This is a genomic window from Trueperella sp. (genome assembly GCF_043424875.1).
Classification (GTDB): domain Bacteria; phylum Actinomycetota; class Actinomycetes; order Actinomycetales; family Actinomycetaceae; genus Trueperella.
This window is the reverse complement of record NZ_JBHWPL010000049.1, coordinates 1-57,671: the sequence shown is the minus strand read 5'-3', so window position 1 is coordinate 57,671 and position 57,671 is coordinate 1. Positions and strand designations below refer to the sequence as shown.

The following is a 57,671-nucleotide window of genomic DNA, read 5'->3' as shown; positions in this document are numbered from 1 at the left end:
TAGAGGATGCGACCCACGAGGAGGTCGCCCGCCCCGGTGATCAGCTTGATCGCCTCTGAGGCCATGAGCGTGCCGGCCATTCCCGGGACGCTTCCCATGATGCCGACGTCGGCCGTCTTCGGCACGGCGCCCGCAGGAGGTTCCTCGGGGAACACGTCTCGCAGGCTCAGGCCATTCGGGCCGGGGAACCCCGCCGCAACAGCCCTCTCCCCCGTCCAAAACACCGAGATTTGCGCGCCCCATTGGAGCACGCTTCCAAAGACCTCGGGCATGCCTAGCCGCACGGCCGCATCCGAGACGAGGTAGCGCGTGGGCAGGTTATCGGTTCCGTCGATCACGAGATCCCAGCCGCCCAGGACCTCGTCGACGTTCTCTGCCGTCAGGCGCAGCGGGTAGGTGGTGACCTCGAGGTCCGGGGTGAGCTCGATCAGACGCCGCGCGGCGCTGTCGACCTTCAGCTCCCCGATTGCCGCCGTTGAGTGAATGATCTGGCGCTGGAGGTTGGATAGGTCGACTCGGTCGGCGTCGACGATCCCAATCGCGCCCACACCGGCGGCCGCCAGGTACGTCAGCGCGGTGGAGCCGAGCCCGCCCGCGCCGACCATGAGCACCCGGGCGTTCAGGAGCCGGCGCTGGCCGACCTCGCCAATCTCCGCCAAGCTGATGTGGCGGGCGAACCGCTCGCGCTGAGCCTCCGTGAGCTCGGCGCCCGGCTCAACAAGTGGCGCGATCATCGAACCATCCACGCGGCGTCGGGTGAGCCGCCGGCAAATGGCGGAAGCACGTCCACGTCGGGCGTGCCAGTGAGAACGTCACCCGCCTCAGCGCGCTTGCCGTTCACGAGGAAGGACGCCACGTCCAGCACCTTGGCCAGCCGCTCGGAGTCTGGGCGTGCGCTCTTGATCGCCTCGGCGAGCTCGCCGACGCTCGCGCCGTCCTCGATCTCAATCTCCTCGGAGTCCGCGCCCGCGTAGTCGGCTGCGGCGGCAAAGTAGCGAACATGTACCTTCATCGAATCTCCTTCGAGTTGACCTGCGTGACGGTTGCCGGCGTGGCGACGTCGATCACCGCGCGGTCTGCGTCGTTGGCAGCTGCGCCGCGGGGGTCGCCGTCGTGGCGCTCAAAGAACGGCTCGGGCTTCCACAGCGGCGTCATGGTGCCCGACCGCGCGCGCACGATCCACCACAGCGCCTCGATGCAGGCGGCTGCGATGAGGCCGATCATCGTCGCTTGAAGCATCATGCCAGAGTTCGACGAGTCGAGGAAGAACAGGCGCTGCGTGAGCGACCAGTTAAAGATGATCCCGTAGCCGATCAGCGGCAGGATCACGAGCAGCAGCTTCCACGGCGAGAGCGGACGAGCGATCGTCGCCACCACCCACGTCGAGGGGATGATCAGGGCCAGTAGCGCCGCCGTCGATTCCTGGGTGTGCTCCTCGGGCACATTCCAGCCCGAGACCACCATGTAGGTGAGGAACGCGGACGTGCCCACGATGAGCCCGGCCGGGATCGCGAATCTGAGCACGCGCGGCACGAAGTTTGGCCGCGCCCGGTTGTGGTTCGGCGGCAGAGCCAGCAGGAATGCCGGGATGCCGATCGTGAACCAGCCGGTAATCGTCACGTGGATCGGCACGAAGGGGAACGGCACCGCCGCGATGATCACGAGCATCGCGAGCATCGCCGAGTAGATCGTTTTCGTCAGGAACAGGTTCGCCACGCGCTCGATGTTTCCGATCACGCGGCGCCCTTCAGCGACGACGTGCGGCAGGGTCGCGAACCGATTGTCGAGGAGCACGATCTTGGCCACGGCCCGCGTGGCGGCTGAGCCCGAGCCCATCGCTACCCCGATGTCGGCGTCTTTGAGGGCGAGAACGTCGTTCACGCCGTCGCCCGTCATGGCCACCGTGTGACCGTTGGTTTGCAGGGCCTTGACCATGTCCTGCTTCTGGTCGGGGCGCACGCGGCCAAAGACGCGGTTGCCCTCGATGATGTCGGCGAATGAGGCCTCGTCGATGTGGCGCGCGTCCACCGTCTGCCCCGCCGTGATTCCAAGGCGTTGCGTCACGGCGCCCACCGACGCCGCGTTGTCGCCCGAGATCACCTTGACCTCCACCTCCTGCTCGGCAAAGTATTCGAGGGTCGCGTGGGCGTCGGGGCGGATCTTCTGTTCAAGCACGAGCAGCGCCACCGGGCGGACCTGCACCGGGGCATTCGCGGCGTCCACGGGTTCGGGCGAGTGCGCGAGCAGGAGCACGCGGCGCCCTGTCGAACCAATCTCCTCCGCGACGGCGCCCGAGGGGTGCTCGCCGGCCAGCACGTCAGGCGCGCCGAGAATCCACGAGGTGATGGTGCCGTCGTCGTTAATGAACGTAGTTCCGGACCACTTCTTTGCCGAGGTAAACGGCTGACGCGGGCCCACGCTCCACTGCGGGCCATCGAGCGGGAAGCGTTCGATGATCGCGGTTGCGGTGGAGTTCGGGTCGGGGTCGGTGGCGAGCAGGTGCGCGAGAATTTCCTCGCATTCCTCGATCGACTCCTCGCAGCCCTCGACCACGACGATCTCGGAGAACTCGAGCCTGTTTTCCGTCAGCGTGCCGGTCTTATCGGCACACACGACGTCGACCCGCGCCAGCCCCTCGATCGCCTGTAGCTCCTGGACGAGGCACTTGCGCTGACCGAGCCGGATCACGCCGAGCGCAAAGGCCGTGGACGTGATGAGCACGAGGCCCTCGGGCACCATGGGCACGAGCGCTCCGGTGATTTCGAGGACCACCGCGCGCCAGTCGGTCACCCCGCCGCGCACGGCCGAGATCACCGTCAGAATGCCGACGGGGATGAGCACCCACGTGATGTATTTGAGAATCGTGTTGATGCCCGCCTGGAGCTGGGAATGCGCGAGCGAGAAGCGCGAAGCCTCCGCCGCGAGCTTGGCCGCATACGACTCCGCGCCCACCTTCGTCACCGTGTAGTCGCCCGAGCCCGACACGACGTAGGAGCCGGACATAATCTGGTCGCCGCGCTCCTTGCGCACGGCATCAGATTCGCCGGTGAGGTTCGATTCGTCGACGGACAGGTATTCGGACGTTTCCACGACGCCGTCGACGACGATCTGGTTGCCAGCGCCGACTCTGACTACGTCGTCGAGAACGAGTTCTTCTTGGGTGACCTCGGTCAGCGATCCGTCGCGCCACACGCGCGGATGCTCCTCTCCCACGATCGTCAGGGAGTCGAGCGTGCGCTTGGCGCGCAGCTCCTGAATGATGCCGATGCCGGAGTTGACGATGATAAGCAGGCCGAAGGCTCCGTTGATGATTGACCCGGTTGCCAACACCATGACGAACAGGACCGACAGGATCGCGTTGATGCGCGTAAAGACGTTTTGCTGGACGATCTGCTTAACCGACTTGCCGGTGCGCGGGGGAAGCTCGTTCGCCCGCCCATCTCGGCGGCGCTCTGCCACCTCGGCTGTGGTGAGCCCAAGATCAGTACCCGCGAAATGGGCCCGCTCGCTCATGCGCCTCCTTCAATAACTACTGGGATCAGCCTAGTCGGTTCTGGCGAATCGACCTCAACCGGGAGGGGGAGGCTAGCGCTTACGGTAGAGAGTCTTGCGTTGGTAGCGCGGCTCGGAGGTCACGAGAATGCCAAGATTGCGGAAAATGGCCTCGTCCACCGAGCCTAGGATCGTGGTGGTGTGAACGTTGCAGCCCTCGAGATTGCGCAGCTCGTCGAGCGCGCGGCGCGAATCCTCCGACTCGGAGGCCGACACGGACAGCGCGATGAGCACCTCATCCATGTGCAGACGCGGGTTACGTGAGCCAAGATGCTGGGTCTTGAGCGTCTGAATCGGCTCAATCGACTCGGGTGACAGGAGCAGGTGATCGTCCGGGATCCCTGCCAGATGCTTAAGGGCGTTGAGCAACATCGCTGCCGAACAGCCCAGAAGCTCGGACGTCTTGCCGGTGATGATCGTGCCATCTTGCAGCTCGATCGCGGAGCCAGGCTCTCCGGTCTCCTCCTGAATCGCGAGCGCTGGCAGGATCACGCGGCGATCCTCCGTGGACGTCTTGGCCTTCGACATGACGATCGCGATGCGCTCGGATTGCACCGGATCCAGATCGTTGACCTCTTCGTCCACCAATGCCTTGTAGTACCGGCGGATAATCTCCTGCTTGGACGCTTCGCGCACCACGTCGTCGTCGCAAATGCAGTGCCCGACCATGTTGACGCCCATGTCGGTGGGCGACTTGTAGGGCGATTTGCCGAGCATCATCTCTAGCAGCGCTTCGAGGAGCGGGAAGACCTCGACGTCGCGGTTGTAGGACGTGACTTGCTCGCCGTATGCCTGCAGGTGGTAGGGGTCGATGACGTTGTTGTCGTCGAGATCCGCGGTGGCGGCCTCGTAGGCGAGGTTGACCGGGTGCTTCAACGGCAGGTTCCAGATCGGGAAGGTCTCGAACTTGGCGTACCCGGCCGGGATGCCGCGCCGGTACTCGTGGTAGACCTGCGACAGGCAGGTGGCGAGCTTGCCCGAGCCAGGGCCGGGGGCCGTGACGAGGACGAGGTCTCGGGAGGTGGGCACGTAGTCGTTCGAGCCAAAGCCCTCGTCGGAGACAATGCGCTTCGTGGCGGACGGATAACCCGCAATCGAGTGGTGGTGGAAAACCTTGAGGCCAAGTCGGCGGAGGCGGCCCGAAAAGGCGTGGGCGATATGGTTCTCGTCGCTGATCTGCGTCACCACCACATTCTCCACAAGGAATCCGCGCTCGCGAAAGACGTCGATCAGGCGCAGCAAATCGTCCTCGTAGGAGATCTCCAAGTCGGCGCGCTTCTTTTGCCGCTCGATGTCCTTGGCGTTGAGGCAGACGAGGATCTCGATGTCGTCCTTGATCTGCTCAAGCATGGCGATCTTGTTGTCCGGCATGAATCCGGGAAGGACGCGGGAGGCGTGGTTGTCGTCGAAGAGCTTGCCGCCCATTTCGAGGTAGAGTTTGCCGCCGACGTCCTTGCGCCGCTGCGAAATGTGGGCGGACTGCATCTCAATGTACTTATTGCGGTCAAATCCAATGCGAGACATCGGGCTCCTCAATCGGTTGTGTGGGGCGACCGGCGGGCGGGAGCCCCGCGGACAAGTCTACGGCACGCCCGCGGGCGCGTGCGGAAGACGCCAGCCAGCGGGCGCGCCAGCCCGGCGCGAATGGCAGCCCGGCGCGAATGGCAGCCCGTCACTCGTCCAGGGCAGAGAGCACTGGCACCAAAAGGGCGGGTGCCTTCATCAGAAAGCACCCGCCCTGCTAGGTGACCTAGCGGTTGGTTTTAGCCCAGGTTCATGCGGTCGCGAACCTCGGGGTTCTCATCGAGCCACGCGGCAATAGCCTGCTCGACCGGCTGGTCGGCATTCTCGTTGAGCGCGTAGTTCTCGACGTCCGAGAGTTCCTCGGCCGTCAGCTCGAAGTTTCCGATCATTTCGGCAACCTCGGGGTGGTCGGCGGCGAAGCCATCACGCGCGAACGTGTGGAGCTCCTCAGCGCCACCGAGCGAGCCCTCGGGATCCTCAAGGTCGCGGATGTCGTAGGCACCGTATGCCCAGTGCGGGGTCCACAACGTGACGACGATGTCGTCGCCCGAGGCCATCGCCGAATCGAGCTCGGCGAGCATCGCGGCCGTGGAGGAGATCTTGAAGTTCATGCCTTCAAGGCCGTACTGCGGAATCACGGCGTTCTCGGTGGTCTGCGTCAGACCAGCGCCGGCGTCGATTCCGACGATCTCGTTGTTGAACACGTCCGCGTTGTCCGCCAGCTCCGCGAGGGAGGTGATGGGCGCGTCGTTGTTGACGGCGATCGTGAGCTTGGCGTCGTCGTACCAAATGCCCAAGTCCTCAAGCGAATCGCCGTACTGGTCGATGTAATCGCCGTGCGTGAGGGGCAGCCAGGCATCGAACAGGAGGTCCATATCGCCCGAGGCGATGGAGGTGAAGACAACGCCGATGTCGGCGTCTGTCAGGTCCACTGTGTATCCCTGCTCTTCGAGGGCGATTGCCATCATGTGGGAGACGACGATGCCTTCGTCCCAACCCGAGGGGACTCCAACGCTCAGTGACTTTTCAACAGCCGTATCCTGACCGCCGTCCTGCGAGTCCGAGTCGGAGGAGCAGGCAGCGAGCGTTACGGACAGAGCCATTGCCGAACCGATTGCCAATGCTTTCTTGGAAAACATGTATACCTTTCATTGATTGACATTGTGGGTAGGTGTTAGGACGTGCGCTTTGTTTTGCTTCCAAATGCGGACGTCACGCGGTCAAGGAACATTGCGAGGATGACGACGGCGAGACCGGCCTCCGCGCCGAGTGAAATATTCACGCGTTGGATTGAGCTGACGACGGCGTTACCGAGACCTCCGCCGCCAACCATGCCGGCGATCACGACCATCGAGAGCGAGAGCATGATGACCTGGTTAATACCGCCCATGATGGTGGGCATCGCGAGCGGGAGTTGAACTTGCCTGAGCACGCGGCCCGGAGTTGCTCCGAAGGCGTAGCTCGCTTCGACAACCGATGCATCCACTTGGCGGATTCCCAACTCCGTGAAGCGCACGGCGGGTGCGATTGCGAAAAGGACAGTCGCCACGATTCCCGGCACGATTCCGGCCGAGAAGATCATGACGAAGGGGATGAGGTAGACGAAGGCGGGCATACTTTGCAGGAAGTCCATGACGGGTCTGGTCAGGTAGGAAATCCAGCGAACGCGCGCCGCCAAAATACCGAGCGGGACGCCGAAAATCGTGGCGATCACCGAGGCTTCGATCACTAGAGCGAGAGTGGACATGGCGTTATCCCATTGGAACATCGCGTAGATCAAGAGGAATCCGAGCGCCGTGCCGAGCGCGAGCTTCCACCCCTTGGCAAAGAAGGCGAGCGCCGCGAACACGATGATCAGGACCCAGAACGGCGGAGTGGAGAGCACCCAGTAGATCGCCTGATAGATCTCGATGAGGATCTTGCCAATGAAGTCGAAGAAAACCTCCCACGACCTGATCATCCATCGGACGATTGAATCGACCCAGCTACCGAGAGGAATTGAGAATAGTAGATCGTCTCGTGTCACAGTGCGTCCTCCATCTGCTCGTCAGCCGCGGGGTCCGTGGCCCCCTCGCCTCCGTCGTCTTCATCCACAGTCGACAGCGCAATGAGCACGGCGATGCGCGGAATGATTCCCGCCAGCTTGCCGTCGTCGTCGACGACGGGAATGGTGATCGGCGTGCCGGCGGACAGCGCGATGACGTCGGCCAGCGTGTCATTCGGGTGAACCGAGACGAAGTCCCGGCGAAGCAGGCCCTCGGTGCTCGTCAGACCCGGGTTGTCGTGCAAGGCGCGAACGACGTCGTCGGTGTGGATCATGCCGCGCAGCTTACGCGTGCCGGAATCGGTGACCCACCCTGCCTCTTCGTCCCACTCCTCCAGTTTCTTGAGTGCGACGCGCGGGCCGTCGCCCGTGAAAATGCGGGTTTCGGGCTGACGCATCAGGGTTGAGGCCAGGATGACGCGCGTGCGGTCGACGTCTTGGATGAAGCGAGCGATGTAGTCGTTCGCCGGGCTGGTGAGGATCTCCTCGGCGGTGCCAACCTGGACGACCTGCCCATCGCGCATGACGGCGATCCGGTTGCCCACGTACATGGCCTCGTTGAGGTCGTGGGTGATGAAGACGATCGTCCGGCGCTTCTGGGCCTGAATCTCGAGGAGCAACTCTTGCATGTCCCTCCTGATGAGGGGGTCGAGTGCGGAGAATGCTTCGTCCATGAGGAGAATGTCCGCGTCAGCCGTGAGCGCTCGCGCCAATCCGACTCGTTGCTGCATACCGCCCGAGAGCTCGTCCGGGTAGGCATTCTCGCGGCCTTCGAGGCCTGTGGTTTTCAGCGCCTCCATCGCGCGCGCTTCGCGCTCGGCGCGGGGGACCTTCTGAATCTCGAGCGGGTAGGCCGCGTTTTCGAGAACGGTTCGGTGGGGCAGGAGCCCGAAGTGCTGGAAGACCATCGACATGCGCTCTTCGCGGAGCTTGCGGATCTCCTTGAGCGACATCCCGGTGATCTCCTGATCGCCAATGTGAATGGTGCCGGAGGTCGCAGGGCCGAGCGCGTTCAGTGTTCGCAAAAGCGTGGACTTGCCGGAGCCGGATAGCCCCATCACCACGAAGATTTCGCCTTCCTCGATCTCGAGCGTGACGTCGTCGACTGCCACCGTAACGTCGTCGGGCAAATCAGCGCGGGAGCCACCGGCTTTCAGGTGCTCGACGGCGCGGTCCGGATCTTTGCCGAACACTTTATAAACATTGGTGCAACGAAGGGCTTTCACTCCACTTCCTCTTCATTTTGATTGAATTGCGGGCGTAGGCCGACTCTGGGCACATATAGTCCTTCAGATAAATCGGTAAAACGTGACGGCAACACGCAGGTGAATTTTGCGCGGGACCACGAACAGGGTCGGTGTGATCGCTCGAAACCGTGCCGAGCTGGTTATCACTCTTTCCTGCGTTGACGTCAATTCGCGGTGCTCGATGGTGTCATCGTGACACGCGGGGGCGGCGTGCATGCCCCTAGTGCATTCCACACTCTCAAACGAGGTAGGGGTCTTCCAGTTTCGTCACCAAATTGTAATAAACCGCTTTAAACCAGATTAACTGTGGGGATGCCCGCCAACTCGCGGTTTTACGCGCGTGAGAATTAGCAAAATCGCAGGTCAAACATGGCGTGTTTCACTCTTGCGGGTGGCCCGTGAGGTGCTCCGGGTGCTGATCCCAGGTGGTCTTGACCTCGATCAGATGGTCGAGCATGGCCTGGCGCGCCGCGTCAGGATCGCGGTCGGCAATCGCAAGAGCGATGGCACGATGTGCCTTCGCAACTCGGCGGATTCTGCTCGGTTCCATTCCGAATGTGGCCACGCGCGTTTCCATGAGCGCGCCTTCTAAAACGTCGAACATCGCGACCATGAACTCATTGTTCGTGGCCTCGGCGATCGTCTTGTGGAAATAAAAGTCGTTGCGCGAGGCTCGCGGGATGTCGCCTTGGAGATCTTTGAGTTCGTCGCATAGCTCAAGAAGCCGCTCGATATCCTCGCTGCTGGCCACCGTGGCCGCCTTCGCCGCGACTGCGAGCTCGAGCGCAACACGCACTTCGTGAAGATTGGCGTAATCGAGGGAGGTGCCCTGCCGAAGAAAGATCCGCAATGCCTCGGTGACGTCGCTAATCTCTGACAGTCGCACGACGATGCCGGAACCGGGAATGGACTCGACGAGCCCCTTCGCCGTCAGCACCTTGATCGCCTCTCGGATGACCGTTCTTGAGACACCGTAGTAGTCGCACAGTTCGCGCTCGGATGGCAGCTGCTCGCCTGCCTTCATGCCGTCATTGAGGATGCGATGGCGCAAGTCCTCGGTCACTTGGGCAGAGAGGGACGGCTGTCGCACAATCGGTGCACGTCGCGGCATTGTCGCTCCTCTGTTACACGGCTGACGACCCATGGCAAACCCGTCGTAAAGCTCATTTACCGGGTGTTATGCCCTGATTGCCGTCTAGGAAAATTATACCGCATCAGAAAAGTTTCCAAATCTCGTTGCGGCAACTGGTATGACCGGATACAGTATTCTCATCGTCAGGACGATGGTCCAACGATTGCGATGCGCATCACATATCGCACCCGAGCAATGATGCTAGGAGAGAAGCCTCATGAGAGGAATTAAGTTCAATACCGACGGCTTAGCAGAGGTCGTTGAATTGGAAGTGCCGCACGCTGCCGAAGGTAACGTCGTCGTTCGCGTGACGTCGACGGGCGTGTGTGGCTCAGACTTGTCAGCACTCCGAGGAACACACCTTTTCCGCGTCCCTCCCCTCATTTCCGGCCACGAGGGCGGCGGTATCGTTCACGAAGTGGGCGAAGGCGTGTCTGACTTCGCAGAGGGCGACCGCGTCGTCATCGACCCGCAAAAGCCCTGCGGCACGTGCGATCTGTGCGCCGAAGGCAACTACCACCTGTGCCGCGAGAAGGTCATGCTGGGCGTCGCCGAGTGGCCGGGATCCTTTGCTGACTACGTCGAGGTTCCCGCCTACACGCTCATCGCCGCGCCCGACTCCATCAAGGATGAGCACCTCGGCTTGGCCGAACCAATCGCCGTCGCCGCACACGCCGTGCGCCAGTTGGGCGAGCGCAAGCAGAAGACAGCGCTCGTGCTCGGCGGCGGAACGATCGGCGCACTCATCGCACGGGTTCTGTCGCACAACGGCACCGAAGTCACCGTCAGCGAGCCGCGCGCGTTCCTCAAAGAAAAGCTGGAAGCGCTCGGCGCCGCCCACGTGAGAACCCCCGACGAGCTCGGCGATGACACGTACGACGCCGTGTTCGTCGCGGCAGGCGTTCCTGAACTCATCGCGATCGGCCTCGACAGGGTTGGCCAGGGCGGCGCACTAGTGCAGGTCGCCGTCTTCAACCTCGAGGTTCCCGTCCATGTGGGTAAACTTCAGGTCAAGGAGCAGGCCATCCTCGGTACAGCGATGTACCAGACGCAAGACTTCGCAACGGCGCTTGACCTACTCGCGACCTACCCGGATATCCCCGAGATCCTCGTGTCCGCCGTCGTCTCCCTTGAAGAGGGCGCGGACATGATCACGGACATGGCCAAGAACGGCCCGGGCGACATCCTCAAACTGATTATGGTGCCCTGATGGCTGTACTACACCGCGTCATGGACGTTATCGAACGTATCTGCCTCATCATCGCGTCCGCATTCTTGGCACTCATGGCCGCTGTGCTCATGTACCAGGTCATCATGCGCTACGTGTTCAACAACGCGACCTCGTGGTCCGATGAACTAGCCACCCTCATGTTTGTGTGGGCTGTCATGCTCGTTATCCCCATCGGCGTCAGGCGCCACGAACACATTTCCGTCGAGTACTTCATCATGAAGCTCCCGCCGATCGGCATCAAAGTCATGCAGGTTCTCATCTACCTTGCCACCGCTTTCACGATGGCAATCATTGGCTACTTCTCGCTCGGCCTCCTCGAATCCGCGGGCCGCCAGAAGCTCTCGGGGCTCACGCTATCGCTGGGCATGGACGTACCCATGTCGTGGATGTACATCGCGGCGCCCATCGGGTGCGCGATCGTCGTTCTCTTCTGCGCCGAGCGGATCGCCAACATCGTGACGAGTACGCCCCAGTGGGAAGAGCGGCATCCGAAGTCATTTGTCGACGACGACGAGGACGAGGGCGCAACCCTCGTCGAAGAGCAAGAAGCCGCCGTCGTCGAATCTCTCGAGGACGAAAACCCGGAACCGGAGCCTGAGCCCGCCAACGGATCAAGGGCCGTCTCGACCAGCGACGCAGCGGCCACGGAGGAGAAGAACTAATGCCAGTTATGCTTTTCGGTGCTTTCGCACTCTTCATCCTTCTGGGCCTGCCAATCGCGATCGCAATCGGGCTGTCCTCCATTGGCGGCATGTTCTTCTTCACGGACATTCCGCTCGAGCTTGGAGCGCAGCGCATGCTCTCCGGCCTGCGCTCCTTCCCCCTTCTCGCAATCCCCATGTTCGTGCTCGCCGGCTCGATCATGAACGCGGGCGGCATCACGACCCGACTGATTAACTTTGCCTACGCCCTGATTGGTCCCATGAAGGGCGGCCTGTCTGCCGTTACGATCGTGACCCACATGATCTTCGGAGGCATCTCCGGTTCGGCGGTTGCCGACGCCGGCTCCGTCGGCAAGATCATGATTCCGCAGATGGTTAAGCGCGGCTACCCACGCGGGTACGCAGCCTCCGTAAACTCGATTGCATCAACCATCGCGCTTGTCATCCCGCCCTCGATCACAATGATCATCTACGGCGTAACCGCGAACGTCTCCATCGGGGACCTCTTCTTCCACGGCCTCTATATCGGAATCGGCTTCGCGATCATCTATATCACGACCGGGTACATCATCGCGCGCGTGAAGAACCTGCCATCCGAGCAACGAGTCGAATGGGCTCAGGTCCGCAAGGCCTTCTTCGCAGGAATCTGGTCGCTATTCCTCCCGATCATTGTGCTTGGCGGTATCCGTCTGGGAGTCTTCACCGCCACCGAGGGCGGCGCCGTCGCGGTGACTGTGGCGGTGATCCTTGGCGGGCTCGTCTATCGCGAGCTCACGTGGGACAAGATCAAGAAGGTCATGACGGAATCCGCGATTCTCGTCAGCACCATCATGTTCATTATCGCCATGGCGCAGATTTACTCGTGGGCCCTGGTCACGGCGGGTATCCCGCAGCAATTGTCCGATCTCGTGCTGAGCATTACCGACAACATGTTCGTCATTTTGCTCTTCATCAATATCCTGCTGCTCCTCATCGGAGCGGTCATGGAAGGCAACGCGGCGATCATCGTCTTTACGCCGATCCTGCTCCCGATGGTCACGGCCGTTGGGGTGGATCCAGTCCACTTCGGCCTGATCGTCGTCATCAACCTCGCAATTGGCCTCGTGACGCCCCCTGTGGGTATCTGCCTCTTGCTCTCAACCCAAATCGCCGGTATTCGACTCGAGCAGGCCTTTAAGGATCTCATTCCGTGGTTCCTGACTGCCCTTGGACTGCTCCTGCTCGTTACTTACATTCCGCTGTTCATCGGTTTCTATTAGCAACAACTTCAACATAACTAGGAGAAATAATGCGTAAGTCAAAGGCAATCGCAGCCCTCGCCGCATCAGCGCTAGCACTGTCGCTAGCAGCCTGTGGTGACGATGGCGATTCAAACGGAAATGGTGGAACTGACGGCGGCGGCGGTGACGCTACGCTGACCCTTCGCCTCGGGCACTCCTACGGTATCGATTCGCTTCAGAACCGAGCGGCGGAGCAGCTGGCCGAAAACGTCAACGAGGCGTCGGATGGCCGCCTCACCATCGAAGTGTTCCCCGCATCCCAGTTGGGAAGCTGGGAGGAAATGCAAGAAGGCCTCGAGATTGGATCAGTTGACATCGTTATCGAGTCCGTTGGTTCGCTTGAGCGCTACACCGACCTCGCGGCAATCGAAGGAGTGCCCTTCCTCTACCGCGATGCCGATCACTTCTTCGCCGTCTGGGACGGCGAGATCGGCGACGAAATCATTCAGGCAATTCGCGACGACTCTGGGTTCCTCCTCCTCGGCGAAATGTATCGCGGTCCGCGCGTGCTCAACGCATCTCGTCCGATCGAGACCCTCCAAGACGTTCAGGGCCTCAAACTCCGCGTCCCGACCCAGCAGACCTACATCGATACGTGGAACGCACTCGGCGCGGCACCAACTCCGCTTGCCCTGAACGAGGTGTTCTCCGGAATCGAGCAGGGAGCAATCGAAGGCCAGGAGAACCCGATCGACGTCGTTAGGTTCAACTCGTTTTACGAGGTCGCGCCCTACGTGACGAATACCAACCACCTCTACGGAAACTTCCACTTCCAGGTCTGGGGTGACGGCTACGATTCGTGGGATCCCGAACTGCGCGAGATCCTCGATGCGGAAATCGACGCCATCTCCGACGAATACCGCGAGAATTCGCTGAATGAGGAAACCGAGAATATCGAGTTCCTTAAGGGCGAGGGAGTCACCTTCTACGACATCGAGATGGAGGAGTGGGCGGCCCAGACCCAGTCCGTCACAGATTCCGTGCGCTCCGACCAAGTCAAGGAGTGGGTGGAAACGATCAAGGGCATGTGATCGAGCCATCCGTTGATTGAGAAGTGGGGAGAAGGCAGCTTCGGCGTCTTCTCCCCACTGTATGAAAGGAAGAATCATGCTTGGATCAGTCGCCGACGATTTCACGGGCGCTACCGACCTGGCCGGCAATTGGCGCAGCCGCGGGCTTAAAACCGCCGTCTTGCTCGGCATCCCACCGGCACCCCTGATGGATGATCTCGATGGATACGACGCGCTCGTCGTCGCGCAAAAGATCAGGTCTGTGGACGCCGACGCGGCACGGACGGCCGCGCGCCGCGCTGGCGAGGTGCTCCTCGACGTGGGGTGCACTCAGATTTACGACAAGTACTGTTCGACATTTGACTCCACGCCGGACGGCAACATCGGTCCAATCGCGGATGAGCTAGCCGAGCTCACTGGCGCCGAGCGCGCGATCATCGTGCCGTCGTTCCCCGATGCGGGCCGAACGGTGTACAAGGGGCATCACTTCGTGCTCGACGAGCTACTCTCCGAATCCCCTATGCGCCATCACCCGCTCAACCCGATGACGGACTCGTCTGTGGTTCGGCTCATGGAGGCGCAAACAGATCGGCCGGTCGGAAAGATCGTGCTCGAGGTCGTTCGGCAGGGCCCGGACGCTTTGCGAGCCGCGCTCGACGAGGTCGGGAAGGACGCGTTCTATATTGTTGTTGACGCGATCGATAACGACGATCTGCGCATCATTGCCGAAGCGACCACGCAGGAGAAACTCGTGACCGGGGGCTCCGGCATCGCGCTTGGCCTCCCCCACCGCGACACCGACCTCGGTCAGGTGGAGAAGATTGCCGGACGCAAACTTGTGCTTTCCGGTTCCGCCTCCGCCATGACGCAGCGCCAGGTTGCTCACGGGAAGGCGCACCTGCCGCATCGCAAGGCGGATGTACGAGAACTTCTCACCGATATGGATCACGCGGTGGCCGAGGCCTGCGAATGGGTGCGAGCGCAATGGGCCGCGGATCCGGACGTGGCTCCACTTATTTACTCTGTCGAATCACGCGAGGACGTCGATGCCGCCCGCGCCATCACCGACGAGGCGTCCTCCCTCATTGAGACCTACTTCGGCCGTATCGCGGCGGACCTGTCCGACGATGGGCTTCGTCAGATCGTTGTGGCTGGCGGCGAGACCTCCGGCTCGGTGTGCGAGGCCCTGGACATCCGAATCCTCGACCTGGGTGAACAGCTGGCGCCGGGAGTCTCGTGGTTGCTCGGCAAGTCCGACTCGACCGAGTACAACATCGTGCTGAAGTCAGGGAACTTCGGGCACGAAGATCTGTTTACCTCAGCATGGGGCGAGCTTCGATGACGACCATCGCGGAACTCATCGACGCCGCACATTACCTGTCGTCTCTGGGACTCTCCCCAGGGACTACAGGTAATGTCTCCTGCAAAATCGACGGCCGTATTTACCTGTCCGCCTCGGGCGCGACGCTCGGCACCCTACGCGAGGATCAACTCACGATCATCGACGGCGAGTCAATGACAGGGCCGAAGCCAACCAAAGAGGTGCCTTTGCACCTGAAGTTCTACGAGCTGAACCCAGACGCGAGCGCAGTTATTCACCTGCATTCGCCGGCCGCCTCGGCGTATTCCTGCGTCAAACCATGGAGCGAGTACAGCGCGTTCCCACCGCTGTCTCCGTATCTGGTCATGAAGGTAGGAAACGTGCCGAGCGTGGATTACCAGCCGCCCGGCTCGCCCACGCAGGCTGATTCCTTGGCCGACGTGGGTGTGCCATTTGATTCGGCCTTGCTCCAGAACCATGGACCCATCACCTGCGGGTCCGTGGCACAAGCCGTGGACCGCTCTATCGAGATCGAGAATTCCGCGGGTCTTGCCCTCACACTCGCGGGGATGGATGCGCGAGTACTCACCGATGCCGAATGCGAGTACCTCGCTCAGAAGAACAAGCGGCCATGGGCCTACTCCGACTGGCGGCAGTAAACGGTTGAATGGTCATGGATTCTGCATGGTCGGTACTTGTGTGGTCGGTATACCAGCCGTCGACATGCCCGTGCGATCAGCGCCCGAGCTGTCACCACGCCCGAGATCCACTCTTCGACTCCCTGATCGCATAAGAATTCCCCGGCGCCTACGGATAGACGCCGGGGAATTGGCGGTGGAGGTGGGATTTGAACCCACGGTGGCTATTCACCACACAGCATTTCGAGTGCTGCACCTTCGGCCGCTCGGACACTCCACCTCGGCACGCTATCTTAACCGTTTTCTGGGCCTGCGAGCAAAGCGGCGTGGCCCTTGTGGGCGGGACGTCACACCAGCCGCGCATCTTTAGTGAAAAATCGGTCGCTTTTGACGATTTTCGAAACGAGATGCTCGCTCAGTCACTAAAGTTGCGGCGAACGGGGCAAGACCTCGCGGCGCCGAGCTTCAAACCACTCCACGAGCTGGCGGTTTGCCCGGTCTTCTGCCACACCGCTCACGACCTCCACCGTGTGGTTGAGCCGGGCATCGCGCAGAACGTCTCGCACCGAGCCCGCCGCCCCCGCTTTCGGATCCCATGCCGCGAACACCACGCGCGAAATCCGCGCATTGACGATCGCGCCGGCGCACATCGTGCACGGCTCCAGACTCACGTACAGCGTGCAGCCGCTGAGGTTCCAGGTCCCGCGCGCCTTACCCGCCTCTCGCAGCGCGTTGACTTCCGCGTGCCCGGCCGGATCTGCGTCTGCCTCGCGCGTGTTGAACCCGCGTCCGATCTCCGCGCCCGTTTCGTCCACGACGATGGCGCCCACGGGCACGTCCTTCGCGGCCCCGGCCTCGTCGGCAAGTGCGATGGCGCGGTCGATCCACGCGGAGTCGTGTTCTCTCATGTCTCCATCGTACGGCGGGCATGAGAACAATCGCGCACAACAACCGCCCGATCCGCGTTAGATTAGAGGCATGAAAGTTCAGATCATTGATCACCCCCTCGTCACTCATAAACTCACGGTTCTTCGTGACAAGAACACGCCGAGCCCGGTTTTCCGCCAGCTCGTCGAGGAAATCATCATGCTCCTGTCCTACGAATCCACCCGCGACGTGGAAGTGATCGACAAGGACATCGAAACCCCGGTCACGTCCATGACCGGCAAGACTCTCTCGAAGCCCGCCCCGATCGTGGTGCCGATTCTTCGCGCGGGCCTTGGAATGCTCGAGGGCATGACGCGCTTGATGCCCACGGCCGAGGTCGGCTTCCTCGGTCTTCGCCGCGATGAGGACACGCTCGAGGCCATCACCTATGCGAACCGCCTGCCGGATGATCTGACCGACCGCCAGTGCTTCGTGCTCGACCCGATGCTGGCCACCGGCCACACCCTGATCGCCTCGATCGATTACCTGCTCGAACGCGGCGCCCGCGACGTCACCGCGATCTGCATCCTCGCCGCCCCGGAGGGCCTCGAGGCACTGGAGGAGCACCTCTCGGACAAGGCGAACGTGCGCGTGGTTGTGGCGGCCGTCGATGAGCGGCTCAACGATAAGGGCTTCATCGTGCCCGGCCTCGGCGACGCCGGCGATCGCCTCTACGGCATCGTCGACTAGCGCGGTGAACCCCACCTGGCCACCCACGTGGCTGCGCCCACCGGTCCCGGATTACCTTCCGGGCTGGCACGCATCGTCGATCCTTTTGAGCGACGACGATGGCGGCATGCCCGCCCGCCGCCCGGATGTGGCGGTGCTGGTTCACGAATCTGACGCTCCGCAGTTCATTTCCGAGACGGGCACGGCCGCGCTGTGGATCCCCGGATTCGTAGATTCGTTCTTTCACGTCGAGCATGCGGCGGCGTGGCGAGACGCGGGCGTTGGCCTCGTGGGGCTAGACCTGCGCCGCGGCGGTCGCGCACTGCGCGATCCGCGCTATCGCGATGACATTCGGGATTTTCGCATTCGCGACGAGGAGATCGGCAAGGCCATCCGCGTGCTTCGCGCGTGGGGTGCCCGGCGCATTATCCTTATCGGCCATTCGACGGGCGGGCTCAACGCGGCGCTGTACGCCCATGACCATCCGCGTGCGGCCGAGGCCGTCATCTTGAATTCTCCGTGGCTCGATCACAACGGACCCGAGTCCGAGAAGAATCAGGGCACTGAGCTCGTGAAGCGGATTGGAACACTCACGCCCCACCTGCCCGTGAGCCGGCTGAAGCCACAGTACGCGCGGAGCCTGCACGTCGACTACGGCGGCGAATTCACGTTCGACCCCATGTACAAGCCGCTCACGTCCGTGCCCGTCTTTGCGGGATTCTTCCGCAGCGTGCGCCTCGCGCAGGAGGAGGTGGCGGCCGGCCTCGCGATCCGCGAGCCGGTGCTCGTCGCCCACTCGGATAGGTCGGGAGATTTCAACAATCCCTCGAGCGAGGAGCTACGGAGCACCGATGTGGTGCTCAACGTTGAGGATATGACGCGCCTCGCGCCCAATCTCGGCTCCAATGTCACCACGCTCGAGGTGCTCGGTGGGCGTCACGACCTCGCGCTGTCACAAAAGCCGTCCCGCGATCTCTACACGCGCGAGTCCATCGCCTGGGCGCTGGACGTGGCCGGCAACGAGACGCGTTACTGACGACGCCGGAAACGCACTAACACGCGCACTAACGGTTCATATACCAATTGCGCACGAGCGCACCGACAATCGCGGCGATGATAAAGATGGCGGCGTAGAGCAGGATACTGGTCATTCCCTCAGCATACTCGCCGCGGGATGCCAGGCCAGGATCTCGCCGCCGGCCCAGGCTCCCGGCGCCGCCGGGATTCTCAGCACCGACCCTCATATTCCTCACCAACATTAAAAAATCATCATGCGGCCGTCGTCGTCGGCTCATACTCGTTTTCCATACTTAAGTCAGCAAGGGAGAAATGCTCCCACGAACTTAAGGAGAACATCATGAACAAGAAGATGAACTGGACCATCACCGGCTCCCTCGCAGCAGCAGTGCTCATCACTGGCGGCGCGGGGATTGCAACCGCAAACGACGACGCCCCCACGCGTGAGGGCAAGACCGTCACGCTGGAGACCAAGGTCAAGGCGCAGTCAGCTCCGTCGGTCGTGACCGCTGGCGACGTGGCCACGAAGACCGTCTCTGCAGTCTCGGCAGCCTCGGCTCCGAACCAGGCGTCGGCTCCGTCGCCCGTGTCAGCTCCGTCCCCGGTTTCGGCACCCAGCCCCTACTCGGCTCCGTCACCGGTCTCCGCGCCTAGCCCGATCTCGGCACCCAGCCCGATCTCGGCACCGAGCCCCTACTCGGCTCCGTCCCCGGTCTCGGCTCCTAGCCCGATCTCGGCGCAGTCCTACTCGGCTCCCTCGGCTAACTCCTAATCCCTCCTCCATCGGGATACGCCCCGCCATTTTCTTAGGTGAGAATGGCGGGGCTTCTTTGTTAGTCTGTGGTGGTTATCCGTTTCCACGAGGAGAAAATATGGGCAAGCAGAGCCGCCGCGAACGTCGCAACAAGGATCGCAAGAAAAAGGTCAGGATCCAATTCGTGGACCGTCCGTTCGAGGGCATCCCCTTCGAGTCGGAACTTGTGGCGATGCGCGAGATCATTCCGTCGGCGTCGATGAAGGTGAAGCTGACGGAGGAGTACGGCTCCGAGGAGGTCACGCTCGTGACGCTCCTGCCCGGCATGGGCGCGGCCCTGCGCAGGTCCGACGGCGAGCTCCTCGTGGCCGTCCAAACCGTGATGTCATCGGGCGATGTGTCGCTCGATATTGCCGACCGCACGATTAAGGCCCTCGAGCTCGAGCCCGGCGACGCCATCGCCCAGGCCGATCAGCCCGAGCCCGGCCCGCGCCTGCAAGACATCCTAGACCTCGACACGGACGTCGAGCTCGAGATCCACGAGTCCTACGACTACTGGGTCGACCCCGCCGACGCCGATAACCCCGACGTGCGCGCTGCCATGCAGCAGACCGCCGAGCAGATGGTCCCAACCGCCGAAGTTCCGGGCACCGACGGCGCCTACTGGTGCCGCATGCAGCGCGAGTTCCTGCGCTGGGTACGCCCCGAACCGGAGGCCGCAGTTCTTGACGGGCTCGCTCGCCTTCACCACAAGCGCGAGCTGACCTTCGACGACGCACGCTTCGTCGGCGCCTTCCGCGCGATGGGCCTGCTCATTCCGGTCTTCGAGTTGCCCGCGGGTGCCGAAGCCGACGAGCTGGAAAAGCCGCTCGCCGAGTTCTCCAAGAAGCTGGATCAGGCAATCGCCGACGACGAGCCGCTTAGCCCCGACGAGCGCCGCACGCGTTCGGGCATCATCTCCCGTCAGGTGACCCTCCGCTAAGGCGCTGCCAACGAAAGGCCTCGCCACCGAAAGGCCTCGCGCAACACTCCCGCCAGCATCTTTGGTATCTCAGTCGGCGCAATCTTTGCGTAATCCTGACCAGATACATATAGACTTTAGACGTGCGTGGGAACCGTGTTGCAGTAGTTATTCCGGCCAAAGATGAGGCCGAGCGCATTGGTGCGACGATCCGTGCCGCACGCGCGATTCCGCGCGTGGACCTCATCGTCGTCGTCGATGATGGGTCTGAGGACAACACTCGCGACGTCGCTCGCGCGGCTGGCGCGACAGTCGTTCGGCATTCGGTCAATCGCGGCAAGGCGTCGGCGCTTGAAACTGGCGCGGCCGTGGTCGCGATGCGTGATCCGGAGGATGCTCCCCAGCGCGCGGTTCTTTTCCTCGACGCCGATCTTGGCGAGTCCGCCGTCGAGTGCACGCCGCTTATTGGCCCGGTTCTTTCCGGCGACGTCGATATGACAGTTGCGTACCTGCCCCCGCAGGCGGGCGCCGGCGGCCGCGGCATCGTCACGCGCTATGCGCGCCGGTGGATTCACCGCCTGACCGGCTGGTATCCGCAGCAGCCCCTATCTGGCCAGCGGTGCTTGACGCGCGAGGCGCTTGCCACCGCGCAGCCCCTGGCTTCTGGCTGGGGCGTCGAAGTCGGCATGACCATCGATTTGCTGACCAAGGGCTTTACCGTGCAGGAAATCGCGTGCAAGCTCTTCCATCGCCCCTCCACCGATAATCTGGCGGGTCAGTTACATCGGGCGAGCCAGTACCGCGACGTCGTTCGCGCAGTTGCCGCACGCCGCGCGCGCCGGGTTGGCGTGCCGAAGAACAAGCGCAAGACCGAGCGCGTTGAGCTTGGCGCGCCCTTTAACTCGTACCACTGAAGTCACTGGGCTGCTCATTAAAACTGTGCTGCTCATCCGCGCCCGTTAGCCCGCCGTCGCGGGGCGGCGCCTCTTCAAACACGTTGCGTCCGTAGCGTTCGTTTTCGTTGCCGTCGAGCCCGGCGACCGACCACAGACACATGAGATACATTCCGCCGATGAGCGGGATGACGAGCCCGGAGTCGTTGATGAACATGGCGCTCACAAGCGTGACGAGGGCAGCGATCGCGCCGGCTCGCAGCTCGGGGCAATCCTCGTGGTCGCGCAGCGGCCGAATACCCGCCCGCTTGGCCATGAACCACATGAACGCCACGAGGAGCGCGGCGGCGATCCAACCGAACCAGGGAACCTGTCCCACCAGCTGCTCGAATTTGCGCAGGACGATGCCCGGGCCCTCGCCGTCGAGAAGAGACTGGAAGAACTGGCCAAGGTGCGTGCGCGACGCCGGCGGGCGCAGCCAGTCGAGGAACGCGATCGCGACGGCGGACAGGGCGGCCGCCGCGCCGAGGATCACAACGCGCGCGAACGTGATCCGCACGCCGAACACGAGAAGGGCGAACACGCCGAAGCCAAGCACGAGCGCCGGCGGGCCGCCGAAATCCGCTCCTATATGCGGGGCGCCGTTGATGTAGATCGCGATGAAGGCCATGGTGGCGATGACGGCCGGCACGGCCACTTTCGCGCGGTAGGACTTCACGATGGTGACGGCGATGAGGGTCAGAAAGATCATGCTGACGGCCCAGATCGCGAACGGCGCGTTCGACATGCCGTAGAACCGGCCGCCCGATTGCGGCTGATCACCGAGCACCGAAATCGAATGGAGGGGCGAGCCGAGGGCGGCGTCGATCCCGATGGTTGCCGCAGTGACGAGCGCGATGAACGCGGGCGCTAGCGCGATGCTCCGCACGCCGCTCACGGCCGGCTCAAGCCCCTTCTTCTCGAGATGGACGAGCGCCTCGGTGCGCGCCTGGGCAAGCCGCAGGGCGATCGCCGCAATGCCCATCGCGATCGCCGCCACCCCGATTGTGAACGTCACGGCTCCGTATCGGCCCGCGCGCCACCACGGCAAGAGGTTCACGAGGAAGGACGCCGCCGGCATCGCCGCCGAGACTAGCAGCGAGAACAGGTGGTGGATGCCAAAGCGCCCGCCGCGGATCGTCGTCGCCACTCCGGCGAAAATGATCATCACGCCCACCACGAACAGCACGTAGAACAGCCCGACCATCGCGCGCGTCATGATGGCGCGTTCGTTGACGTCGGCCAGGTGCGCCGGCCCGTCGTCGCTAGTTAAGAACCGTGGCGGGACGCCGGCCGCCGCCGCGGGCACGTCGAGGCCGAACGCGTCGAAGATCGCCGCCTGCACGTCGACGTTTTGGATGATGCCGGGCTGGCGGGTGGAGGCGGAGGTCGCGAGCCCGCCGGTGTCCTCGCCGATTACGGTTTGCAGGTAGAGCTGGAGGCGGGCCGCCTCGCGATCGGAATCGCCGAGGGAGGCCACGATGAGGGTGGTGCCGGGCTCGAGCGCCTCGAGCAGGAGGCCGAGCTCGGAGTCGATGCGGGCGGTGGAGGCGAGCGTGCGCGCGGAGACCCCGCCGGGCGGGATGAACGTCATTTCGAGCTGGCTCGCGGGCGTCGAATCGCGATGCGCCGAGCCAAGGTCGATGACCACGAGGTCCGCATCGGATACGGCCCGGTATCCGTCCACCGCATTTTCGGTGACCGGCCCGTTCATCGGCACGTCGATGACGTCCCCGAGCGGGTCGCCGTCGCGATCGGCAATCGCCACCGCGGCGCCGGGCCCGACGGCCGCGACGCTTCGCCCGTCGGCCACAATCGTCTCACCCAGCAGGCCAAACTGCGGGTTGAAGCGATTTGCCTCGTTGTTGGCGAGGATGTCCTCCCACACCTCGAGGTGGTCGATCGAGTCGGAGGGATTCTGCGCGAGTACGTACGAGGACTCCACGCACGACTGCTCGGCGTTCGAAATGCCCGCCGAGCGCACGCCCGAGTTCAGCGTCATCCACCCACCCACGGGGCAGGTGGTCATGGAAAACGTGCGCACCGACGTGTTCGCGATCGTCGAGGTCTGCGAGAGGTCGAGCAGGGTCGGGGTGCGCGAATCGATCGCTTCCCATGGGACGCCCACCATTCCAACGACGACGACCTTGCCGGTTCCCTTCGGCATCGGCTGCGGATCGTAATCGCGCAGCATCGGGAGGAAGATCGTGAAAACGAGCGCGATGAGCACGCCGATGACGGCACTCTTCCATCCTCTGGTGGGACCCGCGCTGCGTTCCATAGGGTCAGCCTATGTTTATTGCCCGGCTTTACGCCAAAGGACTCGGGAATCTGCGCGTGAGGGTTGCCATGTGGGCGAAAGCCTCAAAACGTTGGCGCCTCTATAGAATGGGCGCATGAGCCAACTCCGTTTCGCATACCTTGGACCCCGTGGCACGTTCACCCAGCAGGCGCTCAACCAGATCGCCACTGAGGACGAGTCGATCCACATCCCGGCCATTGATTCTCCGCGCGCCATCAAGATGGTGCGCGCGGGCGAGGCGGATTACGCGGTGGTGCCGATCGAGAATTCGGTGGAGGGCGGAATTAACGCCACACTCGACACGCTCGCAAACGACTCCGACCTCCTGATCTACGCCGAGGTCCTCGTTCAGATCGCCTTCACGCTTGCCGTGCGGCCGGGCACCACGATGGCGGACATCACGCACATTTCCACGCATCACGCGGCGTGGACGCAGTGCCGCAACTGGCTCGGCGAGCATCTTCCCGAGGTTGTGCACCTTCCGGCGTCGTCGACGGCGGCCGGCGCGGCTGGTCTCGCCGTGGAGGGCGACCCGGGCTATCAGGCCACGCTCGTCTCCGCGCTGGCGGCCGAGCAGTACGGGCTCGAGGCGCTCAGCGACGCGGTGGCCGATAATCCCGATGCGGTCACCCGTTTCGTGCTCGTGGGCAAGGCGGGCAAGCTGCCCGAGCGCACGGGCTCCGACAAGACGACCCTCATGGTCCAGCTCGCAACCGACGAGGCCGGCGCGCTTCTGAGCATGCTCGAGCAGTTTTCGGCGCGCGGCGTGAACCTCTCGCGCATTGAGTCGCGCCCGGTTGGCGATTCGCTTGGCCGCTACGCGTTTTCTATCGACGCCGAGGGGCACCTCATGGACGAGCGCATCCAGGCCGTGTTGCTTGGTTTGCATCGCGTGTGCCCGAAGGTGACGTTCTTGGGCTCCTACCCGACGGCCGACCACCGCCGCATTCGCCTGCGCCCGGGCACGACCGACGACGATTTCATCTCGGCGCGCTCGTGGGTTGACGGCCTGATCGACCGCTCGATCTAGCCGACTCGCAATTAGCCGACTCGAACGCGCAGGCTCGCCTCGTCGATCCGCGTGATGATCTCGCGCGAGTAGCCGAGCACGTCGCCATCCACCTGCACCTGCTGCGCGCTGTCGGCTTCGATGCGCGCCTGGTTGATGCGGTGGACGTCGATGTCGCCAGAGTTTTCGATGCCCGGGAGCTTGACCGGCTTGAGACCGAGCCCGTTGAGGCCCACCTGGCGCACGATGTCGCCCCACCCGATGAGGCCGCGGCGGGTGTCAAGAACGGCGAGCTCGAGCCAGCCGTCGTCTGGCTTGGCGTGCGGATCGAGCACGAAACCGCCCACGAGTTCGCCGCAGTTGAGCGCCATCACCGTGCGCGCATCAACGGTGATGGGCTGGCCGCCCTTGCCCGTGGTGATCTTCGCGCGTATCTTCGGCGCGAGCAGGTGGGGTAGCGCCACCTTGACGTAGGCGAGCCAGCCGATCTTCGACTTCAGGTCGGCTTCGGCATCGGCCGAGGCCATGATCGCGGCGTCGAAGCCAATACCGGCATTGACCAAGAAGGCGTGCTCGCCCGGCTCTGCCACGAGGAAATCTTCGGTGCCGTCAGGGACGTCCGACGGCGTGACGGCGGCCTGTTCTGGGATCGTCAGCCAGCCGACGTCGATCGACATATCGCGGCCGGTCAGCGCGATGATCGCCATGCGGCGCGCGCTCGTGAGCGGGAGTCCAAGATTGCGCGCGAGCAGGTTGCCCGTCCCCACCGGGAGCATGGCCAGTGGGGTGTTGGTGCCGGTGAGGACCTCACCCACGTTGCGTACGGTGCCGTCGCCGCCCGCGGCGATAACCACCGAGGCGCCCATCTCCACGGCCTCACGGGTCTGCCCAAATCCTGGATCGTCCTCCGTGGTCTCCATCCAAATCGGGCTCGGCAGATCCGCGTCTTTCGCGGCGCGCTCAAGGGTGGCACGCAAGTAGTCGAAATCAGCGCTCTTCGTGGGGTTGTACACGACGACGGCCGGGCCGGATGGCTCACTACGCTCGGCTCCCACGGACGCGAGCGCTATATCGTGCTGGTCGAGAGCCTCATCGTGCTTGTCAATCACCTGGTCGTGCTGGTCGAGGCTGGCGCGCTGCGCTTCGATGAGCTCGCGCTGCTGATCCAGCTCGCCACGAAATGCTTCGAAGTGCGTACGGTTCTCGTCGATCTGCCGGGAGAGCTCATCCGCGCGAGAGTTCAGCCTTGATGCTCCGATCACCGCGAAGATGGCAACGGCCAAAGCGATCACGCCTAAAATAATTCCCCATTCCATGAGTTCATCGTAGCGGTCACGATGGCCCGATGGCCCGATGGCCCGATGGCCCAGTATGCTCGCGGATGGCGTCCCGTGGGCGTAATTGCCCCTATCCACCTATCCGACCTATCCTTGTAAGCATGATTGATATCCGCACAATCCGCGAAAATCCCGAGCTCATCAAGGCCTCCCAGCGCGCCCGCGGCGCGAGCGAGGCGGACGTGGACGCCGTCATCGAAGCAGACGAGGTTCGCCGCTCGTCTCTCCAGGCGTTCGAGGACATGCGTGCGGAGCAAAAGGAACTCTCCCGCTCGATCGGCAAGGCCTCCCCGGAGGACCGCCCGGCGATTCTTGAACGCGCGAAGACGATGTCCGACGAGGTCAAGTCGCTGGAGAACATTGCCGACGCCGCCAAGGCCGCGTTTGACGCGGCCATGCTGAAGATCCCCAATCTCATCATCGACGGCGTCCCTGCAGGTGGCGAGGACGACTTCACCGTCATCAAGCACGTGGGCGACATCCCCGAGTTCGACTTCGAGCCCAAAGATCACCTCGACATCGCCGAGGGGCTCGACGCGGTTGACATGGATCGCGGCGCGAAGGTCTCCGGCGCCCGGTTCTACTACATGAAGGGCATCGGCGCCCGCCTCGAGCTCGCGCTGCTCAACATGGCGATGGATCAGGCCGAGAAGAACGGCTTCACGGCGATGATTACGCCGACCCTCGTCAAGCCCGAGATCATGGGCGGCACCGGCTTCCTCGGCGAACACTCGGACGAGATCTACTACCTACCCGCCGACGAGCTGTACCTGACCGGCACCTCTGAAGTCTCGCTGGCCGGCTATCACACAGACGAGATCATTGACCTCACCGATGGCCCCAAGCGCTACGCCGGCTGGTCCACGTGCTACCGCCGCGAGGCCGGTTCGCACGGGCGCGACACCCGCGGAATCATCCGCGTCCACCAGTTCAACAAGATCGAAATGTTCTCGTTCACCACGGCCGATCAGGCCGAGGCCGAGCACGAGCGCTTCCTCGGATGGGAAGAGGAGATGCTCGCCAAGGTTGAGCTGCCCTACCGCGTCATCGACACGGCGGCGGGCGATCTGGGCGCCTCCGCGGCGCGCAAGTTTGACTGCGAGGCGTGGCTGCCCACCCAGAATCGCTTCATGGAGCTGACGTCCACCTCCAATTGCACGACCTTCCAGGCCCGCCGCCTGAAGATCCGCGAGCGCGGGGAGAACGGCACGAACGTCGTCGCCACAATTAATGGAACGCTTGCCACCACGCGTTGGCTGGTTGCGATGCTGGAAAACCACCAGCAGGCCGACGGCTCGCTCTACATTCCGGAGGCAATGCGCCCCTACCTCGGCGGCCGCGAGATCATTGAACCGGTGAAGTAGTTGACGGACGAGACCACCAACACCTATCCGTCTCCCGAGTACGACGGCGATCCGGCCGACCTCCCGGTCGCAGATTACGCGCACTGGCTGGCGCCCTACTCGGCGGGCCCGGATCTGCTGATCGGTCTAGACATCGACGGCACGATCCTCCACCACGATACGACCCTCTCCCCCAGGGTTCGCGACGCCGTTCAGTCCCACATCGAGGCAGGCACGCACATCGTCATCGCCACCGGCCGTGGCGTGCGGGGCACTCAGGTGGTTCTCGAGGAGCTCGGGATCGACGACGGCATTGCCGTTGTGTCCAACGGCGCGATGATCATCTCGATCGGCGAGGCTGAACACGGGCGACCGGCCACCGATTTCAACGGCGGTGTGGCCTCGGCCAGGGTGCCGGTTCGCCTCCTGCGCGCACACACCTTCAGCCCGCACAAGGAAATCGAGCTTATTACCGCGGGGCTGCCGGAGGCCGTGATTGCGGTTGAGTCGCTGACCGGTCCCACGCGTATTTCTGGGCCGTTCCCCGAGGGTGAGATGCTCGCGGATACCGTCTTGGTCGCGCCGCATGAGCTGGTTGTCCCCGACACCACGCGAGTCACGATCCGTGCCCCGCACATGAGCGCGATGGAAATGCTCGAGGCGATTGAGGCGCTTGGCCTCAAGGGTGTCGAGTACGCGGTGGGCTGGTCGGCGTGGATGGACCTCGCCCCGCACGGCATCAACAAGGCCGTGGGACTTGAGGAGGTCGCGGGCATCCTCGGCACGAGCGCCTCGATCACCGTGGGCGACTCGGGCAACGACTGCGAGATGCTCGAGTGGGCCGACGTCGGCGTTGCCATGGGTAACGCCCGTGAGTACGTGGCGTCATTTGCGGACACGATGGCACCGGACGTCGACGACGACGGCCTCGCGATCGTCCTCGAAGAACTTTTGTAGCCGGCCGCCAATGTACTGGCCGCCGAGCAACCGACACTGACGCAACCGACACAGACGCAACCAACACTGACGCAACCAACACAGACGCAACCGAACACGAGCGCAACTAGCGCGCGGATGCTCGGGCTCCGCGCCGTCGTCGTATGTAACGGCTTGCATAATCTTGCGCAAATCTTGCACAAATGCGCAAAAGTTCTTCCGTCGAAAAGAAGAGTAAGGGATAGTTCAGAACTTAACTAAGGGCGCTGGTCGTGGCTGGATGTCTGATAAGTAACGTTTCGGTAACTCAGTGTTTGTGCACGTCATTGGCTCAAAATCGCGACCAAATGGCGAAATTGTCTTGGTATTAAACCATTTCCTCACTAGGATGACCACGACCCTTAATGAGGAGGAACGCGATGAAGCGAATTGCTGCTATTTCTGCAGTTTTGCTCGCAAGTGCCACGCTTGCAGCATGTAGCTCTGACGAAGGTGACGGAAACGACACCGGGGCTACTGACACAACCACAACCGAAGAATCGACGACCGACGGCACCGAAGGTGGAGAAGCCACCGAGGGTGACTGGCCGGATCTGTCGGGCGAAACCATTAACGTCGCATCGGATTGGTCCGGTGCCGAGCAGGCCAACTTCGAGGCAGTCCTCGAAGGCTTCTCGGAGGCAACGGGCGCCGAGGTTGTCTACACCTCGCTTGGCAACAACGTTGCTACCGCCCTTGGCACGCAGATCGAAGGTGGCTCGCCGCCGAACATTGCACTGATCCCCCAGCCGGGTCTCATGAATCAGCTGGCCGCGGATGGCTCGATCGTTCCGCTCACGGACGACGTCCTGGCAGAGGTCGAGGCGAACTACGCGCAGACGTGGATCGACCTTGGCTCGGTGGACGGCGAGACGTACGGCGTCTGGTTCAAGGCCGCCAACAAGTCGACCATGTGGTACAACGTTGGGCTCTACGACGCCGCAGGCGTTGAGATTCCCGAGACCTGGGAAGACTACGTGACCACCCTTGAGACCCTCGCCGACTCGGGCACCTACGGTGTGTCGATCGGTGCAGACGTGGGCTGGCCGCTGACTGACTGGTTCGAGAACGTCTACCTGCGCACCGCAGGTCCGGAGATGTACGACCAGCTGACCAACCACGAGATCCCGTGGACCGACCCGTCGGTTGAAGAGGCACTGACCGTGCTCGCCGAGGTGTGGGGCAACGACGCCGTCGTTCAGCCCGGTGGCGCACAGCGCACCTTCCCGGATTCGGTGACCGCCGTTTTCGGTGACGCTCCTGAAGCCGCAACCGTCTATGAGGGCGACTTCGTGGCAGGCAACATTGCTGACCAGACCTCCTCGGTCGTCGGCGAGGACGCCAAGTTCTACGCCTTCCCGTCCGTGAACGACTCCGAGCCGTCCGTCATGGGCGCTGGCAACGTTGCAGTCGCATTCGATGATTCCGAAGGAACCCAGGCGCTCATGAAGTACCTGGCCTCCCCGGATGCAGCCAACGTGTGGATCGAGCTTGGTGGTTTCACCTCGCCGAACCAGAACGCTGACATGAACCTGTACCCGGATGAGACGTCGCTTCAGATTGCTGAGGAGCTCGTCAACGCCGAGGTCTTCCGCTTCGACATGTCTGACCTTGTTCCGTCCGAGTTCGGTGGAACCGAGGGCCAGGGCATGTGGCAGGAGTTCATCAACTTCTATGAGAATCCGGATGACATCCAGGGCGCCATGGAAGCGCTGGAAGCGGCCGCACAGTCCGCTTATGGCAACTAATCAGTAACTGACAGTGGGCGGGGCTCTTGGCCCCGCCCACTTCGTTGCATGACCGGTTCCGCATCACAACCCAGGCACTACGCATCTTGAGGAATGACTCATGAGTACCGATACCGGCGTCGCTACGCGCGAAAAGAAATCTAATTACGAGGCACAGCCGAGCCGCAAAAAGATCAACCCGATGCTCTGGTGGTTCCTCGGACCCGCAATCTTGATCCTGATCGTCATGATCATCTACCCCGCCGGCTACTCGGTGGTGCGGTCGATGTTCGACAATCAAGGAAACTTCATTGGCCTCGAGACCTACCAGCGCATGTTCTCGCTGTCCTCGACCAAGCAGGCCATCCAAAACAATCTTCTATGGGTGGTGGCCGCGCCGCTGATCACCACCACGCTCGGCCTGATCTTGGCCGTGCTCATGGACAAGATTCGCTGGAAGACGGCCTTCCGCCTCATCATCTTCATGCCCATGGCAATCTCCATGCTCGCCGCGGGCATCATCTTCCGCTCGATCTTCCAGCAGAACCCGAACATCGGCTTCGCCAACGCCGCGATCGTTGCCGTTCAGCAGCTCGTGGGCGATTCGGCCCAGTACCCCGGCGCTCGCCCGCGCGACGTCGAGGCCTTCACCCAAGAGGCCGACAACTCGATCGTCTCCAACCAAAGCATCGACGCCGGAGAGGTCGCAGCACTGCCCCTCGTTGGCATCCGCCAGGACGCCGTGCCCGCACCTGAAGATCAGACTCAGGCCGTGACGGCCGAGGCGGTTGACGGGGGCGTTTCCGGCACTGTGTGGCTCGACTTCGCACGCGGAGGAGGCGGCGAGTCCGGCGTCATCGACGAGGGCGAAGCCGGCTTGGGCGGCATGGAAGTGGAGCTGCTCGACACCTCGGGCAACGTCGTCGACGCAACACATACCGACGACGACGGAACGTTCCGCTTCGATGGCGTGGAGGGCGACTCCTTCACACTCCGACTGACAGCCGCGAACTTCGCCAAAGCGCCCACCGGCGTGGACTGGCTTGGCCCCTCGCTCATCACGCCCGTGATGATCGTGGCATTCATCTGGATCTGGGCCGGTTTCGCGATGGTGATGATCGGAGCCGGCCTCTCCGCCGTCGACCGCTCGCTCATGGAAGCAGCGCGAGTCGATGGCGCCAACGAATGGCAAGTGTTCCGGCACGTGACGGTTCCGCAGCTGCTGCCGACAGTCACGGTGGTCCTCGTGACCCTCACAATTAACGTGCTAAAAATCTTCGACCTCGTCTACGTCATACCGCCCGGCCAATCGAAGGAGGCCGGCACGGTGGTGGCGGTTGAGATGTGGAAGCAGTTCGGCAACTACAACTACAGCATGGGTTCCGCGCTCGCGATCCTCCTCGTGCTCATGGTTTTGCCGTTCATGCTCTGGCAGGTTCGCAACTTCAGGAAGGGGAACTGACAATGACAACCACTGAAGTTTCTGAACCAACGGTGGCGAAGGCTCCGGCCTCGACCGGTCACGTGTCCCAGGCGGGCCGCAAGCGCACGCTCGGGGAGCGGATCAACCGTATCTTGTCCAACTCCGTGGTCAACGTCGTGCTGCTCGTGGTGGCGGCGATGTGGCTGCTTCCGACTGTCGGCCTGTTCTTCCAGTCCGTGCGGTCCCCGCAGGACAACGCGCAGACCGGCTGGTGGACGATCTTCGACAACTTCGAGCAGTGGACGTGGGGCAACTACGAGTCCATCTTGAACAACAACTCGATGATGCAGTCACTGTGGAACACGGTGCTGATCGTTGTGCCCTCCACGTTCCTCGTGGTGTTTATCGGCGCGATGGCCGGCTACGCGCTCGCGTGGATCGAGTTCCCGGGCCGCACCGCGCTGCTCACGATCATCGTGGGTCTCATGGCCGTGCCGCTGCAGGTCTCGTTCATTCCGCTGGCTCAGCTGTTCGGCTCGATCGGCATTTTTGGCACGCGGTGGGCTGTGATCTTGTTCCACACGGCCTTCGGCTTGCCGTTCGCGGTGTTCCTCATGCGTAACTACTTCCGCCAGATCTCTCCGGAGCTCATGGAAGCAGCACGTTTGGACGGCGCGGGCGAGATGAGGATCTTCCTGCGTATCGCCCTGCCACTGGGGGCGCCGGCGCTTGCATCGCTGACGATCTTCCAGTTCCTGTGGTCCTGGAACGACATGCTGGTGGCCCTGATCTTCGCAGGCCCGCAAGACAAACCGATCACGGTGGCGCTGTCTGAGCAGTTGAGGTTGTTCTCCTCGAACATCGATATCCTCGCTGCCGGCGCGTTCCTGTCGATGGTCATTCCGATCCTCGTGTTCTTCGCGGGGCAAAAGTACTTCGTCAACGCCCTCTTGCAGGGTTCAACGAAGTAACAATCAACGACGACGAGGCGGGGCTGGTGCTTCGCCTCGTCGTCGTTTGTGGGAGGCTTTTTGCGTCATATCTGCGGGCGTGTCACAATAGCAGATGGCTTTCTTGTGCCCGCGAGGGTATGGGCAAGTGCAGGAGGGTTGTCAGAGCGGCCGAATGAGGCGGTCTTGAAAACCGTTATACGGTGATCCCGTATCGGGGGTTCGAATCCCCCACCCTCCGCCAACATAACGAATAGAGGAGGACGTATGACGAATTCCGATTCTCTAACAATTGAAGACATTTCCCAAGAAATTGAGCACGCGCTCAGTCATGATTCGATAACACTTGCCGCTAAGGCGTTGCAATCGTTGCGTTCGCAAGACGTCGTGCAGCTCATGCACCGTCTCGATTTCAGAAACCGGGCGGTCGTGTACCGACTCCTTCCAAAGGATCGGGCATTAGCTGTTTTTGAAATGCTGCAACCGCGCCTTCAGGCGGATCTTGTCCACGCGTTGCACGATGAGGAAGTCACCGGCGTTTTCGCCGAGATGGATCCGGACGATCGCGCAACGCTTCTCGATGAGCTTCCCGCCGGCGTCGCCACCCGGCTACTGCGGAATCTGCCCGAATCCGAACTCGAGCTGACCTCAATTGTTCTTGGCTACCCGGCGAACTCCATCGGCCGGCGAATGAGCCCAGAATTTGTGAGCGCATATCAGGACGCAACCGTGGCCGAAACCCTTATCCGGGTTCGCTCGCGGATCGACGACGCCGAGACGATCTACACCATCCCGGTGGTTAATCGGCAGCGAAAGCTCGTAGGGGTGCTCGACCTGAGCGCGGCCATGCGGGCTGATCATGACACGTCCATTGCCGAGATCATGGACGAGCCCTATTCGGTGCCCGCCACCGAGAGCGCGGAGCGGGCTGCCATTCGCTGCTCAAATCTCAGGGTCTTGGCGCTGCCTGTGGTGGATGACGAGTCGAGGCTGGTCGGGATTCTGACCGTTGACGACGCTCTGTCGATCCTCGAGGACGCCCAGGCTGAGGATCAGGCGCGTATCTCTGGTTCTGAGCCGCTGCGCCGCCCCTATTTGGCGACGCCGGTCAGGTCGATCGTCAAGTCGCGCGTGGTGTGGTTGCTCGTTCTGGCTATTGGCGCAACGATCACCGTGCAAGTGCTGGAGGTTTTTGAGGCGACGATCGAGCAGATGGTCGTGCTCTCCCTCTTCGTTCCGCTCCTGATTGGCACCGGTGGCAACACCGGCAATCAGGCTGCAACCACGGTGACGCGTGCGTTGGCGGTGGGCGATGTGCGGCCGCGCGACGTCTTTAAGGTAATCGCTCGAGAAATCAGGGTGGGGCTTACTCTCGGGTTACTTCTGGGCACCCTCGGCTTCGCCATCACGTCTATATTCTATGGCGTGGCGATCGGGCTGGTTATTGGTCTGACCCTCATGAGCATCTGTACGCTGGCCGCCACGGTTGGCGGCGGGATGCCACTGGTTGCAACAAAGATTGGTGTGGATCCTGCCGTTTTCGCCAATCCGTTTATCACCACGTTGGTGGATGCGACCGGTCTGGTCATCTACTTCCTCATTGCGCGAGCCGTATTGGGTCTGTGAGGCGTCGCCTGCCACGCCTCACGGGTGCGGCGGCCACTGCGACTGAACGTGATGAGCGCCCGGCAGGTGCCGGGCGCTCATTGCTGTTGACGTTGTATGTAAATGTCGAATTGCTCCCGGTGGAGGAGCTCGGCTAGATCACGGAGGGCATCGTCGCACCTCGTGTAAAAGTTCTAGAAGATCATCGACAGGAGCCAGACCAATACGACGATAATGAGGATGAGTCCAATGATTCGAATAATGCCAGTCATTTTCATTCTCCGTTCAGAAGTTGATTGTTCAATTTCGTTAAGCATTCATTAAAAACCGCCTTAAACATAGGTAATCCGCCAATAGTGAATCAGGTAGCGACGCAACGCCGAGTACGCATTAACGCGGGTACCCGCTTAGACACAGGTCTGAGCGCACATGCGTCCGCCGAGCACCCGCGCTGGCACAATCCGGAGATAGGCGGGCGTGCACTCGGAGCGGGCGCAACGATGGCAGTGCCGGATGCAGCCGGCAAGGTGAGCTGATCGTCGTCGTTAGTGATTGTGATGGCCGTAGACCAGTTGGCAACTAGGGCGCGGAATCGGCTATTCTAGGGTGGCTTGGAGATATGGCTGAGTGGTCGAAAGCGCTCCCCTGCTAAGGGAGTAGTCGCATATACGCGGCTCGAGGGTTCAAATCCCTCTATCTCCGCGCGCAGCCCCTTCCGAGGAGACTCGGGAGGGGCTTTTCGTTGCTATCAAGCCGTTGTGAGGTTAGGTACGGCCGGGCGGGGCTGCCGAGTGTGCACGGCAGGATGCACCCAGCACCACACAGACCGGGCAGGTTCCCACCAAACCGGGCAGGAACTTCCTGCCCCGTTTAGCCAGAACTTGCACCATCTGCAGAATGGGGCGGGCGGCGGGGCGAGCCCGCCGTCAACTCGGGGTTGACACGAGGCGTAAACCTTTGGTTGACTACTTTCATGGACAAGATTCTTTCCGCACAGCAGGCTATTGAGGACGCTCACCAGCAACTGCAAGACGCAGTTTTGGAAGCCCGCGCCAATGGTTCAACATGGGCAGACATCGGGCAGGTGCTCGGTATCTCCCGCCAAGCCGCTTTCAAACGATTCGGCAAACCCGTCATGCCAACGACAGGAGAAACAATGTCTCAGCGTTCAGTCGACCAGTACCCCGATCTTGCCCAGCGCTTCTTCACCAACGTTGCCAACGGCAACGAGGAAGCCACGATGTCCATGCTTCACCACAGGGTTCGCGAAGAACTCTCGTGGGACGTGCTCTCATCCGTGTGGGCGCAAGCTCTCTCGGAACAGGGCGAGCTCGAGGGATTCGAGAACACATTCGTCACCGCACCGAAGGGCACTTCGCCCGAGGCCGGCCTTCTTCAAAAGCTCTCCCGCAAGATGCTCGGCGTGGCCGTTGTGGTCACGACGATCAAGCAGGAAGCTGGCGAACTCCAAGGTCGCGTTGCATTCGATAACGACGACGCGATCGTCGGCGTCTACTACCTTCCGGTGGGCTCGACCGACTTCCAGTTCTAAGCGCCACCCGGCAGTCAGACCCCCCGGCAGTCAGACCCCCGGCAGTCAGGCCACCTGGTCCCGGCTCTTTGTGAACGCGTCGACGCAAGCTCGAACGTCGTCGTCGGAATGGGCCGCGGACAGCTGGACGCGGATACGCGCCTGACCCAGCGGAACCACCGGATAGGAAAACGCGGTGACGTAGACGCCGTTGTCGAGCATCTTCTCGGCGATCTCGCCGGCCAGTCGCGCGCCGTCGTCGCCGGGGAACATCACGGCGATGATGGCGTGCGAGCCAGGAAGCAGTTCGAAGCCAGCCTCTTCCATGAGTTCACGGAAGAGCTTGGCGTTGTGCTGAAGGCGCTCGCGCCGGTCGTCGCCGTCGCGGACGATGTCGAGTGCGGCCAACGATCCCGCCACCAGCGAGGGAGCCACCGCGTTGGAGAACAGGTATGGCCGCGCCCGCTGCTTGAGCAGGTCAATCACTTCCTGCGGCCCGGCAACGTATCCGCCCGACGCCCCGCCGAGCGCCTTGCCAAGGGTGCCGGTGAGGATGTCCACCCGGTCCTCCACTCCCAGCATGGAGTGGGTGCCAGCGCCGTGCTCGCCAACGATGCCCGTGGCGTGCGAATCGTCCACGAGGACCATCGCACCGAACTCCTCGGCCAGATCGCAAATCTCGGGGAGCTTGGCGAAGTAGCCGTCCATGGAGAACACGCCGTCGGTGGCGATGAGGATGCGCCTGGCGCCAGCCTCGCGCGCGGCCTCGAGCTGCGCGCGCAGGTCCGCCATGTCTGAGTTCTTGTAGCGGAAGCGCTTGGCCTTGCACAGCCGCACGCCATCAATGATCGAGGCGTGGTTTAGTTCGTCGGAGACGACGGCGTCATCCTTGCTGAGCAGCACCTCGAAGATGCCGCCATTCGCATCAAAGCAGGAGGGGAAGAGAATGGAATCTTCCTTGCCCACAAACTCGGCGATCTTGCGCTCGAGATCGCGGTGAATCGTCTGCGTTCCGCAGATGAAGCGGACGGACGCGGTTCCATAGCCGTACTCGTCGAGACCGCGCCGGGCGGCGTCGACGATCTGCTCGTTGTCGGCAAGCCCGAGGTAGTTGTTGGCGCAAAAGTTCAGGTAATCGCCCGTCGTCGTCGAAATGCTCGCCGACTGCGGGGTGGTGATATAACGCTCGTTCTTGTACAGGCCCGCCTCGCGGATCTCCTCGAGGGTGCCAGCGAGTTCCTCGCGAATCGTAAACATCAGTTACTCCATTCCAAAATGACCTTGCCCGACTTGCCCGAGCGCGCCGCCTCAAACGCATCTTCCCACTGCTCCGGCGCGAACCGATGGGTGATGATTGACCGGATCTGCTCGCGCAACTTCTCCGAGCTGGTCAGCAGGTAGGTGGCTTGGTACCACGTGTCGAACATCTGGCGCCCGTACACGCCCTTGACGGTGAGCATGCGGACGATGAGCGCGTTCCAGTCGATGGCGAACGGCCGCGCGGGGATTCCAAGAAGGGCGATTTTCGCGCCGTGGTTACACAGGTCGATCATCGAGGTTAGCGCCGCTGGGCTTCCGGACATTTCTAGCCCGACGTCGAACCCTTCCGTCATCCCTAAGCCCGGGAAGTGCTGGCGCGGGTCGTCGTTTGCCACGTTCACGGGAACGACGCCGTCAATGGCTCCGGCGAGCTTGAGGCGGTCCTCGTTGATGTCGGTCAGGACGGTATTGCGGGCTCCCGCATGCGCCGAGATGGCCGCGGCCATGATGCCGATCGGCCCCGCGCCCGTCACCAGCACGTCCTGAGCGGTAAGTGGGTACTGGAACGCGGTGTGAACGGCGTTGCCGAGCGGATCGAAGAGGGCGCCGAGCTCGGGGTCGATGGTGCCCGGCTGCACCCACACGTTCGCGGCGGGCACGACGACGTAGTCAGCGAACGCGCCGTCCCGATCGACGCCGATCGACACCGGTCGCATACACATGTGCCGTCTGCCTGCGCGGCAGTTGCGGCAGCGGCCACACACAACGTGGCCTTCCACGGATACTCGCAGACCCACATGAAGTTCATCGCGGCCATTGCCCTGCGCCACGCCCGGGCCGATCTCCACGATCTCGCCGTAGAACTCGTGGCCGATCGTCTGGCCGGGCTTCACATGTTCGGCCGCGAAATCGTCCCACGACTGGATGTGCAAATCCGTTCCGCACAAACCAGCTCGCATGACTCGGATCTTGACTTCGCCATGGCCGGCAGTAGGCTCCGGGACATCTCGTAGTTCAAAGCCTGGCCCCTCGGTGGGCTTGACCAGTGCTCTCATGTCGTCCTCTTTCCCAATCGGGTCGCCTTGAGACCTAGGAACAGCCTAGTCCGATCGGCCGGCGCTCGCACTGCTGGGCGGGTGGCACTCCTGGGCAGCGCCGCACGGCGACCGGCGGATTGCCGGGCCGGTTACGGAAGGCGAACGACGGCGTCGGCGATGAGATCCCAGAACCGCTCGGCGTCGAGCCTCGTGGCGGCCCACGTGTGGCAGTCCTCGTCTGCGGCAAAGCGTGTATCGGCGATGGTGCGGCCGACTGACAGATCGCCGCCGAGCTCGATGTCAATCGGCACGCGGATCGTTTGAACAATCGTGGGGTCGATGCAGTAGGCGACCGCGCACGGATCGTGAATCGGAGGTTCGGCCATGCCGAAGTGGTCGAGGTGGGTCTTGGTGAAGAACGCGAAGAGGTCTTTCATGAAGCCGCCAAGGGGCGCGTGAAGATTCTCGAGCCGCGCAGCCACGTCTTTCGTGTAGAGCGCCTGATGGGTGAGATCCAGCCCGACCATCACCACTGGCCAGGCCTCGCTGAAGACGATGTGCGCCGCCTCGGGATCGATCCAGATATTGAACTCGGCAGCGGCCGTCCAGTTGCCCTCCCCCATGGAACCACCCATCAACACCACCTCGGCAACGCGCTCGACGATGCGCGGTTCCTTGCGCGCGGCGAGCGCGATGTTCGTGAGCGGGCCGGTCGGGACGAGCGTGACCGTGCCCGGTTCGTGCTCCATGATGAGGTCGATGATGAGATCCACTGCGTGGCGGCGATCCAGCTCCACCGGTTCAGGAAGTTCGACGCCGTCGATCCCGCTCTCGCCGTGAATCTCGGGAGCTCCCTCCCGCACACGGACGAGCGGGCGCGGGCAGCCGGCCGCGACCGGCGCGGTGATGCCATAGAGGCTCGCCAAGCGGGCGGCGTTATAGGTGACCTTCTCCATCGTCTGATTACCGCCCACCGTCGTCACGGCAAGCAGGTCAATCGCCGGACTCCCCTGCGCCAGCAGCATCGCCACCGCGTCGTCGTGGCCAGGATCGCAATCGAGAATTATCTTCCGAGGACTCATGCGACCATGCTAGCTGGCTCAGATTCCAAATACGCCACCTGATGGCAGGTAGCTTACTCCCTACGGGCAGACGGTGATGGTCGACTCAATCGGCTGAGATTCGATGACGCAGACCTCGCCGCGTCTTTCACGACGTACTCGGTAACGACGCGGGAGACCTCATCGGTCTGCTCGCCCGTTGACCAAAAATCACTGAAGAGCTCATTGAACAGGGAACCCGACTCCGGGTTTTCCTTCAGGGTGTCCATCGCGTGCGCCTCAATCCGGAGGTACTCGGCGAGCCCCTCAGACAACTCGCCATCGGCCGCGGCGGGTTCCTTGGTGGTCGGCTCCTCCGTCGTCGGATCCTCGGTCGTGGGCTCCTCCGTGGTGGGTTGCTCGGTGGTCGGCTCGGTGGTGGTCGGCGGAGTTTCCGGCTCGTCTGAACAGGCGGCGAGGGACAGGACAAGTGCAGCGCCGGCGGCGAGAATCTTTGCGTTCATGGTCAGTAGTCGAATTCGGACACCGCAGTTCCACGCAGAAAACCGCGATTTCCCACATTCAGAGACGGGGCCTACTGCCCAGCCCGCGTCCGATCAGCCCACGCGCATTCGAGAAGTTCGCGCAAGACGTCCATGTCAATCTGACTAAACGAGGGAAGCAAAATAGCATTCTTGCCGGTCGGGACCCCGCCGAGCCGGTCGAGGATGTCGGCGTAGTAGTCGGAGTACCGTCGCAGCACGATCACCAAGCGGCGATCGCGGCGGCTAAATCCGATTTCGAAGCCGTCGTCGGGAGATTCGGGGTGCACCGCCGGCTTCTTTTGCCCAAACCCGACCACGGACGGACCCCACATCACAGCCTCGCACGCCGTCACCTCACACAGAAGATCGAACAGGGCGCGTGCGTCCGGCTGCAGGTCTGCGGGATAGCGGTCAATCAGGTCCTGCGGTTGCAACGACGACGGCGTGCGGCCCGCGTCCACACGCGTGACGCTCGCAGGCGAAGAGAGATCGGCACGGTCGGTCACTGCCCCTCCTCGATTCGGACATTTACCCTCGAAATCGATTCTACCGCCCCTCATCTGTGAAGTGGCGGGTGGTGGGAACTGCGTGCATAAGGCTCGGCGGACGCGACCGTCGTCGTTGTGAAAATTGTCAGACAACCGCGATTTAACGCTACTTTCGCGATGAAATAATTCCCGGTTTGCGTCGAAAAAGCCCGCTAGGCGAGACGTTCGATAACAATTCTATAACATCTTGACATCAAAGCTTTCCCGCCGCGTTTTCGATCGTATAGTTTTCAGCAAGCATGTGGCGCATGCCACCCGTGTGCCCAGCGGCAATGACGCCCGGGCCAACATTTAATATCAGTCCTCTAATTTTTCGCACACACAGAAAAGAGGAATCCACATGAGTACTCCAGAACTCCATCGGGATTCAGCCGTCTCAGAGGGTCAGCTTGATGACTCCGACGAGACCATCATGCCGACACGCCGGCCTTGGCTTCGCCACTTTGGCGGCCTAGCGCTCGGCGTTGTCCTCGCTCTCATCGTTTACTTCATTTTCCCCAAGGAACTGTCGGCTGACCTCACGGCGCAGCTGACCGCCAAGGAAATCGAACCTGATGGCGACAAGATTGCGCTGACCGCAGCCATCGCCATCCTCATGGGCGTGTGGTGGATGACGGAAGCCATTCCGCTCGCAGCCACCGCACTCGTGCCCGTCACGCTGTTCCCGCTCCTTGGCATCATGGGCTACTCCGACGTGGGAAGCTCCTACGCGTCGTCCACGATCTTCCTGTTCATGGGCGGATTCTTCCTCGCGCTGGCCATGCAACGGTGGAACTTCCACCGCAGACTCGCGCTCACGATCGTTCTAGCGGTTGGCACGAAGCCAAAGAGGCTCGTCCTCGGCTTCATGGTGGCAACCGGATTCCTGTCCATGTGGGTGTCCAACACCGCTACGGCCGTCATGATGCTCCCGATCGGCATCTCGGTCCTCGCGACCATCGGCCACGTCGAGGACGAGACGGGCGAGAAGAAGCTGTCGAACTTCGGCACCGCGCTCATGCTCGGCATCGCCTACGCGGCGTCGATCGCCTCGCTGTCTACCCTCATCGGCACGCCGCCGAACGCTCTGCTTCGCGGATACCTGCAGGACAACCACGACATCACGCTGAACTTCGGCCTGTGGATGGTCTTCGCAGCCCCGCTCGCATGGCTCTTCCTGCTTATCGCATGGCAGGTCCTGGTTCGCATTTACAAGCCCGAAATTGACGAGATCCCGGGCGGGCGCGAGCTGATTCACGGCGAGCTTCAGAAGATGGGCCCGATGTCGGCTCAGGAAAAGACTGTTGCCGGAATCTTCATTGCGGCGGCGCTGTCCTGGATTCTCATCCCGACCCTGTGGACGGACGGCCCTGTTGGCGATACCACCATCGCCATGATCCTCGCCATGGTTCTGTTTATTGCCCCGGCCAAGCCCTCGGAGGGCGTTGCCATCCTCGACTGGGATACGGCCAAGCACATTCCGTGGGACGTGCTTCTCCTGTTCGGTGGCGGTCTCGCACTGTCGGCTGGCTTCGGCAAGACCGGCCTGTCCGATTGGATTGGCGAGCGCGCGGCAGCTCTCGAAGGCCTGCCAACCATCCTCATTATCGCCGGCGTGGCGGCGATCGTGATCTTCCTGACGGAGATGACGTCGAACACCGCGACGGCCGCGGCGTTCCTCCCCATCATCGGCGCGGTTGCGCTCGGTATGGGCGTGGACGTCCAGCTGCTCGTCATCCCGGTGGCGCTCGCGGCAACGTGTGCATTCATGCTCCCCGTTGCAACACCACCGAACGCCATCGCGTACGGCTCCGGCTACATAACGATCGCCCAGATGGTCAAGGCCGGTGTCTGGCTGAACATCATCGGCATCGTCATGATTACCATCTGGACCCTCGTCTTCGGACCGATGATCCTCGGCATCACGATCTAGCGAATAACTAGCTCAACGGCCCCGGTTGCAATAGCAGCCGGGGCCGTTCACATCTCGGCTAGCCTCTCGATCAGGGCAGCCTCGCGATTAGGGCCGCCGCTCGCCGGCTTCAATGGCCAGCGGGATCCGGTTGTCCGCGAGCGGGCGTGGGCACGTGCCGTACGGCGTGTAGGCCGAGGGAAAGTTTAGCGAGTAGTTGAAGTCGATCTCCACCTCGCGCGCCTCGCCCGGCGCCGGGGCATCCTCTCCGTACCACGGGGAGCGAATGGGCACATAGCGCCAGTCCGCCGTCTCGCGCCCATTCGTGTCGTCGTGGAACACGAGCAGCAGCTCGCCGGTCAGATCCCCTTCGAGCGCCAAAATCGCAGAGTCGGTATCCGAGCTCTTCGCCTCCGGCAATTCGAGGTGAAGTTCGGCGACGACGATCGCCTCGTCCTGCAGATCCTGCCGGGCAGTCCCCCGGCTCATGCGCTGAGGTTCTTGGACCACGACCACGCCCGACGTCGTAAAGTCCGGGTCGTAATCGAAGGTCGGGATGCCCTCGAAATCCCGAAACGTCTGCGCCTGCGAATCACGCACGCGCACAGCGTAGTCACCGCCTCGCCGGATCACCTCCGCGTGGCGCGTGCCTTGGCTGAGCGTCATGTCAGACCCCTCGTCAGGCAGGTCGATGACCACGTCACCAACCACGGGCTCGCCGCCTCGCTCCACACCGTCAGTCTCTGCGAAAGTCGCGGTGACGGCGTCGTCGGATACGTGCCAGACACCCGGGAACTCCTCGAGCGCATCCGGCTCGGAATTGAGCCACTCGTACGAGGTAAGGGTTAACCAGCCGAGGTCGGCGGCGAAGGCCTTCTCGTGCTCGGCGTGCCAGGCGGTCCACAGGTTTTCAGCGCTACTCATGCTCCCATCTTATTCATCTCGCCAGCGGATACACCCCATCTTCGAGCGCCCGGGTCCTCGTGCGCGAAACGGACCGCGCAAGCCTGCCGTAAGCAAGAACACTATCGAGTGATTGGCATTTGCCTGCCCTGACCGCGTAGACTAAACGACGTTCTTACGAACGAAGCGCCCGTAGCTCAACGGATAGAGCGTCTGACTACGGATCAGAAGGCTGGGGGTTCGAGTCCCTCCGGGCGCGCTTCGGCTCAGTGGTCGACTTAAGTGTCCCGCTGGGCCGATTTTTTGTAGGGTGTGGGCATGTGCTTGAGCCCCGCGTCCGTCCTCGCTGATTCGCAGGCATGGAGCGTACAGCCCGCCGACGCCGGCGCCGCCTATTCTCTTGATACCTACCGGGATCTTGTGCGCGAGTATGGCGAGGCCGCGCTCTTTAAAGGCGGGCATCCGCAGCATCTGACGAGCTCGATCTTCGTCCTCTCGACGGATCTGACCGAGATCCTGCTGGCCTTCCACAAGAAGGCGCACATGTGGCTGCAGTTCGGCGGGCACCTCGAACGCGAAGACGCGTCGCTGGCGGCTGCCGCGTGGCGGGAGGGCATCGAAGAATCTGGGCTTGCGGCGTTCGCCGACTTCTCCCCCGATCCCTCAGACATCGACATCCACGAGCTTGGCGGCGGGTTCGGGGCGGTGTGCCGCGAGCACTGGGACGTGGGCTTTGTGGCGCTGGCTGACCGGGAGGCCGGCGTCGTTGTGTCGGAGGAATCCGTGGACGTGCGCTGGTTCCCCGTCGATAATCTTCCCGACGCCGGGGCAGGCGACATGTATCCGCGCGTGGGCGCGGCCGTGGCTCACGCGGAGTCATATTTCTAACGAATATTAAAACTTCCTCATGTGAGTGCCCCTTGTCCTTTCACACTCGCCTTTCATACTTAAGTCAACGGCGATCCGATAACGACACGGTTCGCGAGACAGAAAGGCACAATCATGAACAACAAGAAGAAGCTCTGGACCATCTCCGGCTCTCTCGCAGCCGCAGTCCTCATCACCTCCGGCGCCGGCCTCGCCATGGCGAACGACGATTCGAACACCGGCCGCGATCGCGCCAACACCGTCACCGTTCCTGCCGAGCAGGTCACCCCGACGAAGAAGGCACAGTCCGCTCTGTCCACCCCATCGGCATCTGATACCGCGACGACGAAGGTTCCCTCCGCTCCGTCCGTGATCTCCACCCAGTCGGCTCCGTCGGCTCCGTCCCCGGCCCGCGCGAAGGCTCCCGCACCGGCACCTGCCCCGGCTCCGGCTCCCGCACCCGCGCCGAAGAAGGCCGCACCGGCCCCGGCACATCAGAAGGTTGCCCCGGCTCCGGCTCCGAAGGTCTACTCGGCTCCGTCCTACTCGGCACCCTCCCCGGTGTCGGCTCCGTCCCCGGTGTCGGCTCAGTCCTACTCGGCACCCTCCGCAGATTCCTGATCTGCCCCTGAACTAGCGGGCCCGGCTTTGCGTGTGGCCGGGCCCGCACCTGACTTATATGAACGCCCGTCGACGCGGGCACACCAGCTAAGATGACCAGCAGGAGGAAACATGGCGACGAACAAGAAGCTCTGGACGATCACCGGCTCACTCGCGGCAGCGGCGCTCATTACCGCTGGGGCGAGCCTTGCCATCGCCGATGATAACGGCGCGCGCGATCGCGGAACCACGGTGCGGATTCCTGCCCCCGCGGCCTCAGCCACCCCTGAGCCGACGCAGGACCCCACCGACGCTCCCTCCGAGCCGACGGCTTCGACCATTGAACCGACGCCCACACCGGCACCCGCGCCTGCGCCCGCATCTGCGCCAGCTCCGGCTCCGGCTCCGCAGGATGCTGCTCCGGCGCCCGCGCCCCAGAAGGCCGCGCCGGCTCCAGCCCCAGCGCCCAAGCCGAAGGTCTACCACGTGGATTCGGCTGACTCGTACTCGGCTCCGTCCGCAAGCTCCTGAGTCATCATCACCGGAGGCCCGCACGCCAGTGCGGGCCTCCGTCGTGTCGTGTGGGTAGTTAGAGGTAGTTCTTCCGCAGATCGGAGGCCGATGCGGGCGAGAGATCGGTGAGCGTGACGTCAAAGAGCGTCACCGCCCCCGTCTGGCCGCGCTCGGCCATGCGCGCAACCGCGCGCCCTGCCGCCACGAGCACCGAGCCCGTGAACTCCGGGTTGGATCCCAGCTGTAGCTGATAGGTGATCGCCGCGTCGACGTCGTCGTCAGTCTTACCCGCCCTGATGACCTGGCCGCCGTGCGGAATACCGGCGTGGTCGCGCGCGAGCTCCTCGGCGGAGATGAAGCTGACCGTGGTGTCGTAGTCCGCGAAGTAGTTCGGCATCTGAACGATGTCCCGTTCGATGCGTGCGAGATCGGCGCCCTCCTCGGCGACGACGTAGCACTCCCGCTTGTGCATCGTTCGCGGCGTGAGCTCCACGTCGCGCCCATCCTTGACCGCCTGGACCGTCTCCTCCACGGGCACGGTGTACTGCTTCGCGTCCGCCACGCCCTCGATGCGGCGGATCGCATCCGAGTGGCCCTGCGAGACGCCCGGGCCCCAGAACGTGGTGGTCGAGCCGGTGGGCAAAACGGCCTCGCCGAGCACGCGCAGGATAGAAAACAGTCCGGGATCCCAGCCCGCAGAAATCAGCGCGAGCGTGCCAGCTTCGCGGGCGGCCGCGCCCACGGCGTCGAAATGCTCGGGAATCTTCTTGTGGTTGTCGAAGGAATCGACGGTGTTGAACAGCTTGGCAACCTCCGGCCCCTGCGTGCCAAGATCCGTTGCGGATCCGCCGCAGTTGAGCACGACGTCGACCTTGCCCACGTAGTCCGGCATCTCGTTAACGTGCGCTGCGGGGGCGCCAAGTGTGGTCAGCGCGCTCGGATCGCGGCGGGTGAAGACCACCACGCACTCCATGTCCTGCGCGTGGCTGAGCGCCAGCTCGACGCCCCGGCCAAGGTTGCCGTACCCATTGATTGCTACGCGAATCATTCGATCTCCTCGTTTAGCTCCCCGCATCGCGTGCGCGATCGTGCGGGTCGAGGATCTATCTTTTCATGCCCTCAGATGATGGTCGCGGTCTTTCACCATCCGAAATACGCGAAAGCGCGGTGCTACTGAGCGCCCGTCTGCGTCTTGAGGCCTGTGCGTTCCAGTTTGTTCCAGGTCTGTTCGGCGCCCGACGCCTCTTTCCAGACGGCGCGCGCGGCCACGCAGGAGAGGAACAGGGAAAACGGCAGCAGGAATGGGAGCACCACGAGGTGGCGGGCGTTGCGCCAGGCCCGATCGAGGATGAGCGCTAGGACGATGTTGACGCTGGACATTCCGAGCCCGAAGACGATCCACATACTCGGCAGCCCCGCCGTCCAGTCACTTGCACGCGTGAGGCCAAGAACGATAACTCCCAGCAGCCCGGCCATTGAGGCCAGTTGGATCAGCGGTTGGATAACCTGTGCGAAGAAATTGACCGGCAAGAACACGTGGAACATGGACTTTGCCGGCGTGCGGAATTCGCGCCGGTGGAGGCGGGCCGTCTGAAGGAGGCCGCGAGTCCATCGAACGCGCTGTTTCCACAGGGCGGTCAGGTTCTCGGGGACCTCCGCGAAGATGATCGCATCCGCCGCGAATTCCACCTCGTAACCCGCTTCTTGAATGCGCCACGTCAGCTCAAGGTCTTCACCCAGCGTATCCTCGCGAAACCCTCCGACCACCCGGATGGCCGACGCGCGAAAGGCACCGGAGTTACCCGCCACGATGGGCAGCATTCCAAGCAGCGCGAGCCCCCGGCGCGCCAGTCCCGTACCGGTGTGCGTCATCAGAGTAAGGATGCGGGTGAGAATGTTGTGCGTATTGACGGGCTGATCGTTGCCGCACACGGCTCCCACATTCTTGTTTCGGAAGCCGGCCAGCATGTTCGGAATGGTATCGGGCGTAAAGATCCCATCGGCGTCGACGAACAGGTAAATCTCCCCGCTCGCACGCTCGATGCCCGCGTTGAGGGCCGAGCCCTTGCCGCCGTTGTCTTTGGTGATCGTGATCGCGCGGTCGGCAAATTCCTCCATGACGGCGGCCGTGTCGTCCGTCGATCCGTCATTAACGACGATGAGTTCGAGGTTCGGATAGCCGGAGTTGAGGATCGAGTCGAGGCAGTCGGCCAGCACAACGCCCTCGTTATAGGCGGGCACGATCACGCTAACCGACGGCACGGGGTTGATCGTGGCGGGCGTGGTGCGAGGGCGAAGTTCGGCGAGGATCGCACCCAGGGAGATCATGATCCCAAAGATGCCGGACACCGCCAACGGGATCGCGACGAGCGCGGTCAGCCAGGTCACGCGACCACCGCCCCGAGGCTATCCTCGCGTTCTGCGCGCGCTCCGCTCCCCGGCCGGAACAACGTCATGTCGCGTTCACACGCCTCGAGCACGGCGTCCACGATCACGGGGGCGTTGGCCGAGTTTGCTCCAAAGCGCGCGTTAACCTCGAGGACGAGCGGCGTGCCGTCGGCGCGCAGGCGAATATCGACGTCGGCCGGGCCGGCAATTCCGATGGCGCGAGCCGCGTCGATTGCCAGCTGCGCGATTTCGGGTTCGTCGACGACGGTGGTCGAGACGGCGTTTCCGTGCAGGCCGTGGGCGAGCTCGGTTTTCTTCAGCACCACGCACTCGGTGCGCTGGCGAGAAATGAACACGTTGGGCGCGTATTCGACTCCGGGAGCGAACTCTTGGATGATCGAATCTTCGGGCAGAGTCGCAAGCTCGTAGGCGCGCGGGCTTTCATGGACGTGCACGCCCCGCCCGCCCCTGGAGATCCGCGGTTTCGATATGACGGGCGCACCCATCCCCAGCAGGTTCGCCGCGTTGATGGAGTCCGGGGTCGTTGATCGAGGCACGTTGACGCCCGCGCGATTGAGGACGCGGTAGGTCAGCCACTTGTCGTCTGCCGCGTGAATCGCCTCGGGTGGGGACAAGAGCACGGGCGCGTGTAGCGTGGCCTGCGCGAAGACTGGCAGTTCTTCTTGGACTGTCGGGATGACGGCGTCGATGTCTTCCGCGCCCACGAGCTCCCAGATCGAGCGCATGAACAAGGGATCGCGTGCGGCTGGGACGCGGGTGATGCCCTCGCCGCCGGCCATGTCCGCGCGCACGACCTCAACGCCGCGCGAGGCGAGCTGGGGTGCCAACGCTTTGCCGGCGGGGCCAGCGGCACCGGTCACGAGAATCTTCATGACAGTGCACCTCCAAACACGTCGAAGCGGACGGCTTCGAAGCCTTCGGCCCGAGCCATCTTCGCCTGGTCTCCCCGGAAGTGCGCTATCCCGGACACGCGCTCCTCGGTCATGTAGGGCTTGCCGGACTGGTTCTCGTGGATAGCCACCGCGGAGCTCTTGACCCCAACGTAGTCGTCGATATTGACGAACACTTTGGGCGTGAAGTCCGAGGTCGCCGACGGCGATTCGAAACACAGGATCGCGCGGTGACGCCGGCCGGCGCGCAGGGTGGCGAGGTGGACGGCCGAGTGATCCTGATGCTGGTCGTGGGAGGAGTGGGTGAAAATGATGTCCGGGTTGTAGCGGTTAATTTTCTTCTCGATCGCGTCAATCATCTCGTTCATGTCCGAGTGCAGATCGGTGTCGGTGAAGTTGTAGACGTCGCAGCGGGCGACGCCGAGGAACTTCGAGCCGTTGATGGCCTCCTGGGCGCGAACGTCCGGATCGCCGCCGACCGCCCCCGCCGTCATGATCATCGTGTGGACTTCGTGGCCGGAATCCGCGAGTCGGGCGAGCGTGCCGCCCACGGCCAGCTCGAGGTCGTCTGGGTGCGCGCCGATGGCGAGGATACGTCGGGGCTTAGCCGCCGACGTCGCCCGGATCTTGTACATGTTGTACATCGCGAACGTGCCGACGAGCCCAACGATGCTCGCGACGACGATGAGCCGATGCCCGACGTCCGGCACCTCTCGAACTGTGGCCCACGCATTTGCGGGCGCGAGGAGGATTGCCGAGACGACGGCGAAGATCTGGGTGGGGCGGTAGTTTAAAACGCGGCGCCGAAGCGGCTCTTCACCGGAAACGCTCAAGATTGCGACCAGTGCGAGGAGTGCGGCGAGTAACCAATGAACCGTGTGAAGAACGTTCATGTCTGTCCTTTCAGCATGTGATGCGTGGTCAAGGGTGGCCACGCCTTGAGTCTCGGCGCTGAAAAGGAGACCGAACGGCGGTTTAAGATGAGTAATTACTCATCTTTATGAGAGTTTATTTACCTTTAACGTGCAGGTCAGAGGCTGTTTAGTCCCGCGGGTGCTCGAGTTCAGGATGCCAGCTCGAGCAGCGCGACCACTTCAAAGTGCCTCGTGTGCGGGAACATGTCCACCACCTGTGCGACCTTCACGCGGTAGGAGCGCATCACGGCAAGATCCTGGGCAAGGGTGTCCGCGTTGCACGAGGAGTACAGCACCCGCCGCACACCCGAGCCCTCGATCCACTCAGCCAACTCAGGCCCGATTCCTCGCCTCGGCGGGTTCACCACGATCGCATCCGGCACCACGCCTTGCTCGCGCGCCCACCGGGTGGCATCCGCCGCCACGAACTCGGCGCGCCCGCTCGTGTCCCCGGCTGCGCGCGTTTCCCCGGCGTGGCCCAGGTCCTCGGCGTTGCCCATCTTCTCGGCGTTGAGCATCTCCTCGGCACTCTTTCGAGCCGCCGCGACCGCCTGCTCCTGAGTTTCCACGCCGACGACGTGCACGCCGCAGCTGGCGAGCGCCAGCGCAAACCCGCCGACCCCGCTGTACAGATCCCAGGCGGTGCCGGCGTCGCCAAGCCACTCGACGGCCCGCGAATACAGTACCTGCGCCGCCTCGGTGTTGGTCTGGAAGAAGGACTGCGGGCGAAGGTTGAGCACGAGCTCGCGACCCGCGACGTGGAGGTTCATCGGTAATACATCGGCGTCGGAGATGAGGATTTCCTCCTCGCCTTCGATGATGGCCATGCGCTCAGGCTGAACGTTGAGCGAGACCACCCGCGCGGCCGGCACGAGCTCGCGCAGCCTCTCGAGCTTCTTGAACAGCATGCCCTGCACGCCACGCCGCTTGGCCACGAACCGCACCATGAGTTCGCCGGCCGGCGACTCCGTGACGATCACGAACTTCAACACGCCGTGATCCGTGCGCGGGTCGTAGGGCACGAACCCGCACTCGCTGACGAATTGCGCCAGCCGGGCGGTTGCCTCCTGAATGCCCGGCGTCGGAAGCGGGCATTCGCGCAGGTCTTGACCCTCGCCGTCGGCGCGGATGATTCCGAGGTTTGGTGAGCTGACCGTCCCGGTGACCGCGAGCTTGACCTTGTTGCGGAACACCTCGCGCCCCGAGGCGCTCGGCTCGCGCCACTGTTCGGCGTCGATCAATTCCTTCGCGCGCGCCTGCTTGCCTGCGAGCTGGACGTCCTGGGGTGTCTTAATGAGTACGCAGGAACGGCACAGACCGGCGTCGTAGTAAAGGCATCCAAGCAGTGGCTCGTTGCCGGTGTGAAGATCACGTTGCGCAAGCATGAGCACAGCCTACTTCTTGCGCTGCTTGGCGCGGCGGGTGGGCGCGGCGGTCAGCGGGTCCTCGGGCCAGGGGTGGCGCGGGTAGCGCCCGCGCATCTCGGCCCGCACGTCCTTGTAGGGCCCGGCCCAGAACGACTCGAGGTCCTCGGTGATTGCGAGCGGGCGCTGGGCGGGCGAGAGCAGTTGGAGGGTGACGGGCACGCCGGCTAGGCGCGGGGTCGCCGTCCATCCGAAGGCTTCCTGCACACGCAGGCGCACCGTCGGCTTCCCGCTCGAATAGTCGACCTTGGCCGTCCCCACCGGCGTCTCGATCCGCTCCGGGGCGAGCTCGTCTATGGCCGCAGCCTCGGGCCACGGCAGCAGCGTTCGCAGACCGGCGAGCAGATCCGGTCGCTTCGCCCCGAGGAAGGGCGCGAGCCATTCGTGGGTTCGCTCGGCGAGCCCCTCATCCGATACGTCGGGCCACGGATCGCCGACGGCGGCGCGGATGAACGCCATGCGCTCGCGAAGCAGCCGCGCGGTTTCCGGCCAGTGGAGCGTGCCGATGCCTCGGCGCGCGATGTCCTCCGCTCGCGCCTGCGCCACCTGGCTTCGCGTGAGTTTCACGGGCTCGCTCGACAGCTCGATTGCGCCGAGGCAGCGCACCATCTTTCCGGTCACGTTCACTCCGGCCACTGTGGTCTGGAGCCGTTCACCGAGCATGTCAGCGCCCGCCTCGAGCGCGTGCTCCTGGTCGATCGGGACCGCCGCGCGGATGACGGCGTCGGCACGGCCTTGCCCCTGGCCAAGGTCCGCGATTGCCAGCCACGGCGATCCAGCGAGTGGGCTGCCCTCGGGCAACACCGCTCCCGCGCCGTTCGCGAGGAGGTAGCCCCTGCCTCGTTTGCGCGCGATCCACGTGGGGTATGCGAGCGCGACGACGGCGGCCAGGGCGTCGTCGGAGGTGGAGGCCCGCCCGCCCACGTCGCCGACAACCGAGCGAGCAATCCGCTCCAGGCGCGCCTTCTCGCGTGACCACTCACGGTTCGAGCGCGCAGCCCGCAGCGCGGCCGCGACATCCGCGCCGGGTGCCCGGGTGTCCAAGGCTAAGAGCGCCGTAATCGCGGCAGCGGTTGCGATGCCGACCTCACGCGAGCCCGCGATCAACCCGCGCGCAAGCTGCGGCGAGGCCGGAACATTGGCGAAAATCCGGCCCGGGTCCGTGATCGAACCCTCGGCGTCGATCGCGCCGAGCGCGTGGAGGGTGGTCTGTGCGGCGTCCATCGCGTGTGGCTCCGGATGGTCAAGGAGGCGCAGGCCCGCCATCCGGGGGTTGCCCCACGCCGCGGACTGGAGCGCCGCGTCCGTGATGTCTGCCGTGAGGATCTCCGGCTCGGAGAACTCGATCGCGCGGGCATATGAGAGGCAGCGAAACGCGCGGCCGGGGCCCTCGCGGCCGGCACGGCCAGCGCGCTGGGTCATCTGGGCGCGCGATGCGTGAACGGTGACGAGCCCGCCGATGCCCGTGCGCGAATCGAACCGCGGCTCGCGCGCGAGCCCGGAATCCACCACGGTTCGCACGCCCGGCACGGTCAGCGACGATTCAGCCACCGACGTCGCCACGATGATCCTATCCTCATCACTACCCAGCACGCGGTCCTGATCGCGAGAACTCAGCGAGCCGTGCAGCGGGTAGACGGGCAGCGGCGCCCCGGCCAGCAAACCGCGCAGTTTCTCGATTTCTCCCACGCCCGGCATGAACACCAGCACGGAGCCGCCAGTTCCCTGCGCGGCGTCGCGAGCCACGTGCGTCGCTTCGATGACCACCCGGGCCACGTGCGCCAGGAAGTCTCGGCTCACGGTGATGCCGTGCCCGACATCGCCGAGGGCCTGCGGGCCGATTCGGTCGATGGTCTCAACGGGGTGGATCGCCCCCGGCACGTCCACGACGGCCCCGCCGATCAGCTCACCGATCCTGTCCGCCGCGAGGGTCGCCGACATCGCCACGAGTCGCAGGTCGGGGCGCAGCGTCTCTTGCACGTCCAGAGCAAATGCCGTCACGAGGTCCGTATCCAGATCGCGCTCGTGAATTTCATCGATAATGATCGCGCCCACGCCCGGCAGATCGGGCTCGGATTGCAGCATTCGCAGCAGGACGCCGGGCGTCACCATCTCGATGCGGGACCCGGGTTCGCTCTGCCCGCGTACGCGAAACCCCACCTGCCGGCCCGTGGGCTCCCCGATCAGGGACGCAATCCTGCGAGCTGCCGCCCGCGCGGCTACGCGACGCGGCTGGACCACCACAACCTTGAGGTTCCCGGCGGCTCGCGCACCGACGTCGTCGGGTAAAAGTTTGGCGAACAGGGGCGGGACGAGCGTCGTCTTTCCCGAACCGGGCGGGGCGGTGATCACCACGTTGCCGGGCTGCGCCGCGATGTCAGCCAATCCCGCCGCGACGGGGAGGTCGGGTGGGCGGAGGATGAGGCGGTCAGTCACTGGTGCGCAGGGCGTCGAGCACGCGCATCGACGTGGCCTTCACCTTCTCAAGGTCGTGGCCCTGGTCGAGGAGCTTGAGGCCGGCGTCGAGAAGCGATCGCGTCATGCGCGAGTTGACCGTTGCGTTCTCGGGAGTCAGTTCCTGCCACAGCTCGGAGATGTGCCGCGCCAACTCCTGATGAAAGTTCATGACGGCGCCCGAGCGGCTTTGGATGTCGGGGCCCGAGGGCATTTCCTGCGGCCGCTTTCCCCTGCCGACGCCGGCCGTCAGCACGTCGACGAGCCACTGGTGGCCGGCCTCCGCGCCGATGTCGAGGCTCAGGGCGATGAGATTTTGGAGGCGGTCGTAGGGTTCGTCATGCTCCTCGACCGCGCGCGTGAGCCGCTCGCCCCACTCGGGGATGTAGCGCTCGAGCACGAGCGCGCGCAGATCGTCGATCGATTCGATGTAGCGGTAAATAGAGTTGCGAGCGATGCCCGCCGACTTCGCAACCACCCCCGCGGTCAGCGCTGCGGGGCCCTCGCTGCGCAGGATCTCCTCAGCGGAGTCCACGAGCTTTTCAAACATCATGTCGTGGTGCTCACGCACGGACGGCGCCGAAATCTTAGGGTTCATACCTTGTGATTCCTTTACTCGCTTTGATGGGGCGGCCCCTGCCGCAGGCCTCATTCTACCTGTTCAGTATCGTTCGTGGCCTCGCCCTTGGCTACCTCTGCCTTGGGTTCGGTGTCGGTATCGGCGGCTCGTTTCGCCTCGGGCTCGACGTCCGCCTTGGGCTCGGCGTTCATCTCGGCGTCGAGTTCGGCGTCCAGCTTCTCGCGCTTGCGCTCGATGCGCCGTTCCTTTGCGCCTTCGATGAGGCGGTACAGAACCGGCAGGAGGATGAGCGTGAGGAGGGTGGACGTGATCAGGCCGCCGATCACGGTGATCGCAAGCGGCGTGGAGATGAAGCCCGTGGAGGAGGAGAATCCAAGCGCCATCGGGATCATCGCCGCGATCGTTGCGAGCGAGGTCATGACGACGGGGCGAACTCGGCGCATCGCGCCGTCGTGAATGGACTTCTCGAGGCCGAATCCGCGCTCGCGGTACTGGTTCATGAGGTCCACGAGCACCACGGCGTTCGTCACGACGATGCCGGTGAGCATCAGCAGACCGATCATCGCCGAGAGGTCGAGCGGGGTGTCCGTCAGCAGCAGCGCGCCGAACGAGCCGATCGCCGCGAACGGGATCGCAATCAGCAGCAGCGCAGGCTGAATGAGCGACTTGAAGATCCACACGAGGACCACGTAGATCAGCAGGATCGCCGCGGCAAGGGCGACGATCAACTGATTGAAGGAGGTTGCGAGCTGTTCGGCCGAGCCGCCCATCTCGGCAACCGCGCCGTCCGGAAGCTCCACGTCGCTCAGCGCGGATTCGACCGCCGTCGACGCTTCGCCAAGATTGTCGGTGGCCACGGGCGTCGCCGAGACGGTGGCCGTGGTCTGCCCGTTGACGGTGACGATCGTGGGGATTGAGCCAACCTCCTCGATCGTCGCGAACGTTTCGATCGGCTGGCCGAGCACCTGCATCGAGCGCAGCTCCTCGACCGTGGTGACAGGGTCGGAGATCGACATGTAGATGGAGGTATCGATGTTTTCGATCGTGATCTGGCCGATCTCCGGCTCGACCATCTGCCCGGCGAGCATGCCGACGATGTCATTCTCCGTCAGGCCGGCGCCGGCTGCGGCGTCGCGGTCCACAGTCACCTGAACCGCCGGGGCCTCGGCCGCAAGGTTGTCCTCGACGCCCACAACCTCTGAGAGTCCCTCGACGGCGGTGCGCACGGCGTCCGTAGCCGCCTGGAGCGAGTCCGGATCGGGAGCCGTGATGTTGACGTCGATCGTGCCCGAACCGAGAAGCCCATCGGCCGACGTCGACATGGAACCTTCGCCCGCAACCGCATCACCAGCGGCCACGAGATCGTCGGTCAGGGCCTCGATGTCGGCCTCGTCGTCGACGGCCACGATGTAGGAAATCGCTTCGCCGCCCATGGGCGACGCGCCGATGATGACGGCCACCGACTCGGCGCCGTCGACCCCCGCGAGCGCCACCTCGACCTCTTCGGCAGCCGCGACCTTCCCTTCGGTCGACGTGCCCGGGGCGAGCTCCTGGGAGACGAACACGGAGCCCTGATTCGCGCTGCCGAGCAGGTTGATCTTGAGCAGCGGGTAGATCGCGAACGACGCCGCCAGGATCGCGATCGCCACGACGAACGTGATGACCGGGTGCTTTTGCGTGCCGTTCAGGATCGGCGCGTAGCCGCGGCGCAGCCAGTAGCGCGATTCCTTCTCTTCGGCTTCCACGCGGTATTCCTCGACCTCGCCCTTGCGCTGGGCAATGAGCGCGCCCTTGGCGGGCTTGAGGAACCAGTAGGCCAGCACGGGGACGATCGTGAGCGCCACTATGAGCGACGCCGCCAGCGCGATGACCACGGTGAACGCGAACGGGCGGAAGAGCTCGCCAACAAGGCCAGGCACGAGGCCAACCGGCACGAATACGATGAACGAAACGATAGTCGAGGCGGTGATAGCCGACGCCACTTCACGCGTGCCGTCCAAAACGGCGTCGCGCTTATCTCCGCCGTAATCCAAGTGCCGCTTGATGTTCTCGATAACGACGATCGAGTCGTCGACCACGCGGCCAATTGACAGCGTGAGCGCGGCGAGCGTGAGCATGTTGAGCGAATAGCCGCCCACGTACATGCCGATGAAGCCCACGAGCAGCGAGAGCGGGATGGAGATCGCCGTGACGATCGTGGAGCGCACCGAGAGCAGGAAGACGAGGATCACGATGATCGCGAAGACGAGACCGAGCAGGCCCTCTTGCGCGAGCGATTCGATCGAGCCCGTGATGTAGGGCGCCTGGTCGAAAAGCATCGTGAATTGGGTATTGCCTCCCACCGAGGGTGCGAGCTCATCGAGCGTGGCGTCGACCTCGGCGGAGGTGTCCACGATGTTCGCGTTTGCCGTGGGGAAGATGATGATGGCTATGGCCTCTTCGCCGTTGAGGCGGCCGATCATGTCCGTGTTGCCGTCGGTGAACTCGACCTCGGCGATCTCGGAGAGCGGGTAGACGGTGGCGGGCATACCCGGTTCGGGTTCGCCGGCGACCACCGGGATCTCGCGCAGGGCTTCGATGGAGTCGATCGGGACGCCGACCGTCACGTCCTTCGCCTCGCCCTCCTCCACGAGGGTGCCGACGGGGACGGACAGGCCGTTGTCCTCGAGCGCCTCTTGGATTGCGTCCGCGCCGATCTCGAGTTCGGCCACGCGCTCTTGGTCGAGGGTGATGGTGATGTTCTGCTCCGGAGCACCGATGAGCTCCACCGACGCCACGCCGCTAATTTGCTCGAGCTCGGGCAGGATCGTGTTGCGGATGCGCTCCGACGTTTCGAGCGGGGTGCCCTCGGATGTGATGCCGATATAGGAGAGCGGAATGTCTGAGGAACCACCCGATATGACCTCGGACTCGGCGCTCTCCGGGAAGTTCGCATCCGCGCGGCTGATCGCGAGTTCGACGCGGTTTGATGCGCGCGCCACGTCCGTGCCGTAATCCAATTCGACGGTCACGAACGAGACGGAGGACGACGACTGGGTGGTGGTGCTGGAGACCTCCGGGATCGTCATGACCTGCTGTTCCAGTGGAACCGAGACGCGATCGCGCATCTGTTCGGAGGTTGCGCCTGGGCTGACCGTGATCACGTTGATCACCGGCAGTTCGACACGCGGGATGAGCTCCTGTCGGAGCGTGCCCATGGAGAATACTCCAAGCACGAAAATGACCACGGAGACAAGCGCCACGAAGGCGCGATTTTTCAGGGAGCCCTGGGCAAGCTTAGACATGGTGTCCTCAACGTTAGGTGTCCCCTCAGCCTACGCGGACACCCCCGCCTGTCCTAGCCAATGTGACGAGATTCCGCTCCCTATTTTTGGGGCGGCACGCTCCCACGCGCACGCGGGCACTCCAGTGAGCCACGCTGAGTTTCTTTCCCCGACATACCTTTGAAACAATGGAGTATGACTTTTATGGAATGGGCACTTGAGCAAGCGGTGAAGCATCCGAAGCTGGAGAACGCGTTCGTGAATGCGAACGGGGATTGGCTCGATGTGTTGCTTCCCGATGGTCGTGCGTTCCGCTTCCGCCCGGGCGCGATGATTAAGTCGGATGCCACCGAGGAGCAGCGCGAAGTCTTGCTCAACCGCCTTATTGATGTGGGCGTGGAGCAAGCGGAGGAATCGCGGGTCGAGGAGGCGGCCGATTCTGACGCGAGTTCTGCTGAGCCGCCCGCTGCCGAGGGTACGGCGAACGACGCCGATACTTCGGCTGACGATGAACCCACCGATTCGTATATGCCGGCTGATGCCGATTGGGACGCCGCGAAAAAGGACGCCCCGGTGGTGCCGATTGTGCGCGCCGCAGACTACTTCTTGCCCTCGCACCAGAACTCGGACTCGATGGTCTACCTGCCGCTTACCGATTTCTTGGCCGTGGGTATCGCCCACGATTTGCCGGACACGATTGAGCCGATTTACTACACGCAACTCGAGGACGACTCGCGCGATTTGGGCGAGCTAATGAGCGAGGCCGTGATGACGCTACGGCTCATGACGAACAAGAAACAGCAAAGCGTGGAGCTGGAGATTTCCGAGATCGCGGGCGCGCTGGTCATGACGTTCTCGCAGCCCGTGAACTACGAGCTGTCTTGGTTCGCAGATCTCGACATGATCCAGCAGGTGGCCGAGCGGATTGCTCAGGAGCGGCCCGACGACATTCCACTCTTTGTGCCGGCGTCGCGAACGAAACTCTACGTCGTCTTTTCTGACGACCCGCATTTGGCCGACTTCTTCACCTTGCTGCTCGCGCAACGCGATTCTGCCGACGCCGTCTACCCGCTCCCCCACACGGTGGCGGCTGATGGCTGGCTCGAATGGCAACCTTTTCCTGGTTCAAAGCTGGCCGAGGTGCTCGGCGCACTGCGCAACCACTTCCGTGAGAACGTGTACGGATCGCAGGTGCGGATTATGGAAAAGTGGGATGCGATGGGTGCGTTGAAGCCGTTCGTGTCTCGCAGGCTAAAGACGGGCGAGCGCGTATCCACAACGGAGTGGGATGCCAGCGACCGCCACGGGTCAGTTCCAGTGACGGACTTTATTACGTTCACGCGCGAGGCGTCCCCGCACCCGTGGGAAGACGCGCCGCCGGTCAACATTACCGTCCGTACGCGCGTTGCCGCCGAGCTGTGGCCCCAGGG

General features: G+C 63.3%; 50 protein-coding genes and 4 tRNA genes (1 of these 54 running past the window's edge). 27 read left to right on the top strand and 27 right to left on the bottom strand.

What is annotated here, in order from left to right; translation table 11 throughout:
* The 8 genes from ACHFFR_RS04900 to ACHFFR_RS04865 form a co-directional block, all read right to left on the bottom strand.
* Positions 1-734, bottom strand: the 5' portion of a protein-coding gene (locus ACHFFR_RS04900) for a HesA/MoeB/ThiF family protein (RefSeq protein ID WP_394263159.1). Its footprint begins 52 nt before the window's first position; the window shows 734 of its 786 coding nt (coding positions 1-734); the start codon lies at positions 732-734; the stop codon falls past the left edge of the window.
* A complete protein-coding gene (locus ACHFFR_RS04895) occupies positions 731-1,012 on the bottom strand; it encodes a MoaD/ThiS family protein (RefSeq protein WP_394263158.1) in 282 nt (93 codons plus the stop codon). Before ACHFFR_RS04895 ends, ACHFFR_RS04900 begins: the two co-directional genes overlap by 4 nt.
* Positions 1,009-3,513 (bottom strand): HAD-IC family P-type ATPase, encoded by a 2,505-nt coding sequence (locus ACHFFR_RS04890; RefSeq protein WP_394263157.1) that lies wholly within the window; start codon positions 3,511-3,513, stop codon positions 1,009-1,011. The genes ACHFFR_RS04895 and ACHFFR_RS04890 overlap by 4 nt, the downstream gene beginning before the upstream one ends.
* Positions 3,514-3,585: 72 nt before the next feature.
* Entirely contained in the window at positions 3,586-5,076 is a 1,491-nt protein-coding gene (locus ACHFFR_RS04885) for a DUF1846 domain-containing protein (protein ID WP_394263156.1), read from the bottom strand.
* Positions 5,077-5,315: 239 nt separating this feature from the next.
* Entirely contained in the window at positions 5,316-6,215 is a 900-nt protein-coding gene (locus ACHFFR_RS04880) for a glycine betaine ABC transporter substrate-binding protein (protein WP_394263155.1), read from the bottom strand.
* Positions 6,216-6,250: 35 nt separating this feature from the next.
* The gene (locus ACHFFR_RS04875; protein ID WP_394263154.1) at positions 6,251-7,036 is read right to left on the bottom strand and encodes an ABC transporter permease; all 786 of its coding nucleotides are present in this window, start codon (positions 7,034-7,036) and stop codon (positions 6,251-6,253) included.
* Between the two features lie 62 nt (positions 7,037-7,098).
* Positions 7,099-8,313 (bottom strand): glycine betaine/L-proline ABC transporter ATP-binding protein, encoded by a 1,215-nt coding sequence (locus ACHFFR_RS04870; RefSeq protein ID WP_394263153.1) that lies wholly within the window; start codon positions 8,311-8,313, stop codon positions 7,099-7,101.
* Positions 8,314-8,746: 433 nt separating this feature from the next.
* Entirely contained in the window at positions 8,747-9,478 is a 732-nt protein-coding gene (locus tag ACHFFR_RS04865) for a FadR/GntR family transcriptional regulator (protein WP_394263152.1), read from the bottom strand.
* Between the two features lie 238 nt (positions 9,479-9,716).
* On the opposite strand from ACHFFR_RS04865, the gene ACHFFR_RS04860 reads away from it, so the two are divergent.
* The 6 genes from ACHFFR_RS04860 (at position 9,717) to ACHFFR_RS04835 (ending at position 15,662) form a co-directional block, all read left to right on the top strand.
* Positions 9,717-10,709 carry a zinc-binding dehydrogenase gene (locus ACHFFR_RS04860; RefSeq protein WP_394263151.1) on the top strand — a complete coding sequence of 331 codons (993 nt, stop codon included), beginning with the start codon at positions 9,717-9,719 and terminating at the stop codon, positions 10,707-10,709.
* Positions 10,709-11,392, top strand: coding sequence for a TRAP transporter small permease (locus ACHFFR_RS04855; RefSeq protein ID WP_394263150.1), 684 nt, complete (start codon positions 10,709-10,711; stop codon positions 11,390-11,392). Before ACHFFR_RS04860 ends, ACHFFR_RS04855 begins: the two co-directional genes overlap by 1 nt.
* Positions 11,392-12,651 carry a TRAP transporter large permease gene (locus ACHFFR_RS04850; RefSeq protein ID WP_394263149.1) on the top strand — a complete coding sequence of 420 codons (1,260 nt, stop codon included), beginning with the start codon at positions 11,392-11,394 and terminating at the stop codon, positions 12,649-12,651. Before ACHFFR_RS04855 ends, ACHFFR_RS04850 begins: the two co-directional genes overlap by 1 nt.
* Positions 12,652-12,680: 29 nt before the next feature.
* Positions 12,681-13,703 (top strand): TRAP transporter substrate-binding protein, encoded by a 1,023-nt coding sequence (locus tag ACHFFR_RS04845; protein WP_394263148.1) that lies wholly within the window; start codon positions 12,681-12,683, stop codon positions 13,701-13,703.
* 76 nt (positions 13,704-13,779) lie between these two features.
* On the top strand, positions 13,780-15,024 hold the full coding sequence (gene otnK / locus ACHFFR_RS04840) for a 3-oxo-tetronate kinase (protein ID WP_394263147.1): 1,245 nt from the start codon (positions 13,780-13,782) through the stop codon (positions 15,022-15,024).
* Entirely contained in the window at positions 15,021-15,662 is a 642-nt protein-coding gene (locus tag ACHFFR_RS04835; protein ID WP_394263146.1) for a class II aldolase/adducin family protein, read from the top strand. The genes otnK and ACHFFR_RS04835 overlap by 4 nt, the downstream gene beginning before the upstream one ends.
* Positions 15,663-15,832: 170 nt before the next feature.
* Here ACHFFR_RS04835 and ACHFFR_RS04830 read toward each other — a convergent pair.
* Positions 15,833-15,921, bottom strand: a tRNA-Ser gene (locus ACHFFR_RS04830).
* Positions 15,922-16,063: 142 nt separating this feature from the next.
* The gene (locus tag ACHFFR_RS04825; protein ID WP_394263145.1) at positions 16,064-16,549 is read right to left on the bottom strand and encodes a nucleoside deaminase; all 486 of its coding nucleotides are present in this window, start codon (positions 16,547-16,549) and stop codon (positions 16,064-16,066) included.
* A gap of 70 nt (positions 16,550-16,619) precedes the next feature.
* On the opposite strand from ACHFFR_RS04825, the gene upp reads away from it, so the two are divergent.
* Complete coding sequence (gene upp, locus ACHFFR_RS04820; protein ID WP_394263144.1) at positions 16,620-17,258, top strand: uracil phosphoribosyltransferase; 639 nt, start codon at positions 16,620-16,622, stop codon at positions 17,256-17,258.
* 4 nt (positions 17,259-17,262) lie between these two features.
* Positions 17,263-18,273 carry an alpha/beta hydrolase gene (locus tag ACHFFR_RS04815; protein ID WP_394263143.1) on the top strand — a complete coding sequence of 337 codons (1,011 nt, stop codon included), beginning with the start codon at positions 17,263-17,265 and terminating at the stop codon, positions 18,271-18,273.
* Between the two features lie 28 nt (positions 18,274-18,301).
* On the opposite strand, the gene ACHFFR_RS04810 is transcribed toward ACHFFR_RS04815, so the two are convergent.
* Entirely contained in the window at positions 18,302-18,481 is a 180-nt protein-coding gene (locus tag ACHFFR_RS04810; protein ID WP_394263142.1) for a hypothetical protein, read from the bottom strand.
* A 113-nt stretch (positions 18,482-18,594) separates the two neighbouring features.
* On the opposite strand from ACHFFR_RS04810, the gene ACHFFR_RS04805 reads away from it, so the two are divergent.
* The 3 genes from ACHFFR_RS04805 to ACHFFR_RS04795 all read left to right on the top strand — a co-directional run bounded on the left by ACHFFR_RS04805 (position 18,595) and on the right by ACHFFR_RS04795 (position 20,883).
* A complete protein-coding gene (locus ACHFFR_RS04805) occupies positions 18,595-19,026 on the top strand; it encodes a hypothetical protein (RefSeq protein ID WP_394263141.1) in 432 nt (143 codons plus the stop codon).
* Positions 19,027-19,126: 100 nt separating this feature from the next.
* Entirely contained in the window at positions 19,127-19,990 is an 864-nt protein-coding gene (locus tag ACHFFR_RS04800; protein ID WP_394263140.1) for a DUF5926 family protein, read from the top strand.
* Between the two features lie 122 nt (positions 19,991-20,112).
* Positions 20,113-20,883 carry a glycosyltransferase gene (locus ACHFFR_RS04795; RefSeq protein ID WP_394263139.1) on the top strand — a complete coding sequence of 257 codons (771 nt, stop codon included), beginning with the start codon at positions 20,113-20,115 and terminating at the stop codon, positions 20,881-20,883.
* Here ACHFFR_RS04795 and ACHFFR_RS04790 read toward each other — a convergent pair.
* Complete coding sequence (locus ACHFFR_RS04790; RefSeq protein WP_394263138.1) at positions 20,867-23,182, bottom strand: hypothetical protein; 2,316 nt, start codon at positions 23,180-23,182, stop codon at positions 20,867-20,869. The genes ACHFFR_RS04795 and ACHFFR_RS04790 overlap by 17 nt on opposite strands.
* Positions 23,183-23,297: 115 nt before the next feature.
* Between ACHFFR_RS04790 and pheA the strand changes: the two genes are divergently transcribed.
* The gene (pheA, locus tag ACHFFR_RS04785) at positions 23,298-24,233 is read left to right on the top strand and encodes a prephenate dehydratase (RefSeq protein ID WP_394263137.1); all 936 of its coding nucleotides are present in this window, start codon (positions 23,298-23,300) and stop codon (positions 24,231-24,233) included.
* Between the two features lie 11 nt (positions 24,234-24,244).
* Here pheA and ACHFFR_RS04780 read toward each other — a convergent pair whose 3' ends face one another.
* Complete coding sequence (locus ACHFFR_RS04780; RefSeq protein ID WP_394263136.1) at positions 24,245-25,528, bottom strand: diacylglycerol/lipid kinase family protein; 1,284 nt, start codon at positions 25,526-25,528, stop codon at positions 24,245-24,247.
* Between the two features lie 122 nt (positions 25,529-25,650).
* Between ACHFFR_RS04780 and serS the strand changes: the two genes are divergently transcribed.
* The 9 genes from serS to ACHFFR_RS04735 all read left to right on the top strand — a co-directional run bounded on the left by serS (position 25,651) and on the right by ACHFFR_RS04735 (position 35,124).
* The gene (gene serS / locus ACHFFR_RS04775; protein WP_394263135.1) at positions 25,651-26,913 is read left to right on the top strand and encodes a serine--tRNA ligase; all 1,263 of its coding nucleotides are present in this window, start codon (positions 25,651-25,653) and stop codon (positions 26,911-26,913) included.
* Positions 26,914-27,849: an HAD family hydrolase gene (locus tag ACHFFR_RS04770; RefSeq protein ID WP_394263134.1), complete on the top strand. Its 936-nt coding sequence runs from the start codon at positions 26,914-26,916 to the stop codon at positions 27,847-27,849. It begins immediately after the preceding gene.
* A 398-nt stretch (positions 27,850-28,247) separates the two neighbouring features.
* On the top strand, positions 28,248-29,615 hold the full coding sequence (locus ACHFFR_RS04765) for an ABC transporter substrate-binding protein (protein WP_394263133.1): 1,368 nt from the start codon (positions 28,248-28,250) through the stop codon (positions 29,613-29,615).
* Positions 29,616-29,715: 100 nt separating this feature from the next.
* The gene (locus tag ACHFFR_RS04760) at positions 29,716-31,056 is read left to right on the top strand and encodes an ABC transporter permease subunit (RefSeq protein WP_394263132.1); all 1,341 of its coding nucleotides are present in this window, start codon (positions 29,716-29,718) and stop codon (positions 31,054-31,056) included.
* A 2-nt stretch (positions 31,057-31,058) separates the two neighbouring features.
* On the top strand, positions 31,059-31,988 hold the full coding sequence (locus tag ACHFFR_RS04755) for a carbohydrate ABC transporter permease (RefSeq protein ID WP_394263131.1): 930 nt from the start codon (positions 31,059-31,061) through the stop codon (positions 31,986-31,988).
* Positions 31,989-32,120: 132 nt separating this feature from the next.
* Positions 32,121-32,211 (top strand) — tRNA-Ser (locus ACHFFR_RS04750).
* A 23-nt stretch (positions 32,212-32,234) separates the two neighbouring features.
* Entirely contained in the window at positions 32,235-33,593 is a 1,359-nt protein-coding gene (gene mgtE / locus ACHFFR_RS04745; RefSeq protein WP_394263130.1) for a magnesium transporter, read from the top strand.
* 592 nt (positions 33,594-34,185) lie between these two features.
* Positions 34,186-34,274: transfer RNA gene (locus ACHFFR_RS04740), tRNA-Ser, on the top strand.
* 271 nt (positions 34,275-34,545) lie between these two features.
* A complete protein-coding gene (locus ACHFFR_RS04735) occupies positions 34,546-35,124 on the top strand; it encodes a hypothetical protein (RefSeq protein ID WP_394263129.1) in 579 nt (192 codons plus the stop codon).
* Positions 35,125-35,169: 45 nt separating this feature from the next.
* Here ACHFFR_RS04735 and ACHFFR_RS04730 read toward each other — a convergent pair whose 3' ends face one another.
* From ACHFFR_RS04730 to ACHFFR_RS04710, 5 genes are all read right to left on the bottom strand, one after another.
* Positions 35,170-36,360 carry a glycine C-acetyltransferase gene (locus ACHFFR_RS04730; RefSeq protein WP_394263128.1) on the bottom strand — a complete coding sequence of 397 codons (1,191 nt, stop codon included), beginning with the start codon at positions 36,358-36,360 and terminating at the stop codon, positions 35,170-35,172.
* Positions 36,360-37,418, bottom strand: coding sequence for an L-threonine 3-dehydrogenase (gene tdh, locus ACHFFR_RS04725; RefSeq protein WP_394263127.1), 1,059 nt, complete (start codon positions 37,416-37,418; stop codon positions 36,360-36,362). Before tdh ends, ACHFFR_RS04730 begins: the two co-directional genes overlap by 1 nt.
* Before the next feature lie 131 nt (positions 37,419-37,549).
* A complete protein-coding gene (locus ACHFFR_RS04720; protein ID WP_394263126.1) occupies positions 37,550-38,482 on the bottom strand; it encodes a nucleoside hydrolase in 933 nt (310 codons plus the stop codon).
* Positions 38,483-38,535: 53 nt separating this feature from the next.
* Entirely contained in the window at positions 38,536-38,964 is a 429-nt protein-coding gene (locus tag ACHFFR_RS04715; RefSeq protein WP_394263125.1) for a hypothetical protein, read from the bottom strand.
* Between the two features lie 71 nt (positions 38,965-39,035).
* On the bottom strand, positions 39,036-39,491 hold the full coding sequence (locus tag ACHFFR_RS04710) for a hypothetical protein (protein ID WP_394263124.1): 456 nt from the start codon (positions 39,489-39,491) through the stop codon (positions 39,036-39,038).
* A gap of 382 nt (positions 39,492-39,873) precedes the next feature.
* On the opposite strand from ACHFFR_RS04710, the gene ACHFFR_RS04705 reads away from it, so the two are divergent.
* On the top strand, positions 39,874-41,445 hold the full coding sequence (locus ACHFFR_RS04705; protein ID WP_394263123.1) for an SLC13 family permease: 1,572 nt from the start codon (positions 39,874-39,876) through the stop codon (positions 41,443-41,445).
* A gap of 87 nt (positions 41,446-41,532) precedes the next feature.
* Here ACHFFR_RS04705 and ACHFFR_RS04700 read toward each other — a convergent pair whose 3' ends face one another.
* The gene (locus ACHFFR_RS04700; protein ID WP_394263122.1) at positions 41,533-42,348 is read right to left on the bottom strand and encodes a DUF1684 domain-containing protein; all 816 of its coding nucleotides are present in this window, start codon (positions 42,346-42,348) and stop codon (positions 41,533-41,535) included.
* A gap of 165 nt (positions 42,349-42,513) precedes the next feature.
* On the opposite strand from ACHFFR_RS04700, the gene ACHFFR_RS04695 reads away from it, so the two are divergent.
* The 4 genes from ACHFFR_RS04695 (at position 42,514) to ACHFFR_RS04680 (ending at position 44,325) form a co-directional block, all read left to right on the top strand.
* A tRNA-Arg gene (locus tag ACHFFR_RS04695) sits at positions 42,514-42,586 on the top strand.
* A 59-nt stretch (positions 42,587-42,645) separates the two neighbouring features.
* Complete coding sequence (locus ACHFFR_RS04690; protein WP_394263121.1) at positions 42,646-43,215, top strand: NUDIX hydrolase; 570 nt, start codon at positions 42,646-42,648, stop codon at positions 43,213-43,215.
* Positions 43,216-43,329: 114 nt separating this feature from the next.
* Positions 43,330-43,815, top strand: coding sequence for a hypothetical protein (locus tag ACHFFR_RS04685; RefSeq protein ID WP_394263120.1), 486 nt, complete (start codon positions 43,330-43,332; stop codon positions 43,813-43,815).
* Positions 43,816-43,926: 111 nt separating this feature from the next.
* The gene (locus tag ACHFFR_RS04680; protein WP_394263119.1) at positions 43,927-44,325 is read left to right on the top strand and encodes a hypothetical protein; all 399 of its coding nucleotides are present in this window, start codon (positions 43,927-43,929) and stop codon (positions 44,323-44,325) included.
* Between the two features lie 58 nt (positions 44,326-44,383).
* On the opposite strand, the gene ACHFFR_RS04675 is transcribed toward ACHFFR_RS04680, so the two are convergent.
* The 8 genes from ACHFFR_RS04675 to ACHFFR_RS04640 form a co-directional block, all read right to left on the bottom strand.
* Positions 44,384-45,355 carry a diaminopimelate dehydrogenase gene (locus ACHFFR_RS04675; RefSeq protein WP_394263118.1) on the bottom strand — a complete coding sequence of 324 codons (972 nt, stop codon included), beginning with the start codon at positions 45,353-45,355 and terminating at the stop codon, positions 44,384-44,386.
* Between the two features lie 122 nt (positions 45,356-45,477).
* Positions 45,478-46,695, bottom strand: a complete 1,218-nt coding sequence (locus ACHFFR_RS04670; protein WP_394263117.1) for a glycosyltransferase — start codon at positions 46,693-46,695, stop codon at positions 45,478-45,480.
* The gene (locus tag ACHFFR_RS04665; RefSeq protein ID WP_394263116.1) at positions 46,692-47,588 is read right to left on the bottom strand and encodes an ATP-grasp domain-containing protein; all 897 of its coding nucleotides are present in this window, start codon (positions 47,586-47,588) and stop codon (positions 46,692-46,694) included. The genes ACHFFR_RS04670 and ACHFFR_RS04665 overlap by 4 nt, the downstream gene beginning before the upstream one ends.
* Positions 47,585-48,499, bottom strand: a complete 915-nt coding sequence (locus ACHFFR_RS04660) for a PIG-L deacetylase family protein (protein WP_394263115.1) — start codon at positions 48,497-48,499, stop codon at positions 47,585-47,587. Before ACHFFR_RS04660 ends, ACHFFR_RS04665 begins: the two co-directional genes overlap by 4 nt.
* 170 nt (positions 48,500-48,669) lie before the next feature.
* The gene (locus tag ACHFFR_RS04655) at positions 48,670-49,905 is read right to left on the bottom strand and encodes a hypothetical protein (protein ID WP_394263114.1); all 1,236 of its coding nucleotides are present in this window, start codon (positions 49,903-49,905) and stop codon (positions 48,670-48,672) included.
* 9 nt (positions 49,906-49,914) lie between these two features.
* Positions 49,915-52,380: an ATP-dependent helicase HrpB gene (gene hrpB, locus ACHFFR_RS04650; protein ID WP_394263113.1), complete on the bottom strand. Its 2,466-nt coding sequence runs from the start codon at positions 52,378-52,380 to the stop codon at positions 49,915-49,917.
* Complete coding sequence (locus tag ACHFFR_RS04645) at positions 52,373-52,996, bottom strand: TetR/AcrR family transcriptional regulator (protein WP_394263112.1); 624 nt, start codon at positions 52,994-52,996, stop codon at positions 52,373-52,375. Before ACHFFR_RS04645 ends, hrpB begins: the two co-directional genes overlap by 8 nt.
* A 50-nt stretch (positions 52,997-53,046) precedes the next feature.
* On the bottom strand, positions 53,047-56,262 hold the full coding sequence (locus ACHFFR_RS04640; protein ID WP_394263111.1) for an efflux RND transporter permease subunit: 3,216 nt from the start codon (positions 56,260-56,262) through the stop codon (positions 53,047-53,049).
* 183 nt (positions 56,263-56,445) lie between these two features.
* On the opposite strand from ACHFFR_RS04640, the gene ACHFFR_RS04635 reads away from it, so the two are divergent.
* Positions 56,446-57,671, top strand: a 1,226-nt coding sequence (locus tag ACHFFR_RS04635) for a hypothetical protein (protein WP_394263110.1), incomplete at its 3' end; no start/stop codon positions are given.

Bases quoted from the DNA above. Each gene is read 5' to 3' on its own strand.
- ACHFFR_RS04895 (WP_394263158.1), bottom strand. From the start codon at position 1,012: ATGAAGGTACATGTTCGCTACTTTGCCGCCGCAGCCGACTACGCGGGC.
- ACHFFR_RS04890 (WP_394263157.1), bottom strand. From the start codon at position 3,513: ATGAGCGAGCGGGCCCATTTCGCGGGTACTGATCTTGGGCTCACCACA.
- ACHFFR_RS04885 (WP_394263156.1), bottom strand. From the start codon at position 5,076: ATGTCTCGCATTGGATTTGACCGCAATAAGTACATTGAGATGCAGTCC.
- ACHFFR_RS04880 (WP_394263155.1), bottom strand. From the start codon at position 6,215: ATGTTTTCCAAGAAAGCATTGGCAATCGGTTCGGCAATGGCTCTGTCC.
- ACHFFR_RS04875 (WP_394263154.1), bottom strand. From the start codon at position 7,036: ATGATCAGGTCGTGGGAGGTTTTCTTCGACTTCATTGGCAAGATCCTC.
- ACHFFR_RS04865 (WP_394263152.1), bottom strand. From the start codon at position 9,478: ATGCCGCGACGTGCACCGATTGTGCGACAGCCGTCCCTCTCTGCCCAA.
- ACHFFR_RS04860 (WP_394263151.1), top strand. From the start codon at position 9,717: ATGAGAGGAATTAAGTTCAATACCGACGGCTTAGCAGAGGTCGTTGAA.
- ACHFFR_RS04855 (WP_394263150.1), top strand. From the start codon at position 10,709: ATGGCTGTACTACACCGCGTCATGGACGTTATCGAACGTATCTGCCTC.
- ACHFFR_RS04850 (WP_394263149.1), top strand. From the start codon at position 11,392: ATGCCAGTTATGCTTTTCGGTGCTTTCGCACTCTTCATCCTTCTGGGC.
- ACHFFR_RS04845 (WP_394263148.1), top strand. From the start codon at position 12,681: ATGCGTAAGTCAAAGGCAATCGCAGCCCTCGCCGCATCAGCGCTAGCA.
- otnK (WP_394263147.1), top strand. From the start codon at position 13,780: ATGCTTGGATCAGTCGCCGACGATTTCACGGGCGCTACCGACCTGGCC.
- ACHFFR_RS04835 (WP_394263146.1), top strand. From the start codon at position 15,021: ATGACGACCATCGCGGAACTCATCGACGCCGCACATTACCTGTCGTCT.
- ACHFFR_RS04825 (WP_394263145.1), bottom strand. From the start codon at position 16,549: ATGAGAGAACACGACTCCGCGTGGATCGACCGCGCCATCGCACTTGCC.
- upp (WP_394263144.1), top strand. From the start codon at position 16,620: ATGAAAGTTCAGATCATTGATCACCCCCTCGTCACTCATAAACTCACG.
- ACHFFR_RS04810 (WP_394263142.1), bottom strand. From the start codon at position 18,481: ATGAGGGTCGGTGCTGAGAATCCCGGCGGCGCCGGGAGCCTGGGCCGG.
- ACHFFR_RS04805 (WP_394263141.1), top strand. From the start codon at position 18,595: ATGAACAAGAAGATGAACTGGACCATCACCGGCTCCCTCGCAGCAGCA.
- ACHFFR_RS04800 (WP_394263140.1), top strand. From the start codon at position 19,127: ATGGGCAAGCAGAGCCGCCGCGAACGTCGCAACAAGGATCGCAAGAAA.
- ACHFFR_RS04790 (WP_394263138.1), bottom strand. From the start codon at position 23,182: ATGGAACGCAGCGCGGGTCCCACCAGAGGATGGAAGAGTGCCGTCATC.
- pheA (WP_394263137.1), top strand. From the start codon at position 23,298: ATGAGCCAACTCCGTTTCGCATACCTTGGACCCCGTGGCACGTTCACC.
- ACHFFR_RS04780 (WP_394263136.1), bottom strand. From the start codon at position 25,528: ATGGAATGGGGAATTATTTTAGGCGTGATCGCTTTGGCCGTTGCCATC.
- serS (WP_394263135.1), top strand. From the start codon at position 25,651: ATGATTGATATCCGCACAATCCGCGAAAATCCCGAGCTCATCAAGGCC.
- ACHFFR_RS04765 (WP_394263133.1), top strand. From the start codon at position 28,248: ATGAAGCGAATTGCTGCTATTTCTGCAGTTTTGCTCGCAAGTGCCACG.
- ACHFFR_RS04760 (WP_394263132.1), top strand. From the start codon at position 29,716: ATGAGTACCGATACCGGCGTCGCTACGCGCGAAAAGAAATCTAATTAC.
- ACHFFR_RS04755 (WP_394263131.1), top strand. From the start codon at position 31,059: ATGACAACCACTGAAGTTTCTGAACCAACGGTGGCGAAGGCTCCGGCC.
- mgtE (WP_394263130.1), top strand. From the start codon at position 32,235: ATGACGAATTCCGATTCTCTAACAATTGAAGACATTTCCCAAGAAATT.
- ACHFFR_RS04735 (WP_394263129.1), top strand. From the start codon at position 34,546: ATGGACAAGATTCTTTCCGCACAGCAGGCTATTGAGGACGCTCACCAG.
- ACHFFR_RS04730 (WP_394263128.1), bottom strand. From the start codon at position 36,360: ATGTTTACGATTCGCGAGGAACTCGCTGGCACCCTCGAGGAGATCCGC.
- tdh (WP_394263127.1), bottom strand. From the start codon at position 37,418: ATGAGAGCACTGGTCAAGCCCACCGAGGGGCCAGGCTTTGAACTACGA.
- ACHFFR_RS04720 (WP_394263126.1), bottom strand. From the start codon at position 38,482: ATGAGTCCTCGGAAGATAATTCTCGATTGCGATCCTGGCCACGACGAC.
- ACHFFR_RS04715 (WP_394263125.1), bottom strand. From the start codon at position 38,964: ATGAACGCAAAGATTCTCGCCGCCGGCGCTGCACTTGTCCTGTCCCTC.
- ACHFFR_RS04705 (WP_394263123.1), top strand. From the start codon at position 39,874: ATGAGTACTCCAGAACTCCATCGGGATTCAGCCGTCTCAGAGGGTCAG.
- ACHFFR_RS04700 (WP_394263122.1), bottom strand. From the start codon at position 42,348: ATGAGTAGCGCTGAAAACCTGTGGACCGCCTGGCACGCCGAGCACGAG.
- ACHFFR_RS04690 (WP_394263121.1), top strand. From the start codon at position 42,646: ATGTGCTTGAGCCCCGCGTCCGTCCTCGCTGATTCGCAGGCATGGAGC.
- ACHFFR_RS04685 (WP_394263120.1), top strand. From the start codon at position 43,330: ATGAACAACAAGAAGAAGCTCTGGACCATCTCCGGCTCTCTCGCAGCC.
- ACHFFR_RS04680 (WP_394263119.1), top strand. From the start codon at position 43,927: ATGGCGACGAACAAGAAGCTCTGGACGATCACCGGCTCACTCGCGGCA.
- ACHFFR_RS04675 (WP_394263118.1), bottom strand. From the start codon at position 45,355: ATGATTCGCGTAGCAATCAATGGGTACGGCAACCTTGGCCGGGGCGTC.
- ACHFFR_RS04665 (WP_394263116.1), bottom strand. From the start codon at position 47,588: ATGAAGATTCTCGTGACCGGTGCCGCTGGCCCCGCCGGCAAAGCGTTG.
- ACHFFR_RS04660 (WP_394263115.1), bottom strand. From the start codon at position 48,499: ATGAACGTTCTTCACACGGTTCATTGGTTACTCGCCGCACTCCTCGCA.
- ACHFFR_RS04655 (WP_394263114.1), bottom strand. From the start codon at position 49,905: ATGCTTGCGCAACGTGATCTTCACACCGGCAACGAGCCACTGCTTGGA.
- ACHFFR_RS04645 (WP_394263112.1), bottom strand. From the start codon at position 52,996: ATGAACCCTAAGATTTCGGCGCCGTCCGTGCGTGAGCACCACGACATG.
- ACHFFR_RS04640 (WP_394263111.1), bottom strand. From the start codon at position 56,262: ATGTCTAAGCTTGCCCAGGGCTCCCTGAAAAATCGCGCCTTCGTGGCG.